Annotated in this window: 57 protein-coding genes (2 of these 57 only partly in view); 28 read left to right on the top strand and 29 right to left on the bottom strand. The window is 64.1% G+C overall.

Annotated elements, in window-relative coordinates; translation table 11 throughout:
• From A3AU_RS1000000140315 to A3AU_RS0112870, 3 genes are all read left to right on the top strand, one after another.
• Window positions 1–156 carry the final stretch of a hypothetical protein gene (locus A3AU_RS1000000140315; protein WP_245235469.1) on the top strand. The gene continues 720 nt to the left of window position 1, outside the view, so the window shows 156 of its 876 coding nt (coding positions 721–876); its start codon lies beyond the left edge, outside the window; its stop codon occupies window positions 154–156.
• Complete coding sequence (locus A3AU_RS1000000140310) at window positions 84–998, top strand: sulfatase-like hydrolase/transferase (protein WP_245235468.1); 915 nt, start codon at window positions 84–86, stop codon at window positions 996–998. Before A3AU_RS1000000140315 ends, A3AU_RS1000000140310 begins: the two co-directional genes overlap by 73 nt.
• A gap of 249 nt (window positions 999–1,247) precedes the next feature.
• Window positions 1,248–1,877: a YceH family protein gene (locus tag A3AU_RS0112870; RefSeq protein WP_027053203.1), complete on the top strand. Its 630-nt coding sequence runs from the start codon at window positions 1,248–1,250 to the stop codon at window positions 1,875–1,877.
• Window positions 1,878–2,091: 214 nt separating this feature from the next.
• Here A3AU_RS0112870 and A3AU_RS0112865 read toward each other — a convergent pair whose 3' ends face one another.
• Window positions 2,092–2,517 (bottom strand): OsmC family protein, encoded by a 426-nt coding sequence (locus tag A3AU_RS0112865; RefSeq protein WP_027053202.1) that lies wholly within the window; start codon window positions 2,515–2,517, stop codon window positions 2,092–2,094.
• A gap of 219 nt (window positions 2,518–2,736) precedes the next feature.
• On the opposite strand from A3AU_RS0112865, the gene A3AU_RS0112860 reads away from it, so the two are divergent.
• From A3AU_RS0112860 to A3AU_RS0112850, 3 genes are all read left to right on the top strand, one after another.
• Window positions 2,737–2,964, top strand: coding sequence for a hypothetical protein (locus A3AU_RS0112860; RefSeq protein WP_027053201.1), 228 nt, complete (start codon window positions 2,737–2,739; stop codon window positions 2,962–2,964).
• A complete protein-coding gene (locus A3AU_RS0112855) occupies window positions 2,961–3,317 on the top strand; it encodes a YciI family protein (RefSeq protein ID WP_027053200.1) in 357 nt (118 codons plus the stop codon). The genes A3AU_RS0112860 and A3AU_RS0112855 overlap by 4 nt, the downstream gene beginning before the upstream one ends.
• A 261-nt stretch (window positions 3,318–3,578) precedes the next feature.
• Window positions 3,579–4,109 (top strand): hypothetical protein, encoded by a 531-nt coding sequence (locus A3AU_RS0112850; protein ID WP_027053199.1) that lies wholly within the window; start codon window positions 3,579–3,581, stop codon window positions 4,107–4,109.
• Window positions 4,110–4,355: 246 nt separating this feature from the next.
• Here A3AU_RS0112850 and A3AU_RS0112845 read toward each other — a convergent pair whose 3' ends face one another.
• On the bottom strand, window positions 4,356–5,615 hold the full coding sequence (locus A3AU_RS0112845) for a ubiquinone biosynthesis hydroxylase (protein WP_027053198.1): 1,260 nt from the start codon (window positions 5,613–5,615) through the stop codon (window positions 4,356–4,358).
• A 116-nt stretch (window positions 5,616–5,731) separates the two neighbouring features.
• Here A3AU_RS0112845 and tesB point away from each other — a divergent pair, with 116 nt between their 5' ends.
• The 7 genes from tesB to A3AU_RS0112810 all read left to right on the top strand — a co-directional run bounded on the left by tesB (window position 5,732) and on the right by A3AU_RS0112810 (window position 14,084).
• Complete coding sequence (gene tesB / locus A3AU_RS0112840; RefSeq protein ID WP_027053197.1) at window positions 5,732–6,592, top strand: acyl-CoA thioesterase II; 861 nt, start codon at window positions 5,732–5,734, stop codon at window positions 6,590–6,592.
• Between the two features lie 322 nt (window positions 6,593–6,914).
• Window positions 6,915–7,253, top strand: coding sequence for a P-II family nitrogen regulator (locus A3AU_RS0112835; protein WP_013528889.1), 339 nt, complete (start codon window positions 6,915–6,917; stop codon window positions 7,251–7,253).
• A gap of 31 nt (window positions 7,254–7,284) precedes the next feature.
• Window positions 7,285–8,646: an ammonium transporter gene (locus tag A3AU_RS0112830; protein WP_027053196.1), complete on the top strand. Its 1,362-nt coding sequence runs from the start codon at window positions 7,285–7,287 to the stop codon at window positions 8,644–8,646.
• Window positions 8,647–8,974: 328 nt separating this feature from the next.
• Window positions 8,975–9,250 carry a hypothetical protein gene (locus A3AU_RS0112825; protein ID WP_027053195.1) on the top strand — a complete coding sequence of 92 codons (276 nt, stop codon included), beginning with the start codon at window positions 8,975–8,977 and terminating at the stop codon, window positions 9,248–9,250.
• A gap of 204 nt (window positions 9,251–9,454) precedes the next feature.
• Window positions 9,455–12,112: a DNA translocase FtsK gene (locus tag A3AU_RS0112820; RefSeq protein WP_027053194.1), complete on the top strand. Its 2,658-nt coding sequence runs from the start codon at window positions 9,455–9,457 to the stop codon at window positions 12,110–12,112.
• A gap of 130 nt (window positions 12,113–12,242) precedes the next feature.
• On the top strand, window positions 12,243–12,923 hold the full coding sequence (locus tag A3AU_RS0112815; RefSeq protein WP_027053193.1) for a LolA family protein: 681 nt from the start codon (window positions 12,243–12,245) through the stop codon (window positions 12,921–12,923).
• A gap of 354 nt (window positions 12,924–13,277) precedes the next feature.
• The gene (locus A3AU_RS0112810; RefSeq protein WP_027053192.1) at window positions 13,278–14,084 is read left to right on the top strand and encodes an exodeoxyribonuclease III; all 807 of its coding nucleotides are present in this window, start codon (window positions 13,278–13,280) and stop codon (window positions 14,082–14,084) included.
• Between the two features lie 227 nt (window positions 14,085–14,311).
• Here the strand turns inward: A3AU_RS0112810 and A3AU_RS0112805 are convergent, their stop codons facing one another.
• A complete protein-coding gene (locus A3AU_RS0112805; RefSeq protein WP_027053191.1) occupies window positions 14,312–14,767 on the bottom strand; it encodes a cyclic nucleotide-binding domain-containing protein in 456 nt (151 codons plus the stop codon).
• 181 nt (window positions 14,768–14,948) lie between these two features.
• Window positions 14,949–15,632: a response regulator transcription factor gene (locus A3AU_RS0112800; protein WP_027053190.1), complete on the bottom strand. Its 684-nt coding sequence runs from the start codon at window positions 15,630–15,632 to the stop codon at window positions 14,949–14,951.
• A 144-nt stretch (window positions 15,633–15,776) separates the two neighbouring features.
• Here A3AU_RS0112800 and A3AU_RS0112795 point away from each other — a divergent pair, with 144 nt between their 5' ends.
• Window positions 15,777–16,313, top strand: a complete 537-nt coding sequence (locus A3AU_RS0112795; protein WP_209444647.1) for a L,D-transpeptidase family protein — start codon at window positions 15,777–15,779, stop codon at window positions 16,311–16,313.
• A gap of 68 nt (window positions 16,314–16,381) precedes the next feature.
• Here the strand turns inward: A3AU_RS0112795 and A3AU_RS0112790 are convergent, their stop codons facing one another.
• Window positions 16,382–16,636, bottom strand: a complete 255-nt coding sequence (locus A3AU_RS0112790; RefSeq protein ID WP_027053188.1) for a hypothetical protein — start codon at window positions 16,634–16,636, stop codon at window positions 16,382–16,384.
• 130 nt (window positions 16,637–16,766) lie between these two features.
• Here A3AU_RS0112790 and gcvA point away from each other — a divergent pair, with 130 nt between their 5' ends.
• Window positions 16,767–17,696, top strand: coding sequence for a transcriptional regulator GcvA (gene gcvA / locus A3AU_RS0112785; protein WP_027053187.1), 930 nt, complete (start codon window positions 16,767–16,769; stop codon window positions 17,694–17,696).
• An 18-nt stretch (window positions 17,697–17,714) separates the two neighbouring features.
• Here the strand turns inward: gcvA and A3AU_RS0112780 are convergent, their stop codons facing one another.
• The 7 genes from A3AU_RS0112780 to tsaD all read right to left on the bottom strand — a co-directional run bounded on the left by A3AU_RS0112780 (window position 17,715) and on the right by tsaD (window position 22,508).
• Complete coding sequence (locus A3AU_RS0112780) at window positions 17,715–18,458, bottom strand: glycosyltransferase family 25 protein (RefSeq protein WP_027053186.1); 744 nt, start codon at window positions 18,456–18,458, stop codon at window positions 17,715–17,717.
• A 15-nt stretch (window positions 18,459–18,473) separates the two neighbouring features.
• Complete coding sequence (locus tag A3AU_RS0112775; RefSeq protein WP_027053185.1) at window positions 18,474–18,890, bottom strand: DUF1761 domain-containing protein; 417 nt, start codon at window positions 18,888–18,890, stop codon at window positions 18,474–18,476.
• 69 nt (window positions 18,891–18,959) lie between these two features.
• Entirely contained in the window at window positions 18,960–19,658 is a 699-nt protein-coding gene (locus A3AU_RS0112770; RefSeq protein ID WP_209444645.1) for a class I SAM-dependent methyltransferase, read from the bottom strand.
• Window positions 19,613–20,038, bottom strand: coding sequence for an EVE domain-containing protein (locus A3AU_RS0112765; RefSeq protein ID WP_027053183.1), 426 nt, complete (start codon window positions 20,036–20,038; stop codon window positions 19,613–19,615). Before A3AU_RS0112765 ends, A3AU_RS0112770 begins: the two co-directional genes overlap by 46 nt.
• 38 nt (window positions 20,039–20,076) lie before the next feature.
• Window positions 20,077–20,373: a YciI-like protein gene (locus A3AU_RS0112760; protein WP_027053182.1), complete on the bottom strand. Its 297-nt coding sequence runs from the start codon at window positions 20,371–20,373 to the stop codon at window positions 20,077–20,079.
• Window positions 20,374–20,409: 36 nt separating this feature from the next.
• On the bottom strand, window positions 20,410–21,426 hold the full coding sequence (locus A3AU_RS0112755) for an NAD(P)H-dependent glycerol-3-phosphate dehydrogenase (protein WP_027053181.1): 1,017 nt from the start codon (window positions 21,424–21,426) through the stop codon (window positions 20,410–20,412).
• Window positions 21,423–22,508, bottom strand: coding sequence for a tRNA (adenosine(37)-N6)-threonylcarbamoyltransferase complex transferase subunit TsaD (tsaD, locus tag A3AU_RS0112750; RefSeq protein ID WP_209444646.1), 1,086 nt, complete (start codon window positions 22,506–22,508; stop codon window positions 21,423–21,425). The genes A3AU_RS0112755 and tsaD overlap by 4 nt, the downstream gene beginning before the upstream one ends.
• A gap of 157 nt (window positions 22,509–22,665) precedes the next feature.
• On the opposite strand from tsaD, the gene hemC reads away from it, so the two are divergent.
• The 6 genes from hemC (at window position 22,666) to A3AU_RS0112720 (ending at window position 28,742) form a co-directional block, all read left to right on the top strand.
• Window positions 22,666–23,592, top strand: a complete 927-nt coding sequence (hemC, locus tag A3AU_RS0112745) for a hydroxymethylbilane synthase (protein WP_027053179.1) — start codon at window positions 22,666–22,668, stop codon at window positions 23,590–23,592.
• Between the two features lie 2 nt (window positions 23,593–23,594).
• On the top strand, window positions 23,595–24,311 hold the full coding sequence (locus A3AU_RS0112740; protein ID WP_027053178.1) for a uroporphyrinogen-III synthase: 717 nt from the start codon (window positions 23,595–23,597) through the stop codon (window positions 24,309–24,311).
• Between the two features lie 111 nt (window positions 24,312–24,422).
• Entirely contained in the window at window positions 24,423–25,883 is a 1,461-nt protein-coding gene (locus A3AU_RS0112735) for a COG4223 family protein (RefSeq protein WP_027053177.1), read from the top strand.
• Between the two features lie 10 nt (window positions 25,884–25,893).
• Window positions 25,894–27,495 (top strand): heme biosynthesis protein HemY, encoded by a 1,602-nt coding sequence (locus tag A3AU_RS0112730; RefSeq protein ID WP_027053176.1) that lies wholly within the window; start codon window positions 25,894–25,896, stop codon window positions 27,493–27,495.
• Window positions 27,496–27,527: 32 nt separating this feature from the next.
• Complete coding sequence (locus A3AU_RS0112725) at window positions 27,528–28,007, top strand: tellurite resistance TerB family protein (protein WP_027053175.1); 480 nt, start codon at window positions 27,528–27,530, stop codon at window positions 28,005–28,007.
• 18 nt (window positions 28,008–28,025) lie between these two features.
• The gene (locus A3AU_RS0112720) at window positions 28,026–28,742 is read left to right on the top strand and encodes a glutamine amidotransferase (RefSeq protein WP_027053174.1); all 717 of its coding nucleotides are present in this window, start codon (window positions 28,026–28,028) and stop codon (window positions 28,740–28,742) included.
• A 122-nt stretch (window positions 28,743–28,864) separates the two neighbouring features.
• On the opposite strand, the gene A3AU_RS0112715 is transcribed toward A3AU_RS0112720, so the two are convergent.
• The 8 genes from A3AU_RS0112715 to A3AU_RS0112680 form a co-directional block, all read right to left on the bottom strand.
• Entirely contained in the window at window positions 28,865–29,173 is a 309-nt protein-coding gene (locus A3AU_RS0112715) for an NIPSNAP family protein (protein WP_027053173.1), read from the bottom strand.
• 48 nt (window positions 29,174–29,221) lie between these two features.
• Window positions 29,222–30,460 carry an MFS transporter gene (locus A3AU_RS0112710; RefSeq protein ID WP_027053172.1) on the bottom strand — a complete coding sequence of 413 codons (1,239 nt, stop codon included), beginning with the start codon at window positions 30,458–30,460 and terminating at the stop codon, window positions 29,222–29,224.
• 262 nt (window positions 30,461–30,722) lie between these two features.
• Entirely contained in the window at window positions 30,723–31,823 is a 1,101-nt protein-coding gene (locus A3AU_RS0112705; RefSeq protein WP_027053171.1) for an aminotransferase class I/II-fold pyridoxal phosphate-dependent enzyme, read from the bottom strand.
• 123 nt (window positions 31,824–31,946) lie between these two features.
• Entirely contained in the window at window positions 31,947–32,405 is a 459-nt protein-coding gene (locus A3AU_RS0112700; protein WP_027053170.1) for a Ros/MucR family transcriptional regulator, read from the bottom strand.
• Between the two features lie 215 nt (window positions 32,406–32,620).
• Window positions 32,621–33,325: an ROK family protein gene (locus tag A3AU_RS0112695; protein ID WP_027053169.1), complete on the bottom strand. Its 705-nt coding sequence runs from the start codon at window positions 33,323–33,325 to the stop codon at window positions 32,621–32,623.
• Window positions 33,326–33,354: 29 nt separating this feature from the next.
• Window positions 33,355–34,731 carry a glucose-6-phosphate dehydrogenase gene (gene zwf / locus A3AU_RS0112690; protein WP_027053168.1) on the bottom strand — a complete coding sequence of 459 codons (1,377 nt, stop codon included), beginning with the start codon at window positions 34,729–34,731 and terminating at the stop codon, window positions 33,355–33,357.
• A gap of 22 nt (window positions 34,732–34,753) precedes the next feature.
• Entirely contained in the window at window positions 34,754–35,770 is a 1,017-nt protein-coding gene (gnd, locus tag A3AU_RS0112685) for a phosphogluconate dehydrogenase (NAD(+)-dependent, decarboxylating) (RefSeq protein ID WP_027053167.1), read from the bottom strand.
• 55 nt (window positions 35,771–35,825) lie between these two features.
• Complete coding sequence (locus A3AU_RS0112680; protein ID WP_027053166.1) at window positions 35,826–38,234, bottom strand: glucan 1,4-alpha-glucosidase; 2,409 nt, start codon at window positions 38,232–38,234, stop codon at window positions 35,826–35,828.
• Between the two features lie 220 nt (window positions 38,235–38,454).
• Here A3AU_RS0112680 and A3AU_RS0112675 point away from each other — a divergent pair, with 220 nt between their 5' ends.
• The 5 genes from A3AU_RS0112675 (at window position 38,455) to A3AU_RS0112655 (ending at window position 45,212) form a co-directional block, all read left to right on the top strand.
• On the top strand, window positions 38,455–39,468 hold the full coding sequence (locus tag A3AU_RS0112675) for an ABC transporter substrate-binding protein (protein ID WP_027053165.1): 1,014 nt from the start codon (window positions 38,455–38,457) through the stop codon (window positions 39,466–39,468).
• A 50-nt stretch (window positions 39,469–39,518) separates the two neighbouring features.
• Window positions 39,519–41,033: a sugar ABC transporter ATP-binding protein gene (locus tag A3AU_RS0112670; RefSeq protein ID WP_027053164.1), complete on the top strand. Its 1,515-nt coding sequence runs from the start codon at window positions 39,519–39,521 to the stop codon at window positions 41,031–41,033.
• Between the two features lies 1 nt (window position 41,034).
• Window positions 41,035–42,015 (top strand): ABC transporter permease, encoded by a 981-nt coding sequence (locus tag A3AU_RS0112665; protein ID WP_027053163.1) that lies wholly within the window; start codon window positions 41,035–41,037, stop codon window positions 42,013–42,015.
• A 3-nt stretch (window positions 42,016–42,018) separates the two neighbouring features.
• Entirely contained in the window at window positions 42,019–42,966 is a 948-nt protein-coding gene (locus A3AU_RS0112660; RefSeq protein WP_027053162.1) for an ABC transporter permease, read from the top strand.
• Window positions 42,967–43,139: 173 nt separating this feature from the next.
• The gene (locus tag A3AU_RS0112655; protein ID WP_027053161.1) at window positions 43,140–45,212 is read left to right on the top strand and encodes a 3-hydroxyacyl-CoA dehydrogenase NAD-binding domain-containing protein; all 2,073 of its coding nucleotides are present in this window, start codon (window positions 43,140–43,142) and stop codon (window positions 45,210–45,212) included.
• 135 nt (window positions 45,213–45,347) lie between these two features.
• On the opposite strand, the gene A3AU_RS0112650 is transcribed toward A3AU_RS0112655, so the two are convergent.
• From A3AU_RS0112650 to A3AU_RS0112610, 9 genes are all read right to left on the bottom strand, one after another.
• Window positions 45,348–46,856, bottom strand: coding sequence for an aldehyde dehydrogenase family protein (locus A3AU_RS0112650; RefSeq protein ID WP_027053160.1), 1,509 nt, complete (start codon window positions 46,854–46,856; stop codon window positions 45,348–45,350).
• Between the two features lie 52 nt (window positions 46,857–46,908).
• Window positions 46,909–47,253 carry a cupin domain-containing protein gene (locus tag A3AU_RS0112645; RefSeq protein ID WP_027053159.1) on the bottom strand — a complete coding sequence of 115 codons (345 nt, stop codon included), beginning with the start codon at window positions 47,251–47,253 and terminating at the stop codon, window positions 46,909–46,911.
• Between the two features lie 22 nt (window positions 47,254–47,275).
• Complete coding sequence (locus A3AU_RS0112640) at window positions 47,276–47,617, bottom strand: cupin domain-containing protein (RefSeq protein WP_027053158.1); 342 nt, start codon at window positions 47,615–47,617, stop codon at window positions 47,276–47,278.
• Window positions 47,618–47,688: 71 nt separating this feature from the next.
• Window positions 47,689–48,039, bottom strand: coding sequence for a cupin domain-containing protein (locus A3AU_RS0112635; protein ID WP_027053157.1), 351 nt, complete (start codon window positions 48,037–48,039; stop codon window positions 47,689–47,691).
• On the bottom strand, window positions 48,036–49,310 hold the full coding sequence (locus A3AU_RS0112630; protein WP_027053156.1) for a glycosyltransferase: 1,275 nt from the start codon (window positions 49,308–49,310) through the stop codon (window positions 48,036–48,038). The genes A3AU_RS0112635 and A3AU_RS0112630 overlap by 4 nt, the downstream gene beginning before the upstream one ends.
• Window positions 49,311–49,327: 17 nt before the next feature.
• Entirely contained in the window at window positions 49,328–50,401 is a 1,074-nt protein-coding gene (locus tag A3AU_RS0112625) for an ABC transporter ATP-binding protein (protein WP_027053155.1), read from the bottom strand.
• Window positions 50,398–51,192: an ABC transporter permease gene (locus A3AU_RS0112620; protein ID WP_027053154.1), complete on the bottom strand. Its 795-nt coding sequence runs from the start codon at window positions 51,190–51,192 to the stop codon at window positions 50,398–50,400. The genes A3AU_RS0112625 and A3AU_RS0112620 overlap by 4 nt, the downstream gene beginning before the upstream one ends.
• Window positions 51,185–52,027: an ABC transporter permease gene (locus A3AU_RS0112615; RefSeq protein WP_032917272.1), complete on the bottom strand. Its 843-nt coding sequence runs from the start codon at window positions 52,025–52,027 to the stop codon at window positions 51,185–51,187. Before A3AU_RS0112615 ends, A3AU_RS0112620 begins: the two co-directional genes overlap by 8 nt.
• A gap of 93 nt (window positions 52,028–52,120) precedes the next feature.
• Window positions 52,121–53,185: a polyamine ABC transporter substrate-binding protein gene (locus tag A3AU_RS0112610; RefSeq protein WP_027053152.1), complete on the bottom strand. Its 1,065-nt coding sequence runs from the start codon at window positions 53,183–53,185 to the stop codon at window positions 52,121–52,123.
• Between the two features lie 252 nt (window positions 53,186–53,437).
• On the opposite strand from A3AU_RS0112610, the gene A3AU_RS0112605 reads away from it, so the two are divergent.
• Both A3AU_RS0112605 and A3AU_RS0112600 read left to right on the top strand, forming a co-directional pair.
• The gene (locus A3AU_RS0112605; protein ID WP_027053151.1) at window positions 53,438–54,376 is read left to right on the top strand and encodes a GntR family transcriptional regulator; all 939 of its coding nucleotides are present in this window, start codon (window positions 53,438–53,440) and stop codon (window positions 54,374–54,376) included.
• 10 nt (window positions 54,377–54,386) lie between these two features.
• Window positions 54,387–55,257 carry the 5' portion of a nucleotide disphospho-sugar-binding domain-containing protein gene (locus A3AU_RS0112600; RefSeq protein ID WP_027053150.1) on the top strand. 413 nt of this gene lie beyond the right edge of the window, so the window shows 871 of its 1,284 coding nt (coding positions 1–871); its start codon is at window positions 54,387–54,389; its stop codon lies beyond the right edge, outside the window.

Raw genomic sequence — 55,257 nt, 5'->3', positions numbered from 1 at the left:
CGAACTTACATGGACAAGGCGGAGTTCGGCGACGTCATGGATCCGCTGCTCGAATCGACAAGGGCGGCCTTTCGGCGACGAACATGGTGCAACTTGCCTACACCAACAATTCCATGGCCGGGATGGTGGCGGCGAACTGCGGAACGCCGTTGCTGATGACTTATTTCACAACGCGCCAATATCTGGAGGAGAATTCGCAATTCCTGCCAGGCCTGACATGCCTGGGCGACGTTCTAAAGGCACGAGGCTATCGGCAGAACTTCATTTCGGGTTGGCCGCTCGGCTTTACCGGTCAGGGTGCATTCTATGCGTCGCATGGCTACTCGTCGATTATGGGGGCAGCCGAGGTGGTGGCCGCCGTCGGCGGGCCTGGCAGCTCATTCGGCGCCGACGACGCCCAGGTACTCGATATGAGCCTCGACGTTTTGAGGCGCGCGCAGCAAGACGGCAGACCGTTCTCGCTGACGATCGCCGTCAGCGGCGGTCATGCGATTGATGGCTACCTGACCGACAAATGCATCGGCATGACGGGACTTCCCCGACAGACCCCCAACATCCTCCATGCCGTGAAATGCACGAACATGCTCATCGCGGACTTCATCCACGAAGCCGAGGCCGAAGGTCTGATGGCAAACACAGTTCTGGCGTTGCAAAGCGACCACCTTAGCGCGCCGAGCACTGTGACGGATCGTCTGAACAAGTACGACCGACGTAATTTTTTCTCCCTGTCGGGGGACGGCATTCCCTCAAAAGCGTATACCGGGCTCTCGGGGACGATTGACATATTTCCCACTATCCTTGACGCGCTGGGCGTGCCGCTGGCGAACGATCAGGCTGCCTTCGGGGTCTCGCTACTCGGGGATCGCCCGACGCTGGCGGAAGTGTTTGGACAAGCCCGGTTCGACGAGGCGATCTATGCCGAAGATGTGCTCGTCAGATCGTTCTGGAAGCTGAAACCGTCACGGACGGACGTGGCGGCCAAAGTCGAGTTGGATTAGATGCCAGCGTGTGACCCATTGCATAGGTTGGATGCCAGATCGCGCCTTGAAATCCGTGACCTGATCGAGCAGAAAAGCCAGACACCGGAATGGGCTCTGGTCTAGTCCGGACCGCAATCGCTCGCTACCTCGAACCGCGCTATGGTCACCATGCAATGAATCTTGCCGCGGCGGTCAGGGATGAGGCCGGCCAGGCGGAAAACATGCCCTTGCAACCGCGTTTTACCGCCGGGAGGCTGAACAACTTTCATGAGCGACGACCTTCCTATCCTTAGTCCCGTCGAAGCGCGCGTGCTCGGTTGCCTGATCGAGAAGAAGGAGCTGACGCCGGATGTCTATCCGCTGACGCTCAACGCAGCACTTGCCGCCGCCAACCAGAAGACGGCGCGCGAGCCGGTGATGGCGCTGGAACAGACCGAGGTGCACCGGGGGCTGAAGCTGCTCGAGCAGAAGGGGCTGGTGCGGCAGATGTTCGGGTCGCGCGTCGAGCGCTACGAGCATCAGATGGCACAGCGCTTTTCGCTTACCACGCCGCAGACCGCCCTCATCGGCCTGCTCCTGTTGCGCGGGCCGCAGACGGCCCATGAATTGTTGGCGCGAAGCGAGCGCATGGCGCGGTTTTCGTCGATCGAGGATTTACGCGCTGAACTCGACATGCTGATCGGCCGCCGGCCGCCGCTGATCCAGGAAATTGCGCGAGGACCGGGCCAGCGCGAGGACCGCTACGTGCATCTGTTGAGCGGGCCGGTGGACGTTGCGGCGCTTTCGGTTCAACGGAGCGCGATATCGATGCCTTCCTCCGATCTCGAAGCGCGCGTGCAGGCGCTGGAAGAAGAGGTTGCCGCGCTACGGGCGAAGATCGAAGCGCTGGGCGGGTAACTCACCAGAGACGTTGGCGGGACAGCGCCCCCCTCTGCCCTGCCGGACATCTCCCCCACAAGGGGGGAGATTGGATGTCACGCCGGCTTTCGCCAATTTTCAACGTCGCAGAAGAGGCCGGACGGCGAAGCTGCCGATCTCCCCCCTCGTGGGGGAGATGCCCGGCAGGGCAGAGGGGGGCGCGACGGAACGCGGCTTGTCAATAAACCACCGATCACCCCAGCTTCGCGTCGAGTGAAACCTTGATGGCGCCGAGCGCTTTCGACACCGGGCATTCGGCCTTGGCTTTCTCGGCCAATTCCTTGAACTTCGCCGCGTCGATGCCCGGAACCTTGCCGACCAGCGTGATGGCGCTGCCGGTGATGCCGGTGCCTGGCACTAAGGTCACCACGGCCTTGGCGTCGAGTTCGGCGGCGGGCGTGCCGTTCTCGGCCAGGAAGTGCGACAGCTGCATGGCGTAGCAGCCGGCATGCGCGGCCGCGATCAGCTCTTCCGGATTGGTGCCGGATTTGCCGCTTTCATCCTCGAAGCGCGCCTTGAACGAATAGGGCGTGCCTTTCAGGGTGCCGCTCTGGCTGTCGAGCGTGCCCTTGCCTTCTTTCAGATTGCCTTTCCAGACGGCGTTTGCTGTGCGGTCCATGAAGTCCTCCTTGGCCTCGATTGCGCCGGCCCGGCGCCAGCGTTCCTCCCAGCTATAGCGCGGGCGCGAGGGAAGGCCATCGCGCCATGGCCGCGAAACGGGGACATCGGCATCAGCGGCAAAATTTTTTCCAAATAAAGCGCGCGCAAAAATGTCGGCTTCCATCGGGGCCGGCCGTCCTGAGGGCGGCCACGGGATCGTGGTCGGATGGAGGTTCGCATGGACAATCTGTTTTTCGCGCTGTGGAAGAGCTCAGGCGACCGGCCTCAGCGACAGGAAGACTTCTGGCTGGATCCGCCGGCGCCGGTCTTTGGCAGGCTGATGGCGGCGGTCGCCATCATCGGAGTCGCGGCATGCCTTCTCGACCATGCGGCGGGGGTCGAAGGCAAGGCTGACACGCTCGCCACCGCATCCTATGGTCCGTCACAACAAGGGAGCTGGAAATGAAGTACGTGTGCCTGGTCTATGGCGAGGAAAAAGACCTTTACGCGCTCACCGCCGAGAGAGGGGCCAAGCTCGATGCCGATTCGCTGGCCTATGACAGGGCGTTGGATCAGCAAGGCAAGCTGATCGCCGCCGAGGCGCTGCAGTCGGTGAAGACGGCCAAGACCGTGCGCCGGCGCCAGGGCAAGCGGCTGATCACCGATGGTCCGTTCGCCGAGACCAAGGAGCAGTTGCTCGGTTTCGTCATGGTCGAAGCCGGCAATCTCGAGGAAGCGCTGGACATCGCCGCCGGCATTCCGCTGGCCGAACTCGGCACGATCGAGGTGCGGGCTGTCTACGACATACCGGGGTCGTAGATGGCGGGTCGAGGCCGAAGCTGCCGATCCGGTGTGTCCGGCAGACAGAGGTGGCGTGAAAGAACGCGCCGGTTGTCCGTGGCCTTTCGCGGCCTCTGTCACCGAGTGCATTCCTTTGGCTGCGGAGCGGCTCCGGGGGTCTCCGCGACGTCGCTTCGCTCCTGCCTCGCCCGAGGATGACGAAGGCGTGGTGGCAACTCTTGCGTGTTGAAGCGAACCACGAGTTCTCCTATCGTCGCGCAAGACTTGGGGGATATTGGCATGCCTTTCCTGATTGCTGTCCTTGGCGTGCTCGGAGCGGCGGCGTTTTGGTGGTACCGGATGAAGGCCATGAACGACGCCGCGCGCGAGGTCGCCGATGTCGTCGGGCGCGTGCAGGGCAACATCCGTCGCAAGAAGCTGCGCAATCAGGCCGCGCTGTCGCCGCTGACGGCGATCGACGATCCGGTGGTGGCCGCCGCGACGTTGATCACCGCCATCGTTTCGGAACAAGGTCCTGTGCTGCCAAAGCGCGAAGCCGCCATCCGCGAGGTGATTTCGCAGATCGCCGACGGTCCCAAGAAGACCGACGAGGCGGTTGTCTACGCCAAATGGGCCGCCTCGCAGATCGACGACACCACCATTGTCATCGACAAGCTGGCGCCGTTCCTGCGCGAACGCCTCGATCCGCATGAAAGGGAGGATCTGCTGCGGATGCTGAACCGGGTGGCCCAGGGCGGCGAGCAGAGCATCAGGATCGCTGATCAGCGGGTTCTGAGGTTGAGGCAGAAGCTGGGTTTCGAGGTGAATTGAGATCGCCGGCCTTGGCGATTGGCGCGAAACGCCCATCACTTCGTCATCCTATGGCCGGCAAGGAGCGAAGCGACGCGGCGCAGACCATAGGATCCATGCGGGGACTCGGAAGCGCCGCCACGGTGCAGACTTCTGCTCCGCCGCACCCTACGGCCTAGGTCGCGGCATGGATCCTCTGGTCTTCACGACGCCGCTTCGCGGCTGCTCCGCCCGTGGATGACGAGGTCGTGTGTCGCTGCTAGACGGTCAGATCGCCTCGCCCTTCAACAGCCGCGGCGTGGCGGCGGAAAGTCCCGATGCCTGGCGGACAAAAAATTCCTTCAGGCGCGGCATGCGCTCGACGAGGCCGAGGCCGATGTCACGGACGGTGCGCAACGGGGTGATGTCGTTGGAAAACAGCCGGTTCAGCACATCGGTCGTGATGCCCATCTGCACCGTGTCGAAACGGCGCCATTGCTGATAGCGCTCGAGCACGTCGAGCGCGCCGATGTCCTGGCCGAGCCGGTCGGCCTCGACGATCACCTCGGCAAGGGCCGCCACATCCTTGAAGCCGAGGTTGAGGCCCTGGCCGGCAATCGGATGGATGCCGTGGGCGGCGTCGCCTGCAAGGGCGACGCGCGGCGCGACGAAGGCGCGCGCGATGGTCAGGCCAAGCGGCCAGGCGCGCGGTTTGTCGGCGACGCGGATTTCGCCAAGCTTGAGGCCAAAACGCCGCTCGAGTTCATGCTCGAAGACGAGGTCGTCGCCCTCCACCAGCACCTTGGCGTCTTCCGTGCGTTCGGCCCAGACGATCGACGAGCGGTTGGTGCCGTCCGCGTCCGGCTTGAGCGGCAAGATGGCGAAGGGGCCCGCTGGCAAAAAGTGTTCTTCGGCGCGGCCATTGTGCGGACGCTCGTGCGCCACGGTGCAGACAATGCCCGACTGGCCGTATTCCCACTTTACCGTCTTGATGCCGGCCAGGTCGCGCAGCTTCGAATTGACGCCGTCGGCGGCGACCAGCAGCCGAGCCGTCAGCGCGGCGCCGTCGGCCAGATGCACTGATATGCCGACGCCATTGGTCTCAAAGCCCTGCACCGCCACGCCTTCGATGATGTCGATGCCGAGCTTTTCGGCTCTGGCCCGCAAAGCACCGTTCAAGGACTTGTTGGCGACCATATGAGCGAAGGGCTCGCCCGGCGCGACTTCACCGCCGAAGGTCAGGAACACCGGGCGCACCGGGTCGGCGCTGCGCGAATCGGTGATGATCATCTCGGTGATCGCCTGGGCCTGCGGCGCAATCTCGGCCCAGGTGCCGAGCTGGTCGAGCATGCGGCATGCGGCGGCGGCAATGGCCGAGGCGCGGCCGTCCCGTTGCCAGGCGCCGGCGGGCGCGGCATCGACAAGCGCCACGGCCAAATGGGGCCGCGCCTGCTTCAGCGAGACGGCGGTGGCCAGCCCGACATAGCCGGCGCCGGCGACCAGGACATCGAGCCCGGATCTGGTCTTGCCGTCCGTCTTGCGTTCCATTGTCCTGGCTCCTTCTCTCGGCGACCCTGAAGCCCGCCGACCGGCGCTTGCGCCCTTGACGGCTCGTTCTTCCTGTCGGAAACCGCCATAGCAATTTTGCGGCGAGGTCACAAAACATGACGGCGGCGATCAACGAGCTCCTGCGCATTCTCGACCTCGAGAAGCTGGAACACAATCTGTATCGTGGTCGCAGCCCGCAGGTGGAGTGGCAGCGCGTGTTCGGCGGCCAGACGATCGCCCAGGCGCTGGTGGCGGCGCAACGCACGGTGGAGCCGGACCGCTTCGTGCATTCGCTGCACGGCTATTTCATGCGGCCGGGCGACATCAAGGTGCCGATCATCTACGAGGTCGACCGCATCCGCGACGGCGGCTCCTTCACCACCCGGCGCGTGCTGGCGATCCAGCATGGTCAGGCGATCTTTTCGCTGGAGGCCTCGTTCCAGGTCGACGAGAAGGGGCTCGAGCACCAGTTCGCGCTGCCCGAGGACGTGCCGCCGCCGGAAGGGTTGAAGACGCAACGGCAGCTGCTCGAAACGGCCGAGCGTGTGCCGGAAGCGGTGCGCCGCTTCTGGGCGCGCGAGCGGCCGCTGGAGCTCAGGCCGGTCAATCTCCAGCACTATGAAAGCCGTGACAAACTGCCGCCACGGCAGAATGTCTGGATCCGCCTTGCCGGACCGGTTCCCGACGACCGCGCGCTGCATTCGGTGCTGCTCGCCTATCTCTCCGACATGACGCTGCTCGACACCTCGACCTTCGCGCATGGGCGTGGCCTGTTCGATCCCGACATCCAGGCGGCGAGCCTCGACCATTCGATGTGGTTCCACCGGCCGCATTCGCTCGAAGGCTGGCTACTCTATGCGCAGGACAGCCCGTCGAGCTCCGGGTCACGCGGTTTCAGCCGCGGCACGCTTTATGCCCGCGACGGCACGCTGATCGCCTCGATGGCCCAGGAAGGCTTGATCCGGCTCAAGCGTTGAGCATTGCGAGTCTTGTTTGAGCAGGATCACTGGACAAACGAAAACCGTTTGTCCGGGAAAACCCGGCTGGCCCTTTCGGGACTACACCCAAGGCCGGCAAATTAGGCATTTTTAAAAAACTGCATAATTTTTGAGCAGATGGCGTGCGGCATGCATTGGCGCCTGCTGGCTACAGTCGCATCATTCCCTTTGTTTACAACAGGTTAACGTGCTGCTTCGGCACTTGGCACGGAGCTTGAATCCTTGGGGGCACTCTCCGGCTCATTGGGATCGGTGAAGGTGTGCAAACGCGGGGGACCGCAACAGCAAAGGGTGAAACCTTATGAAAATCGTGATGGCAATCATCAAGCCGTTCAAGCTCGACGAGGTACGCGAAGCGCTTACCGCCGTCGGCATCCAGGGCCTGACCGTCACCGAAGTCAAAGGCTACGGGCGTCAGAAGGGACATACGGAAATCTATCGCGGCGCGGAATACGCGGTCAGCTTCCTGCCGAAGATCAAGATCGAGGTCGCGGTCAGTGCCGACATGGTCGACAAGGCCGTCGAGGCCATCACCGCCGCGGCCAAGACCGGCCAGATCGGCGACGGCAAGATCTTTGTTTTCGGCATCGATCAGGCGGTGCGCATCCGCACCGGCGAAACAGACACCGACGCGCTCTAAGCCGCGACCAGCCATTCCAACGGAGAGTTCAATGAATATTCCTTCCACCTTGAAGACGACGGGACGGGCGGCCCTTCTGGGCTCGCTTGCTCTCGCAGCATTGGGCAGCGTCGCCGCCTTCGCGCAGGAAGCAGCTCCGGCTGCCGCCGCGGCTGCACCAGCTGCCGCGCCAACCCCCGTGCTCGACACGGGCAATACGGCCTGGATGCTGACCTCGACGGCGCTGGTGCTGATGATGACCATCCCGGGCCTGGCGCTGTTCTACGGCGGCATGGTGCGCAAGAAGAACGTACTTGCCACGATCATGCAGAGCTTTGCCATCACCTGCCTGGTGACGGTGCTGTGGTTCATGTTCGGCTACTCGCTGGCCTTCTCTACCAACGAATCCGCCAGCATGAACAACTATATCGGCGGCGCTTCGAGGTTCTTCCACCACGGCATCACCGTTTCGACGCTGTGGCTGCCAGGTGTGGCGAACATTCCTGAATTCGTCTTCTCGATGTTCCAGATGACCTTCGCCATCATCACGCCTGCCCTCATCGCCGGCGCCTTCGCCGAGCGCATGAAGTTCTCGGCGCTGCTGATCTTCATGGCGCTGTGGCTGCTGGTCGTCTATGCGCCGATCGCGCATTGGGTCTGGGGCGGCGGCTTCCTTGGCGCGGCCGGCGTGCTCGACTTCGCCGGCGGCACGGTCGTTCACATCAACGCCGGTGTCGCGGGCTTGGTCTGCGCCCTGGTTCTGGGCAAGCGCGAAGGCTATGGCACCACCAACATGGCGCCGCATAACCTGGTCTACTCGGTGATCGGCGCTTCGCTGCTGTGGGTTGGCTGGTTCGGCTTCAACGCCGGTTCGGAACTCGCGGCCGACGGCCTTGCCGGTGCCGCCATGCTCAACACCCAGGTCGCCACCGCCGCGGCGGCTCTGGCCTGGATGTTCGCCGAATGGATTGTCGCCAAGAAGCCTTCCGTGCTCGGCATCATCTCGGGCGCTGTCGCCGGCCTCGTAGCGGTGACGCCGGCTTCCGGCTTCGTCAACCCGACCGGCGCCTTCATCGTCGGCATCGTCGCCGGCGTGGTCTGCTACATCTCGGCGGTCAAAGTGAAGCACATGTTCGGCTATGACGACTCGCTCGACGCTTTTGGCGTCCACGGCGTCGGCGGTGTGGTCGGTGCGTTGCTGACCGGTGTGCTCGCCGATCCGGCGATCAATGCGCTCGGCAAAGACGCTTCGATTGTCAAGCAGCTCTACGGCATCGTCTTCACCATCGCGTGGACCGCGATCGCCACCTTCGTGATCCTCTACATCGTCAAGGCGCTGGTCGGCCTGCGTCCGACGACACAGGAAGAGGTCGAGGGCCTCGACATTTCCCAGCATGGCGAAGTGGTGCCGTAAGGCCAACTTAGCCTACGGGGCCGGCGGAACCCTCCTCCCGCCGGCCCCATGTCTGCTCCCGCAGTTCCGGGAAAACCGCTACTCGGCTTTCCCGGAATTGCTCCAGAGATCCCGTCGTGACGTTCTCGAAAGAGGCTCACGCCTTGAGGCCCGGAGCGATCCGGGCCTCTTTTTTTTGGGTAATTCGTTCTGACCAGGATCAGCTTTGCGCAATCACGTTCGCGTGAGCAAGCTTTTCGAGGAAACATCGAGCACCATGGCTCCGAACTGTGAATGCGATCGTCGTTCTGACGTTCGTGTTTTACAACACAGGGAAGGAATTTTTCTGATGAAGCTCAAGAACATTTGCCTCGGGGCACTCGCGCTTTCCATGGTCAGCGGCTTTGCATTGGCTGGCGCGCTCGACGAACCTGACAACATGGCACCGTTCTTCACCGATGCCGGCATGAAGACCATGAAGTCGGAAGCGGACTTCAAGGCAGCCTGGGCCTCGACGGCCAAGGACAAGCAGGACACGATGATGAAGGAATGCCAGGACGCGGCGATGAGCAAGCCTCATGCCGAATTCTGCGCCAACCTGATGATGTATGCCGGTCACAAGTGATCGCGCGAGATCGGTCCGGAAGGGCCTGATCGTTTCGTCGTTTCAAGACAAGGATGGCGGGCTTCGGCCCGCCATCTTTGTTTGGATGAGGCGTTGGTAAAAAGCCATGGTTAATGCGCCCTTAACCTTCCCACGCATAGTCTGGCATCCGAATCTGCCGGAGTGCGTCATGCGCTCGGGCCAGGCAATCTGACGGGGAAGAGCATGCGTTCAGGGGCTTCAGCACCGCTCGCGCTGACCGATACGGGGCACGGCATCCAGGCTTTCGCGCGGCGGCAGGTCGGCCGGCTGGTCGGTGCCGGTCTGTTCCTGGCGGTCGCGTTTGGCGTTGCCAGCCTTGCCACCTGGAACGTTGCCGATCCAAGCTTCTCGCACGCCACCAACAACACCGTCACCAACGCCATGGGCTACGCCGGCGCCGTGTTCTCCGACCTTGCGATGCAGTTCTTCGGCCTTGCCGCGGTTGCCGCGCTGGTTCCTGCCGTCATCTGGGGGTATCTGCTGTTTTCGGCGCGCGGCGTCGACAGGCTGCCCAAGCGCGGGCTGTTCTGGTTCGGTTTCGCGCTGCTCGCCGCCGCCATCGCCGGCTGCATCGTTCCGCCCAAGACCTGGCCGCTGCCAACCGGCCTCGGCGGCGTCTTCGGCGACATGGTGCTCAAGATTCCCGGCGTCCTCATCGGCGGCTATCCGACCGGCCTGATCGCCAGCGTGCTCGCCGTGCTGCTGGCCGCGCCGACATTGTGGCTGTTTGCCTATGGCTCGGCGCTGATCGGCCGCAAGAACGGCTTTGCCGTGATGGAAGAGCCAGCAGCCGCGGACCCGCGCGAGGACGATCTCCTGTTCGACAATGACGAGGATGAGGGTGACGAGGGCATATTGGCGCTTGGCGCCATCACCCATTGGTGGCTGTCGTTGCGCGCGTGGATGCATCGACGTGCCCTGCGCCGCAGGCAGGAGCGGGACGAATACGAGCCGGAGATGGAGCCGCGCGCCAGCGCCTGGCGCCGCGCAGCCGAGCGGGTCGAATCGGCCGAGTTCGCCGAGAGCCGGATGAGCCATGATGGCCGCGCCCGCGTCGAACCGGAATTCTTCGCCGCCATGGTCAATGACCGCAGCGTGTCCGTCGATCCCGACGATGACGACGTCTTCGACCGCGACGACGAGGACATGGATTTCGACGAGGTGCCCGTCACCCAACGCCGTGTGGCGCCCACGGCCAAGGTGCAGCAGTTCCGTTCCGACGCCGCCACCCGCGTCGAGGCGCCGGCACCGCGCCCGGCTCCGGGCGCGCGCGTCCAGCGTGAGGCGCAGGCCTCGCTGATCGGCTCGGACACGTTCGAAATGCCGTCGCTGCACTTCCTGTCCGAACCGAAGAACGTGGCCAAGGATCCGAGTCTGTCGAAGGACGCGCTGGAACAGAATGCACGTCTGCTCGAGGGCGTGCTGGAGGATTTCGGCGTCAAGGGCGAGATCATCGCCGTACGCCCGGGCCCGGTGGTCACCCTCTATGAGCTCGAACCGGCACCCGGCATCAAATCGTCGCGCGTCATCGGCCTTTCCGACGACATCGCCCGCTCGATGAGCGCGATCGCCTGCCGCGTCGCGGTGGTGCCCGGTCGCAACGCCATCGGCATCGAGCTGCCGAACGCCAAGCGCGAGACGGTGTACCTGCGCGAGATCATGGCCAGCCGAGACTTCGAGACGACCAAGGCCAAGCTGGCGCTGGCGCTGGGCAAGACCATCAATGGCGAGGCAGTCATCGTCGACATCGCCAAGATGCCGCACGTGCTGGTCGCCGGCACCACCGGTTCGGGCAAGTCGGTTGCCATCAACACCATGATCCTGTCGCTGCTCTACCGGCTGACACCGCAGGAATGCCGGCTGATCATGATCGATCCCAAGATGCTGGAGCTCTCCGTCTATGACGGCATCCCGCATCTGCTCACGCCCGTCGTCACCGATCCGAAGAAGGCGGTGGTGGCGCTGAAATGGACCGTGCGCGAGATGGAGGACCGTTATCGCAAGATGTCCAAGGTCGGCGTGCGCAACATCGACGGTTTCAACGCGCGGGTTCAACTGGCGGAGAAAAAAGGCGAGAAGATTTCGCGCACCGTGCAGACCGGCTTTGATCGCCAGACCGGCGAGGCGATTTACGAGACCGAGAATCTCGATCTCGAGCCGATGCCCTATATCGTCGTCATCATCGACGAGATGGCCGACCTGATGATGGTCGCCGGCAAGGATATCGAAGGCGCGGTGCAGCGCCTGGCGCAGATGGCGCGTGCCGCCGGTATCCACGTCATCATGGCGACCCAGCGCCCGTCGGTCGACGTCATCACCGGCACCATCAAGGCCAATTTCCCGACCCGTATCTCCTTCCAGGTGACGTCGAAGATCGACAGCCGCACCATTCTGGGCGAGCAGGGCGCCGAGCAACTGCTCGGCATGGGCGACATGCTCTACATGGCCGGCGGCGGCCGCATCCAGCGCGTGCACGGCCCCTTCGTCTCCGATGACGAGGTCGAGAAGATCGTCGGGCACCTGAAGCTGCAGGGCGTGCCTGAATATCTCGACGCCATCACCGAGGATGACGACGAGGACGACGACGAACCATCCGGCAAGGGCGGCGGGTCCGGGGGTGGCGGCAATTTCGAGGAATCCGACGATCCCTACGACCAAGCGGTGGCCGTGGTGCTGCGCGATGGCAAGGCGTCGACCAGCTACATCCAGCGCCGCCTCGGCATCGGCTACAACAGGGCCGCCTCGATCATCGAGAAGATGGAAAAGGAAGGCATTGTCGGCCCGGCCAACCATGCCGGAAAACGCGAGATCCTGGTGCCGACCGAAGACGACAAATTCTGATGGAAGGCCGGCCGCAACCTTGAACCTTGCGGCGCGTTGAACCTGAACCTTGCAGCGCGTCGCCAAACTTCAGCCCAACTGGGGGCTCAGGAAAACGACAGATACAGGAATCACCACGAGAGTGACCGCCATGAAAAACGATCTTTCCGCACTCGGCAATTTCGCCCCGAATCGCCGCCAGCTGCTTGGCCTCGGCCTTGTCGCCGTGGGTGCCGCCGCCCTCAATGTGGTGCCCGGCTTCGAATTGCTGGCCTCGGCGCAGGCCGCCGTGCCTGCCACCGCGCAGAAGATCGCCGACCATTTTTCGTCGGTCAAATCGATGAGCGGCGAATTTGTCCAGTTCGGCCCCAAGGGCGAGCAGACCGGCGGCAAGTTCTTCCTGGAACGGCCTGGCAAGATCCGCTTCAACTATGACGGGTCATCGAATTTCAAGGTGATTTCCGATGGCAAGTCGGTGGTCATCCTCAACAAGAAAATGAACACGTCCGATCTCTATCCGTTGTCGAAGACGCCGCTGAAGCTGCTGCTCGACGAGCGCATCGACCTCTCCGGCGACCGCGTCAAGAGCGTCAAGGAAGAGGACGACCTCACCACCATCAAGCTCTCCGACAAGTCGGTGTTCGGCAATGCGATGATCACCATGATGTTCGATCCGAAGACCTATGATCTGCGCCAGTGGACCATCACCGACGCGCAGGGCAAGGACACCACGGTGATGATCTTCAACACCAAGGAAGGCGTCAGCTTCGCGCCCGACACCTTTGCCATCGATTATACGGCCAACCGCGAGCTGAACACCAAGACGCGCTAAGGTACGCAGATATTCAGGTGAGGCCGGCCTGCGAATGGTGGCTTCCTGCGCTTCCGGTGCTCACGTACGAAAAGCACGCTCCGCCCCGGCCTTCGCCGGCCGAAGCCCTCACAAGGGTATCCGCTCTATGAAGGCTACGGTCGGCATAGGCTGGTTCTCGGCAATCCACCTTTCTCGACTCGGCCTGACCTGAATCTCAGCGTACCTTAGGCCGCGTCTGAGCGGGTTGTAGGCGCTGCCCGGCTTGTCTTTGCGGCCCCCGGCTGGCAGTTTCCGGACTGACTCCCTCAAAAGGCGTCTTCAACGTCAGGGTCCATCGGCCCTGACTGGCTGCACGCTGTCCGGATTTGCCTCATGCCCTTTTCCATCGCCACTTGGAATATCAACTCCGTTCGGCTGCGCATGCCGATCGTCGAGCGCCTGCTCGATGAGTACGCGCCCGATGTGCTGTGCCTGCAGGAGACGAAAGTTCCCGATGAACTGTTTCCCGAAAAGGCGTTCCGCAGGCTCGGCTACCAGCACATCGCCTTCCATGGCCAGAAGGGCTATCACGGCGTCGCCACCGTGGCGCGGCGCCCGATCGAGATCGTCGAAAGGCGCCGCTTCTGCGACATCGAGGACAGCCGGCATCTGTCGGTGACGGTGCGGGCCGGCGGCAAGACGATCCTGCTGCATAATTTCTACGTTCCGGCGGGCGGCGACGAGCCCGATCCCGAAATCAACAGGAAGTTCAGGCACAAGCTCGATTTCGTCGCCGAGATGAATTCCATCCGCGCCGAGCACAGCGAAGTGTCCGCCTCGGTGCTGGTCGGCGACCTCAACATCGCGCCGCTCGAACACGATGTCTGGTCGCACAAGCAATTGCTCAACGTGGTCAGCCACACGCCGGTCGAGACTGAAAACTTCGAGGCGATGCGGCTCGCCGGCAACTGGGTCGACCTGATGCGGCTCAACGTGCCTTCGGACCAAAAACTCTACACTTGGTGGAGCTATCGCGCGCAGGATTGGGAAGCCTCCAATCGCGGCCGGCGGCTCGACCATGTCTGGTCGTCGCCCAACCTGGTGCCTGATTTCGCCGGCTATGAAATATTGAGGGCGGCGCGTGGCTGGGATCGGCCATCGGACCATGTGCCGGTCATTGCGCGGTTTGATTTTGATTAGTTAGCAGGCCGGATGGCCATTGGCTTCGATCCATGCCGTGACGTTAACACGTCGAAACGGTGAGGAATTCTGTTCAGCTGCATCTATGATCAAGGTCACGGAATGGATCCCAGGGTCTCCGCGACGGAGCTTCGCTCCTGCTTCGCCCTAGGATGACGAAGGGTGAAGGGCGGCTCCCAGCCCATGTCGAAGGATAGTTCACGACTGCGGCCGACGACTGCCCGCACTCACCCCGAAAAGCGTGGCGCCAGCTCCTCGATGCGGCGGATCATGGCCTGGAATTCCTCGGAGATGCGCTCGTGCAGCTTCACCGCCACCTCGGGATATTCCTCCAGGATGCGGCGGAACATCTTGCGGCTCAGCCTTATCACTTCGGCATCGGTGGCGGCGGAAGCGCTTGTCAGCCGCCTGGTGTCGGCAATCAGCGCCAGTTCGCTCAGCATGGTCCCGGGTCCGGCGGTGCCGATCGGGATGCGCGCGCCGTCCTGTTCCCGGTAGAGCGCGATCTTGCCGCTGACCACGACATAGGCGGAGTCGGCCTCGTCGTCCTCGCGGTAGAGCTTGCGGTCGGCATTGAGCAGCGTGGTCTCGGCGCCGAAGGCGAGCAGGCGCAGCTGTTCCTGCGTGAAACCCTCGAAGAGCCTCACGGCGGACAGGATGCGGATGTCGTCATCCAACGCCATCTCTAGCTGCGTCCCCGAACGGTCAGTCCAATCCCTCCTTCACGAGTGAATCCTTAATCCCCTAACAGGATCGCACCCGAAAGCGGTCCCGCCCAGACCGCATTATCCCTTTGGCTTTCGCAATTCCGGTCGGAAAACCGCCCACACTTTTCCTGGAATTGCTCATTGGATAATGAAATGTTTAAGGAACCAGCTTGTAGCCGCCGCTTTCTGTCACAAGAATTTCCGCATTGGAAGGATCGCGCTCGATCTTCTGGCGCAGCCGGTAGACATGGGTTTCCAGCGTGTGCGTGGTGACGCCGGAATTGTAGCCCCAGACCTCTTCGAGCAGCACGTCGCGCGTCACCACCTTCTGGTCGGCGCGATAGAGATATTTGATGATCGAGGCTTCCTTCTCCGTCAGCCGCACCTTGGCGCCGCGCGGGTCGATGAGCAGCTTCTGGCTGGGCTTGAAAGTGTAGGGGCCGACCGAGAAGGTGGCGTCCTCGCTCTGCTCATGTTGGCGCAGCTGGGCGCGGATGCGCGCCAAAAGCACCGCGAAGCGGAACGGCTTGGTCACATAGTCGTTGGCGCCGGCCTCGAGACCCAGAATCGTGTCCGAATCGGTGTCGTGGCCGGTCAGCATGATGATGGGTGCCTTGTAGCCGCCCTTGCGCAGGATTTTCACGGCCTCGCGGCCATCCATGTCGGGCAGGCCGACATCCATGATGAGCAGGTCGATGAGGCCGCCGCGCGCGGCGGTGACGCCTTTTGCCGCAGTCGCTTCCTGCAGCACGTCGAATTCCTCATAGAGGGCGAGTTGCTCGACCAGAGTGCCGCGCAGGTCGTCATCGTCGTCGACGATCAGGATGGTGCGTGAAGTCATGGATCAATCCGTTGTTTTGAAAATGAAATTCAGTTGACCGCTGCGTATTTATGCGGAAGCTGGCCGACACAATAGCCGATCACAGTGATTTGTTCCGTGGCACGATCATACAAGAAAAAACGCGATCGCAATGCAGCCGGCGCAATTTTGGCAAAACGCCTGCGCGTGCTGACCGTGCGGGCAAGGCCAGGCCACCCCACCCAAGGCCTGCTGCAGGCCGGCAAAACGGTGTTTGCCTGCGCTCTGGGGCGCGGCGGCATCTCGGCCGACAAGCGCGAGGGCGACGGCGCCACGCCGCTTGGCTCGATGCGCATCTTGTCGGGATATTTCCGTGGAGATCAGTTTGCAAGTGGCCGCCGGACGCGGCTGGCGATGACGCCGATCGGGCCCGATCTCGGCTGGTGCGAGGTATCGGACGACCGCAACTACAACAAGCCGGTCAAGATTCCCTATGGCGCCAGCCATGAACGCATGCGGCGCGACGACGATCTCTACGACGCCTGCTTGGTGCTCGACTGGAATATTTCTCCGCGCCGCCGCGGACGCGGCAGCGCCATCTTTTTCCACCTGTCGCGCCCAGGTTTCACGCCGACGCAAGGTTGCGTCGCGGTCACCGCGCGGACGATGATGCGGCTTCTGCCGCTGCTGTCGGACCGGACGGTGGTGAGGGTGGTGAGATAGGCAGTAGGCAGGTAGGCAGTAGGCAGTCTCTTCCTGATGCCTACTCCCCATTCCCCACTGCCTATTCCCTACTTCCTCGGCTTCTGCCAACCCGTCCCCAGCAAGCCGATTTCGCGGAGTTCCCGGTCGATCACCCGCGCGACGTCGTGGCGTTCGGCGCCGATGTCGCGCAGCTGGCTGTCGGAAAGGCCCTCGACTGATTCGTGCGGGAGGGTCACGGCGACCCGCGCCTGACGCAGCCAATCGGTCGCGGCGCGCAGCCAGGATGCGATGCCCGCGTGGGAGTTGAGGGGGGTGTCAGACTTCAGAACGATCTCGGACATGACTTCATCTCGGTTCTCCGGACATCAAATCCGGTTTGACGGTGTTTCGATGGTGCCATCATGCCGGATTGAAAAATAAACGGGAAACGAGTAGTTCTTTTCAGATCATCAAGTTTTATTTGGAGATCGGATGGCTCGTCTCCTGCCTGGAACGCGCGCACTGAGAACCTTCGAGGCCGCCGCCCGACACCTCAATTTCACGCGCGCCGCCGACGAGCTTGGGCTGACCCCGGCGGCGGTCAGCCACCAGGTCAAGGAAATCGAGGACCAGCTCGACCTGGTGCTGTTCACGCGCACCAGCCGTACCATCAGGCTGACCGAAGCAGGCCATGTACTGCTTGAAGCTGCGGTCGATGCGCTTGATCTGCTCAATCGCGCCGTCAGCCGCGCGCGCAAGATGACGCGGGGCACGGCGCTGCTGAAAGTCACGCTCGATGCACAGTTCGCGACAAAATGGCTGATGCGGCGCATCGACGATTTTCGCCGTCAGAAGCCGGGCATCGAGTTGCGCTTCGACATCACCTACGACGTCAGGGACTTCGAGCGCGACGACGTCGATATCGGCATCCGCTTCGGCACCGGCAAATATGCCGGGATTTGCGCGCACCGGCTGTTCGACAACATCATCATCCCGGTGTGCAGCCCGGCGCTGCTCGCTTCAGGCCCGCCGCTCAATGAACCGCGCGACCTTTTCCAGCACACACTCGCGCATATCGAATGGTCGCGGCAAGGCGTCACCTGGCCGAACTGGAGCATGTGGATGCAGGCGGCCGGCGTCGACGATTTCGACGACAGTCGCACCCTCGTCTTCGGTTCCTCCACCGATGCCACGCAGGCGGCGCTCGACGGCAACGCCGTGGCGCTGGCCGACTTCGCCATGGTCGCGAACGACCTGTCGCAAGGGCGTCTCGTCCGCCCATTCGAACTCGGCATCAAGGTCGCGCCGGAGTTCGCTTATTTCCTGGTTTATCCGCAAACCGTGAAGGATGACCCGCGCATCGTCGCGTTTCGCGAATGGCTGCTCGAGGAAGCGGCAAGGACGAACGGCACGGAGGCATGAGGCGGGCCGGTCTTTCGGTTACGACCGGGCGTTATGGCCGAAGATCATGCGGGTGTATTTCTTCCATTTCCATTTCAGCTTCTTGTACAGCAGGGAATGCGGTTTGCCGGCAACCGAAGTGTGGAATGCGCCGTTCTCGCTACCCTGCTCGACAATAGGCCGTTCGAACCACAGCATTTCGATTCCCAACTCTTCATCCATCTGTTCCGCCAGATGGTCGATCGCCGTCGATATCTTGTTGCGGGCGATCCAGGCGCAACGGGCTTCGGCGGCGGGGCGGGTGATGAGATAAGAATCGGCGCACCTGGCATGAAGCGCCGGGTAGAGCTTCTGGCCTTTCCGCAGTTTCCAGCTCGGCGTGTAGTAGTTGCTGCCATTGCCGAGATAGATGACGGCCTTGCGTGTCGGGCCGCCGAGTTCGGAAAGCCCCTGCCGGAATTTGGCGACGAAGTCGCGGGCAAGAAAGACGTCGTCCTCGAAGACCAGGCAATAGGGCAGGTCGGTCTCGAGGAAATCGCGCCAGATGCCGAGATGCTTCAGCGCCAGCGAGACGGCCGGCGGGTGGGTAAAACTGGGTGTGACCAGCTCGTTGAGGATCTCCGGGGTGATATCCGGCCGGTCAAAGTCCGTATAAAAATAAACCGGCACGCCGCGCCGTTCGAACTCCCTGACAATGTGGCGGCGCCGGTCGTCATAGCCTTCCTTGACGTGGCAGATCCGGGTGAACACCTGGTCGCGTGGGAATCCGGACTCGTCCGCCATCGTCAACTCGCCGTCTCAGCTTGCCGCGGCGCCGAACCAGCCGATCACCGCGCCGATGATCAGCAGGACACCCAGCCAGTGGCCGCCGTCGATGAGGGTCAGGTCCCAGCCGAAATTCTCGTAGCGATGGTTGACCGAAAGCGTCGTGGCGACAAAGCCCAGCCAAAGCACGAAGCCGAAGACCAGCCCGGCAAGCCATGTCGGCTCACCGCCGGTCATCGCGCCGACGACCAGCGCCATGATATAGGCCATGACCAGTTCGGCGATGAAAGAGATGACGAAAGGCAGCGGCGATTTCTTCATGGTCGCCGGATCGAGTTTGGCGGCCTTCAGCCACGGCTTGCTCAACGCCATGTACCAGGCGGCGCCGAACAGCCAAGCCAAGACGGCGGCGGCGATCACCGCCAGCCAGTTCACCGCGGAAAAATCCATGAGCGTCCCCCTCCAGACACAGGCCATATGACGTGCATGCACGTTGTATCAAGCGCTTCGGCGATGGCGTCAAGCAAAGCGCCAGACGGTCGTGCGCTTGACCAGGGAATCCTCCAGCGCGCGTGTGACTTCCACCTCGAAGACCGCGAGCGGCTCCAGCCCCGATTTCGGCAGATACGACCGGCCGGGATCGCCGACGAAGATCTCGGCGCCGCGCGCCTTGAGCGTCGCGAACCATGGCATCAAGCGGGCGGCAAAGGGTTTGTCGTAGAAAACGTCACCGGCCAGAACCACGTCCCAGCCCGCATCGGTGCCGATGCAGTCCGTGCCGAGGAAGTCGATCGCGACGCCATTGGCCTCGCTGTTGAGGCGGATCGCGGTGACGCAGAACGGGTCGATGTCGGCGGCGATGACCCCGGCAGCGCCCGCCTTGGCGGCGGCGATGGCGACAAGGCCGGAACCCGAGGCGAAGTCGAGCACGCGTTTGCCCCGCACCGTGCCGGGGTTGTCCATGACATAGCGGGCGAGGCCCTGGCCGCCGGCCCAGGCAAAGGCCCAAAAGGGCGGCGGCAGTCCGATCTCGACCAGTTCGTCCTCGGTCCGCTGCCAAAGATCGTGCGCTTCATCGGCGAGATGCAGCAGAACCTCGGGCACATGCGGCGGCGCCATCAGCGCCGTGTTGTCGAGGATGAATTGCCTGGCGCTATGCGGAGTGAGCGCCGTCACGGAGCCGGCGTCAGGCCGCCCATGCGGCAGACTTCCTTCCATTCCGCCGGGGTGACCGGCTGCACGGAAAGCCGCCCGAGCCGCACCAATGCCATTTCGGCGAGCTTCGGATTGGCCTTGATGTCCGCCAGCGTCGGCGGGTTGGGGACTTCGCGGGAGGCACGGATGTCGACGCACTCCCAGCGCGGGTCATCCGACGTGGTGTCGGGATGGGCGAGCGCGCAGACCTCGGCGATGCCGACGATGTTGAGCCCCTCATTGGAATGGTAGAAGAAGCCGAGATCGCCGATCTGCATCGCCTTCATGTTGTTGCGGGCGGCGTAGTTGCGGACGCCGTCCCACTGCGTGCCGGCCTTGCCCTTGGCCTTCAGCATCTCGAAGGAGAACTTGAAAGGCTCCGATTTGAACAGCCAGTAGTTCATTCATATTCTCCCTGAGGCCCAGTTGCGGGTGACCGGAATTAACTAGCCGCCGGCTTGTTGAACGTCCAGTTCCACGGGCGGATTTCGACGCTTTCGAACAGGCCGGCCTTGGCATAGGGATCGGCGGCCGAAAGCGCCTGCGCCGCGGCCAGGTCGGGTGCTTCGACGACCACGAGGCTGCCATTGGGCTTGCCATCGGCGTCGAGGAACGGCCCGGCAAAGGCCAGCTTCTTCTCCGCGTTCAACCCTTCGAGAAAGGCGACATGCTCTGGCCGCGTGTCGAGGCGCACCTGCAGGCTTCCTGGCTTGTCCTTGCAAACAAACGCAAACAACATGGTCGTTCTCCTGTTTCCTCTATCGAATTCTGGGGATCAGTCGTTGGTCTCGGTCTTCAGCGGCCGGGTCATCAAGGCGGTCACGGCCTGCTGGATGGTGATGGTGCCGTCCAGTATGGCCGCTACGGCGGTGATGATCGGCGCATCGATGTTGCGCTCGCTGGCGATGCGGGCAGCGATCGCCGCAGTCGGCACGCCCTCGGCCAGCGGCAGGCCGGCCAGCGGCTTGCCTTGCCCGAGCGCCAACCCATAGGCGAAATTGCGCGATTGGGCGGAGGAGCAGGTGAGCAGCAGGTCGCCGAGGCCGGAAAGCCCCATCAGTGTTTCGGGCCTGGCGCCGAAGGCGGCACCGATGCGGCGAAGTTCGACGAAGCCGCGCGTCACCATGGCGGCCTGGGCGCTGGCGCCGAGCCCGGCGCCGGTGACGGCGCCGGCGGCAATGGCGAAGACATTCTTCAAGGCGCCGCCGATCTCGACGCCGATCAGGTCGTCGCTCGAATAGCAGCGCAGGTTTTCTGCGGAAAACCGGGCGGCAAGGTCAGCCGCCAGGGCTTCGTCGCGGGCGGCCACCACGACTGCTGTCGGCAATCCCTTGGCAACATCGCTGGCGAAGCTTGGGCCAGACAGCGCGGCGACGGGATTTTGCGGCAGGATCTCCTCGACGATCGCCGACAGCAGGGCACCGGTGTCGCGCTCGATGCCCTTGGCGCAGAGAACGAGCGGAATACCGCTCGGCATATGGTTTTTCGCGAGCGCCAGCGTTGCCCGCAAGGATTGCGCCGGCGTCACCGCCAGCACGCAATCGGCACCGGCGAGCGCTGCCTTGATGTCCGATGTCGCCTCGATGCCGGGCGCAATCGCAATGCCCGGCAGGTAGCGCGGGTTTTCGCCACGGCCGATCGAGGCGACGGTTTCCGGGTCGCGCGCGAACAGCCGCACCGCGTGGCCGGCGCGCAGCATGGCCAGCGCCAGCGCCGTGCCCCAGGCGCCACCGCCAAGCACAGTGACGCGCCAGCCGCTCTTGCCGGGACTGTTCTTGGCTTCACCGGTCATGCCTTGGCTCCGCGCCGGCCGGAACCGACCATCGGCGCCGAGATGCTGTCCAGCGGCCAGCGCGAGCGCGGCACGAAATCAAAACCGTTCTCCTGCGCCATGCCCTGCCGCAACCTTTCGATGCCGGCCCAGGCGATCATCGCCGCATTGTCGGTGCACAATTTGAGCGGCGGCGCGACGAAGGTGAAACCGGCCTCGGCACAGAGCCGCTCCAGCGTTGCCTTGATGGTGCGGTTGGCGGCGACGCCGCCGGCAACCACCAGCGCCGGGTTCTTGGTGCCGGGAAATGTCTGGCTGAATCGGGCCAAGGCACGGGAAACGCGGTCGGCCAGCGCATCGGCGACCGTCGCCTGGAACGAGGCGCAGATGTCGGCGACGTCCTGGTCGCTCAGCGGCTCGATCGCCGTGGCCGCCTGGCGCACCGCGGTCTTCAGACCGGAGAAGGAGAAGTCGGGCTGCGCCGAGCCTTTCATCGGCCGGGGAAAAGCAAAGCGCGCGGCATCGCCAGCCTGCGCCGCCTTCTCGACATTCGGCCCGCCAGGATAGGGCAGGCCGAGCATCTTGGCCGTCTTGTCGAAGGCCTCGCCGAGGGCGTCGTCGATGGTGGTAGCCCAGCGCTGGTAGTCGCCGACGCCGCGCACGGCAAGGATCTGCGTATGGCCGCCGGAGACCAGAAGCAGCAGATAAGGGAATTCCAGCCCGTCGGTCAGCCGCGCGGTCAGGGCATGGCCTTCGAGGTGGTTGATGGCGATCAGCGGCTTGCCCGCGGCGGCGGCGATCGCCTTGGCCGTCATCAACCCGACGATCAGGCCGCCGACCAGGCCGGGCCCCGCGGTGGCGGCGATCGCATCGATATCGGCGAGGGCCGTGCCCGAATCGGCAAGGGCTGCCTCGACGATGCCGTCCAGCGCCTCGACATGGGCGCGGGCGGCGATCTCGGGCACTACACCGCCGAAGGCAGCATGCTCCTCGATCTGGGACAGCACGACGTTAGACAGGATTTTCGGTGCGGCGCCGCCCTCCAGCGCCACGACGCTGGCGGCGGTCTCGTCGCAACTCGTTTCGATGCCCAGAACGCGGATCAATTCGTCGCTATCCCAAGAGATTGTTTGTCAGGCCTTTCCCCTTTAGGAGAAAGCTCGGAAAGGCCTCGGTTGTCCTAGCCGCATTTCCGCGACGCCAAGTGGCTCCACCTGGCTGCAAAATGCTCTGCCCGGGGGTTATCACGGACCACGCGCCATGCAAACCATCTTGAGAATAGGAACACGCGGCAGCCCGCTGGCATTGGCACAGGCGCATGAGACGCAGGCGCGGCTGATGGCCGCGCATGGCCTGCCGGCGGCGGCTTTCGAGGTCGTCGTCATTTCGACCAGCGGCGACCGTATCCAGGACCGACCCTTGTCGGAAGCCGGCGGCAAGGGCCTGTTCACCAAGGAAATCGAGGAAGCGCTGCTCGCCGGCGCGATCGACATGGCCGTGCATTCGTCGAAGGACATGCCGACGCAACTGCCCGACGGGCTGGAACTCTCAGCCTTCCTGCCGCGCGAGGATGCACGTGACGCCTTTGTCGGCAAGGCGGCAAAGACGATCGCCGAACTGCCGCGCGGGGCAAAGGTCGGTTCGTCGTCGCTCAGGCGGCAGGCGCTGATCCGCCGGATGCGGCCGGATCTCGACGTGGTGATGTTCCGCGGCAATGTGCAGACGCGTCTGCGCAAGCTGGACGAAGGGGTCGCCGCCGGCACCATCCTCGCCTATGCCGGGTTGAAGCGGCTGGGCCTGGAGCACGTCGCTACCGATCTGATGCCTCTCGACATTTTTCCATCGGCACCGGGCCAAGGCGCGATCGGCATCGAGACCCGCATCGGCGATGGCGCTGTCGAGAAGATGCTGGTGGCGATCCATGATGTGGCGACCGGACAGGCGCTGGCCTGCGAGCGCGCCTTCCTGGCGGCGCTCGACGGCTCCTGCCGCACGCCGATCGCCGGCTATGCGGCGGTCGAGGCCGGAACGCTGTCGTTCGCCGGGCTGATCATCTCGCCCGACGGCACACAGTCGCACGCGGTCGAACTGCAAGGGGCAGCACAAGACGCCGCCCGCATCGGCGATGAAGCCGCGCGAACGGTGCGGGCCAAGGCCGGCGAAAAATTCTTCGACGGTTGGCTCTGACCATGCTTCGCGTCCTGGTGACCAGACCGGAACCGGGCGCATCGCGCACGGCCCGGCGGCTGGAAGGGATGGGCTTCCAGCCTCTTGTCCTGCCGTTGACAGAGACGATGGCGTTGCCGGTCGATGCTGGAGCCGTTCCGGACACCGTGGCAGCCGTTGCCATCACCAGCGCCAATGCCGTGCGCCATGCTTCAAGAGAGCTGATGGCCGTGCTTTCCGACCTGCCTTGTCATGCTGTCGGCAATAGGACTGCCGAGGCGGCGCGCAAGGCCGGGTTTTTGTCTGTCAGGGAAGGCCCCGGCGATGCCGAAGCGCTGGCCGACAGCATGGCCGAGACATTTTCCGGCAAAACGATCGCCTATCTCTGTGGGCGCGTGCGGTTCGCGGCCTTCGAACAGCGGCTGGAAACGGCCGGGGTCGGGGTTCATGCCGCCGAGACTTATGACACGCTGGCGGTGCGCTATTCGGATGAAGCGCTGCTTCAGCGTCTGTCGGATCGATCCGTCGATGTGGTGCTGCTCTATTCGGCCAAGGCCGCTGCCGCGATGCGGGATGTGGCCAACCGATCCATCCTGAACGGGTACTTTGAAAAGACACTGTTTTTCGCTCTCTCAAGCCGCGTCGCCGCCGCTCTCGACGATAGCGCCGGCAAACCAATCCGCATCGCGGCGCAGCCCGACGAGGAGGCGCTGCTGGCGCTTTTACGAGGGCTGCCCTGAGCCGCGTCATCACACCGCCCCTTTTCACCGCTTGGTGATGTGCTAGACCCTTTTTAGAACCATCATGCGCCGTCAGGCGTTGAGACGAAGCGAATTTTGCGGAGCCCCGGCATGGTCAAGACGCCGAAGATGCGACACTCGAAAAGCCGCCGCGAGCCGGTGACCATCGATCTCGAGCCGGGTGCCGTCTCCCGCATCGTCGACGAGGATGCGGCCCAGATAGACGAGGCGAAGGCCGAGGAAACCATGGCGGAGGAAGCAAAGGACGCTTCGCAGCCGGAGACGCCCGAAGAACCGGTGCATGCCGACCAGGCCGATCTCGAACCCTGGGAGCATGCCGATGCCGCGGCAGGTCAGGCCGGGGCCAAAGCCGCCGAGCCGGAGTTGCCCTATCCCGGTTCGGATGCGCCAGCCAATCGCGACCAGGCCTCCGACTACAACTTCGAGGATGCATCGGCCAAGCGCAGCGACGACAGCAAGGCAAGAACCGGGGCACGGGACAAGAAGATGGCGCCAACACCTCCTCCGGCAAAGCGCGGCGGCCTCAACGGCATCGCCGCCGGCATTATCGGCGGTGTCATTGCGCTGGCCGGCGCCGGCGGTCTGCAATTCGCCGGTCTGCTTGGCGCGCCGGGTTCCGGCGCCGGCGTCTCGCTCGATGGCGTCAACGGCGAAATCGCATCGCTGAAAAGCGACATCGCCGGCCTGAAGGAAACCGGCGGCAAAAACGATGCGGAGGCCAAGGTGGTCGGGCTCTCCTCGGGGCTGGAACAGGTAAAGGCCGATGTCGCGGCGCTGAAATCGGCTGTTGGACAGGGCGGCGCCGGCGACAATGCCGGGCTTGCGGCCCTCGGCGACAAGGTCAAGCAGATCGAAACCGCGGTCGCCGCCCTCGGCAAGGCCGGCAGCGCGGCACCGGTCGATCTCGGCCCGCTCAACGAGAAACTGGCCGGCCTCGACGCGCTGGTGAAATCGGCGGGCGATGCGGCGAAGGCGCAGGAAGGTCGGCTCACCGCGCTGGAACAATCGGTGGCGCAGCTGTCCGGCAAGGTCGAGGCGCAGGCATCGCAGCCCAAGATCGCGCTCGCCATTGCCGCTTCGGCGCTGAAGGCGGCGCTCGACCGTGGCGCGCCGTTCTCGGCCGAGCTCGATACGCTGGCCGCGATCTCTCCCAACGCGCCGGAACTCGCGACCTTGCGCCCTTATGCCGAAAAGGGCGTGCCGACCCGTACCGAGATCGCCTCGCGAATGGATGCCGCCGCCAGTGCCATGGTCGCCGCGGCAACGCCGGTCGACCAGAATGCCGGCTTCCTGCAGAACCTGATGTCGAGTGCCGAATCGCTGGTCAAGGTCCGGCCGATCGGCGCCGTCGAAGGTCCCGGTGCGCCGGAAACCGTCGCGCGCATGGAAGTGGCGGTCACCCAGGGTGACTATGCCAAGGCGCTCAGCGAATACAATTCACTGCCGGACGCCGTGAAGGCGGCGGGTGCCGACTTTGCCGGCAAACTGAAGGCGCGCATCGAGGTCGAAAGCCAGGTCGACGCGCTGATCTCCGGCGCGATGAAGGCATGAGGGCAACACGATGATCCGCCTGCTCGCCTTCCTCATCGTCGTCTTCGCGCTCGGGCTGGGCTTTGCCTGGCTGGCCGACCGGCCGGGCGACATGGTCGTCACCTTCAGCGGCTACCAGTACCAGGTCAGCCTGATGGTGGCCGCGGTGGCCGTCGTCACCGTCGTCGCCGCGGTGATGATCCTGTGGTGGCTGGTCAAGTCGCTGTGGAACAGTCCCTACACCATCTCGCGCTATTTCCGCGTGCGCCGCCGCGACCGTGGCTATCAGGCGCTGTCGACCGGCATGATCGCCGCCGGCGCCGGCGATGGCGCGCTGGCCCGCAAGAAGACCAAGGAAGCGGCCAAGCTGATCCGCTCAGACCAGGAGCCGCTGATCCATCTCTTGGAGGCGCAGGCATCGATGCTCGAAGGCGACCATGAAGGCGCGCGCCAGAAGTTCGAAAGCATGCTCGACGATCCCGAAATGCGGCTGCTCGGCCTGCGCGGGCTTTACCTGGAAGCCGAGCGCCTGGGTGACCGCAACGCTGCCCGCCACTATGCCGGCCGCGCCGCGGTGATGGCGCCGCAACTGGCCTGGGCGGCCGAATCGACGCTGGAGGAATTGACCGCGCGCGGCGACTGGGATGGTGCGCTGAAGCTGGTCGACGCGCAGAAGTCGACGCGACAGATCGAGCGCGACGCCGCCAATCGCCGCCGCGCCGTGCTGTTGACCGCCAAGGCGCAATCGCTCGCCGACAGCGATCCGAATGCCGCCAGGACAGCGGCTATCGAGGCCAACAAGCTGCGGCCGGATTTCGCGCCGGCCGCAATTGCCGCCGCCGCGGCGCTGTTCAAGCAGAACGACGTGCGCAAGGGCTCGAAAATCCTGGAGACGGCATGGAGGGCCGAGCCGCACCCGGAGATCGCCGAACTCTATACGCATGCAAGGCCAGGTGACGCCGTGCTCGATCGGCTCAACCGGGCGAAGAAGCTGCAGGAAATGAAGAAGAACCACGCCGAATCGTCGATGACGGTGGCACGCGCCGCGCTCGACGCGCAGGACTTTCCGACCGCCCGCCGCGAGGCCGAGGCGGCGATCCGGATGGACCGCCGCGAAGGCGCCTATCTACTCCTGGCCGATATCGAGGAAGCCGAGACCGGCGACCAGGGCAAGGTGCGGCAGCTGCTGTCCAAGGCGGTGCGGGCGCCGCGCGATCCGGCCTGGGTCGCCGATGGCGTCGTTTCGGAACGCTGGGCGCCGGTATCGCCTGTCAGCGGACGGCTCGACGCCTTCGAGTGGCGCGCGCCGATGGAGCGGCTTGGCCAGCTGATCGACAGCCGCGACGATGCGCCCGAGACCCCGGTGCCGGTCATAGAGGCGCTGGCGAAGCCGGCCAGCGAAAAACCGATCGATACGATCGAGCACGCCACGGCGGGCAACGAGGCGGCGGGCAAGGGAATCGATAGAAGCGAAGACCACGTCACGCCGGTCACGGCGGCTGCGTTCGCGGCAGTGCCGGCCGACGCGGAGGCCGTCGAGCCGGCCGAAGAGCTGGCGCGGCTGCCGGATGATCCCGGCGTCGATCCGGACGAGGACGCGGAAAAGTCGCCGCGCCGGTTCCGGCTGTTTTGATTTTGGCCATTGGGCCGTTTGGGAATGGATTGATGTTCGAACGCGTTCTGTCGTTTCTCAGGGATTTGCCGAACGGTTCCGGCGCGACCGCCAGCACCGATGATCCTCGTGTTGCCGCTTCGGCGCTGCTCTACCATGTGATGAATGCCGACGGCGTGCGCCAGGATGTCGAGTGGGAGCGGTTCAAGGCAGTGCTGGCGCAGAGCTACTCGATCAGCGGCGCCGAATTGGAAGCGCTGGCCGCCGCGGGCGAGCGCGCCGACAATGAGGCGATCGATCTCTATGCCTTCACCAGCGTGCTCAGGCGCCATCTCGACGCCGAAGGGCGCAAGGCGTTCATCGGCCTGATGTGGGAGATCGTCTATGCCGATGGCGAGCTGCACGAGCTCGAGGACAATACGGTGTGGCGCGTCGCCGAACTGATCGGCGTCGAGCGCCACGACCGGGTCGAAGCGCGCCGCAAGGCGGCGGCGCAGGCGCCGGACGCGCGTGGAATTTCGAGCGACGAATAGACGGGATTTCGCCTGACGATGCCGCGCGCAACGAGTTCGAAGCCAAAGATCCTGATCGTGCTGCATCAGGAGAATTCGAGCCCCGGACGCGTCGGCCACATGCTCATCGAAGAGGGTTTCGAGCTCGACATCCGCCGCCCGCCGCTGGGCGACGCCCTGCCGGAAACGCTGGATGGCCACGCCGGCACGGTGGTGTTCGGCGGGCCGATGAGCGCCAATGACGACGACGAATTCGTCCGCCGCGAGACCAACTGGCTGGAAATTCCGCTCCGGGAAAACCGGCCATGCCTGGGCATCTGCCTCGGCGCGCAAATGCTGGTCAATCATCTGGGCGGCAAGGTCGAGGGTCACGGCGACGGGCTGGTCGAGATCGGCTGGTATCCGCTCAAGGCGACCGAGGCCGGCCGGAAACTGATGCACTGGCCAGACATGGTCTACCAGTTCCACCGCGAGGGCTTTTCGCTGCCCAGCGACGCGACGCTGCTGGCGACGGCGGACACCTATCCCAACCAGGCCTTCCGCTACGGCGACAATGCCTGGGGCATCCAGTTCCATGGCGAACTGACAAGGGTGATGATGCAGCGCTGGGTGGTGCGCGGCGCGCACCGTTTCGAATTGCCAGGCGCGCAGCCCGGCCGCGATCACCTTGGCGGCCGGCTGATCTGGGACATGCACCTGAAGCGCTGGCTGGACGAGTTTTTGCGGATGGTGTTTGGGGGAGTGGCTGTGGGATAGCTCGACTCACGGCGGAGAACGGTTTCGCGGTTACCTGCTTCTCTAACTCTTTGACGCAATTCCCAAGGGGAAGCGCTGTGCGCATCTCCCGGGAAAACCGCTCACACTTTCCCGGAATTACTCTAGGGTTCGAGCACCGGCCGCATGAAGCTGCGCTCATAACTGAGAATGCTGCGATTGCGCTTCTCCGTTTCAAACACTTCCTGGCATTCGGGGTCGGCAGCCATCCGCTTGCGATAATCCTCGTAGTCGGCAAGGCTCGGGAAGCTGAACATGGCATAGGCGATATTGTTCGCCCCTTCGCTCGGAAGGAAATAGCCATGATGGTTTCCACCGAGGCGATTGACGAGACTGATCCAGCGCCGGCCGTATTCTTCAAACTCGGCAAGCTTGTAAGGGTCGATGACATATTTCAGGTAACAGGTGATCATGGGAGTTCCTGTGACAGGGTGATGTATCCTGCTCACCGCCAGTGAGCGTCAGTTGCGCCCGTTGAGGTGGCGCACCTTGCGCAGCGCCGGAAACAGATAAGCCCATAGCCCAGCAACCGCGATCGCGCCGACGCCGCCGATGACCACCGCCGGCACGGTGCCGATCAGCGCCGCCATGGTGCCGGCGCGGAATTCGCCGACTTCGTTGGACGCGCCGACGAAGACCTGGTTGACGGCGTTGACGCGGCCGCGCACTTCGTCGGGCGTCCATAGCTGGATCAGCGTTTCCCTGATGTAGACGCTGAACATGTCGGTGGCGCCGAGGAGAGCCAATGCGACGATCGACAGCCAGGTGACGGTCGAGAGGCCAAACAATACGGTGCAGGCGCCGAAGGCCGCGACGAAGCCGAGCATGATCTTGCCGGCATTGTCGCGAAGCGGGTGCCCGGCGAGCCACACCGCAACGCAGATGGCGCCGATGCCGGGCGCCGAGCGCAACAGGCCGAGGCCCCAGGGGCCGAGTTCAAGAATGTCGCGCGCATAGACCGGCAGCAGCGCCGAGGCGCCGGACAGGAGCACGGCGAAGAGGTCGAGCGAGATGGCGCCGAGCACGATCTTCTCGCTCCAGATATAGCGGAAGCCGGCAAACAGCGTCTCCATCGTAGGCTTGTCGGTGGCGCTTTGCTGGGTGGGTTTGGGAATGGTGAAGATCAGCAGGCCGGCCACCAGCATCAGCACGGAGGCGACAGCGTATGCGGCCTCCGGCGAAACGCCATAGAGCAGGCCGCCGGCGACCGGACCGATGATCGTCGCCGTCTGCCAGGCGGACGAATTCCAGGCAATCGCGTTGCCGAAATCTTCCGGCGGCACCAGATTGGCGAAAAGCGACGACGAGGCCGGCCCGTAAAAGGCGCGCGCCATGCCGAACAGCGCCAGAACGACGAAGATCGGCAACGGACTGACGAGGCCACGCAGCGTGAAGTACAGGAGAACAAGCGTACAGCCTGCTTCGACCACGGTTGCCAGCGCCATGATCAGGCGGCGGCCGAAGCGGTCGGCGACGACGCCGGTGACCAGCACCAGCAGCAGCGATGGCAGGAACTGGACGATGCCGACAATGCCAAGGTCGAATGGATCGCGCGTCAGATCATAGATCTGCCAGCCGACAGCGACGGAGACGATCATGGTGGCGAAAGTGGTGAGAAAGCGTGCCGTCCAGTAGCTGAGGAAGGCTTTGTGCCGGAAGGCGGCGTAGCGCTGCTCCGGCGATGTTTTTACGGATGTCATGCAATGAGGCCCCGTTGCGATTGCGTTGGAACGCCGTGCGTCCAACTCGGCCGCACAAAGTACGCTCCAACACTTTTTAGTCTTCGCATCGTGCTTTCCGAAAATCGGAACCGATTTACGGGCCGATACGATGCCGGCGGGGCACGTCCCGAACGGGCGCTGTTCCGGCCAATGAAACTTGATAAAGTTCGGCGCGCATATGCGTTAAAATCGGTTCAGGATCAAGGGACCTTGCCCCTTTTCCTTCAACTGCACGTGGAAGTTACTGCCGCAGTGCTGCCGAAATCGCCTCAAGCCCGCCCCTCAACTCGGCTTCCGTCGGCCAGCCGAAGCCGACGCGGAAGAAGCGCTTGTCCATTTCGAACCAGTGGCCCGGCCCGACATAGGTGCCGTGCTTTTCCAGCAGGTTGACATAGAAGCGGTCGAGGTCGAAGCCGGGTTCTACATCGAGGCGCGGGAAGCCGACGACGCCGCCTTCGGGCCTGATCCAGCCGACCAGCGGCTCGCAGTCGATCCAGGCCTGGACGATATCGCGGCGCTTGGCCATTTCGGGCAGCAGCACGCCCAAGAAGGCATCCCGCCGTTCCAGCATGCCGCGGGCAATGCCTTCGTCGATGACGCTGCCGCAGATGCCGATCTGTTCCTTGGCGGCCAGGAATGTTTCCTGAAGCGCTGCATCCCTGGTGATCAGCCAGCCGATGCGGATGCCTGGAATGCCAAAGGCTTTCGACAGCGACGAAACGCTGATGGCCTTCGTGCTCAGCGAGGCCGCCGAGGGCAGGCGCCTGCCATAGGAAAGGTCGCGATAGGTTTCGTCGACCAGCAGATGGCAGTTGCTGGCCTCTGCAAGCGCCACCAGCGCGTCGAGATCGGTGCGCGACATCATCGTGCCGGTCGGGTTGTGCGGGCAGGTGACACTGATCAGTTTCGTGTTCGGCCGGAGCGCCGCCTTGATGGCCCCGACGTCGATGGCGAAGCCGTCCTCGAAGGCGAGGTCGACAAAGCTGATGGCGCAGCCGATAGCCCTTGGGGTTTCGATGTTGGTGGCGTAGTTGGGCCTGATGACGACGAGATGATCGCTGGCCGACAAAAGCGAAGTCGAGATGATGAACAGCGCGCCGGCGGCACCGGCGGTGACCAGCACGTCATCGGGCGAAATGCCGGCATCCTGCGCCGCGACGAGCGCGCGTAGCTCCTTGTCGCCTCGATGCTCGCCGTAGAACAGCGTCAGGTCCGGCAGCGACAGGCCGATGTCGGAGAGCTTCTGGTCGGCGATCGAGCTTTCGGAGAGATTGTAGCGGATACGGTCGTAGCCGTACTCCTCCGGCGCTTCCTTCTCGATCACCATCCTGGTGTAGTTCATGGCTTCCCCCAGATTATCCCAATGCGGACTATCCAAGCCACAAAAACATGAAGCCTGCCAAGGCGGTTTCGCCGGCAGGCTCCTGTTCCAGTCGTCCTAAATATTGGCTCAGGACCGAATTGATCAGGCCGAAACCTTGGCCTTCCGGCCCTTGGCCTTGACGGGCGCCACTTCGACGGCCTTGCGGCCGAGGCCGATCGATTTCGCCAGCTGGGAGCGCGAAGCGGCATAGTTGGGGGCGACCATCGGATAGTCCGCCGGCAAGCCCCATTTGGCGCGATAGGCGTCCGGCGTCAGGCCGAAATGCACGCCGAGATGGCGCTTCAGCGATTTGAACTTCTTGCCGTCCTCGAGGCAGATGATGAAATCCGGCGTCACCGACTTCTTCGGATTGACCGCGGGGACCAGGGGTGCCGCCACCGGAACGGCCGGCTTGCCCAATCCGTCGATCGAGGAGGCGACGCTGGCGATGAGATCGGCCAGACCGGAGGCGGGCAGGCGGTTCTTCTCGACATAAGCGGACACGATGTGGGCGGTCAGTTCGAGAAGGTCGATGCGAGCGTCGTTGCTATCGTCGGTCACTGTTCTCTCCGTCTATGGCGCACGGCCTCGAAAATCGGACTCTTTTCGAAAGGACGAGGCACAAAAAATGAAAAATGTTGAAGCGTCTTCAAGCGTATCCAATGAAAGGACGCGGGGGCAGCGCGCGAAATTCCTAGTCGGCAAATCTGCGCAACGCAATGATTAAGCGCGGCGTCACACGTTATTTTGAACAACTATACTAAACTGTAATAATATCAGACGATCAGTGCCTTGTCTCGCCACAGACGAAATCCGCCTTCGAAGGCACGTGTGTTGTCACCGCGCCTGGAGTCGGCCGGTAACTCGTCGAGCTTGTCGACATTGCCGCCGCCAATGACGACATAGTCTGGCTGGAGGGCGGCGCGCAGCCGGTCGACGACGTCGAAGACATGTATGCGCCACTTCTTCTTGCCGCGCTTTTCAAGGCCGCGCTCGCCGACATAGTCCTCGAAACTTTGGCCTTTCCTGTAGGGAAGATGGGCGAGCTCCATCGGCTGGCCGACATTGTCGAAGACCATCGCCGCGCCGAGGCCGGTCCCCAGACCCAGGAACAGCATGCGCCCGCCTTCATAACTGCCGATGGCCTGCATCAGCGCGTCATTGACCATCTTGACCGGCTTGCCGAACTGCGCGTCGAAGTCGAAGCCGGCCCAGCCCTTGCCGAGATTCTTGGGGTCGAGCACAGGCTTGCTGTGACGCACCGGGCCGGGGTAACCCATCGAGATGACGTCGTAGGGCAGGCCCTCGGCGAGCTTCTTGACCTTATCGATCATCTGCTGTGGCGTCAGGTCCGGGCCGGAATCGTCCCGGCGTTCCTGCCCGCCGGCGCTGGTCAGGATCTTGACGTGCGAGCCGCCAATGTCGATCGTCAGCACGATCTGCTCGGCATCAGGTGCTGTCTGCTTCACCGCCTTGGCCATCACGTCTCCTCCACTCATATCAGCGGAACTTATGCCACCGGGTCGATCCAGCCATTGGGCGGCCCGAAGCCGGCCATGGCGTCGGCCGGTCCCCATGTCTTCGGCTCATAAAGATGCGGCGGCGTGGTGTCGCCGAGCACCGGGCCGACGATGCGCCAGGCGAGCTCGGCCGCGTCCTGGCGGGTGAAGAGCTGGCCGTTGCCGTTCATGGCATCGCCGATCAGGCGCTCGTAAGGCGGCATGTCGCCCTTTGAGTTGTCGAGCGCGGAAAGTTCCACCTGCTCGCCGACCATGTCGTCGCCGGGCGCCTTGCGCTGGGCGCCGATGGCGATCGCTACCTGCGGGTCGATGCGGAAGCGCACGTAGTTCTGGTCGGCGGGCTTGATCGGGTCGAATACGTCGAGCGGCGGCCGCTTCAGCCGCACCACCACCTCGGTGACATGCACCGGCATGTTCTTGCCGGCACGGATGAAGAACGGCACATCCTGCCAGCGCCAGGTGTCGACGAAGAAGCGCACCGCGGCGAAGGTCTCGACCGGCGAGTTCGGCTTGACGCCGGGCTCGGCGAGATAGCCGGTGAATTGGCCGCGCACGACATCGGCCTTCGTCAACGTACGAATTGCCCGGAGCACCTGGACCTTCTCGTCGATGAGGTCGTCGGCGGAGCGGCCGACCGGCGGCTCCATTGCGAGCAGCAACAGGATGTTGAGCAGATGGTTCTCGATGACGTCGCGGATGCAGCCGACATCGTCATAGAACTTGCCGCGGCCTTCGACGCCGAAATCCTCCGCCATGGTGATCTGCACGCTCTCGACGAAATTGCGGTTCCAGATCGGCTCGAGGAAGGAGTTGGCGAAGCGGAAATAGAGCAGGTTCTGGATCGCTTCCTTGCCGAGATAATGGTCGATGCGGAAGATCGACTGTTCGTCGAACACCAGATGCAGCACCCGGTTCAGCCAGCGAGCCGATTGCAGATCGTGGCCGAAGGGCTTTTCCACCATCAGCCGCGCGCCATGCGCGGTGCCCGACTGCTCCAGCCCCTGCACGACCGTCTCGAACATGGTCGGCGGCACCGCCATGTAGTGCAGCGGCCGCTGCGCGCTGCCGAGTGCGGTCTTCAACTTCTCGAAGGTGGCCGCATCGCGGTAGTCGCCGCTGACATAGCGCAGCAGCGAGGCGAACTTGGCGAACACCTTGTCGTCGATCTTGCCCAGCGCATTGACGATGCCGTCGCGGGCGCGGTCCTGCAACTGCTTGATATCCCAGGCGTCGAAGGCGACGCCGATCACTGGTTCGGTGAGCGTGCCCTTGGCGACCATCTGGTAGAGGGCTGGAAATATCTTCTTGTGGGCGAGGTCGCCAGTGGCCCCGAAGAGCACCAGCGTGTCGGACCGTTCCTGGCTCATGCGTGCGTCTCCTGCTGTGGCGTCACTTGCCGGCCTTCGGCTTCTCGATATGGCCGCCGAAGGCATAGCGCATGGCGGACAGCAGCTTGTCGGCGAATTCGGATTCGCCTTGCGAGGAAAAGCGGTCGAACAGCGCCGAGGACAGCACCGGCGCCGGTACGCCGGTGTCGATCGCCGCCTTCAGCGTCCAGCGGCCTTCGCCGGAATCCGATACCCGGCCCCCGAACTGCGCCAGGCCCGGATCGCTCTTCAGCGCCCCGGCGGTCAGATCGAGCAGCCAGGAGCCGATGACGCTGCCATGGCGCCAGACCTCGGCCACCTGGGGAAGGTCGATGTCGAACTGGTAGTATTGCGGGCTTTCCAGCGGGCTGGTCTCGGCGTCCGCCGTGCGCGGCCGTTTGCCGGCATTTGCCGACTTCAGGATGTTCATGCCTTCGGCGTAGGCGGCCATGACGCCATATTCGATGCCGTTATGTACCATCTTGACGAAGTGGCCGGCGCCGCTCGGTCCGCAATGCAGATAGCCGAAAGGCGCCGTCCCGGCAGCCTTGTCTGGGGTCGGGGCGCCGGCATCGGCGCCCGGCGCCAGCGTGGCGAAGACCGAATCGAGATGCTGCACCGCGACGTCGGGGCCGCCGATCATCAGGCAGTAGCCGCGCTCGAGGCCCCAGACACCGCCGCTGGTGCCGACATCGACGAGGTGGATGCCCTTGGTTGCCAGTTTCGCGGCTTGGTCGACGGCGTCGTGATAGTAGGAATTGCCGCCGTCGATGACGACGTCGCCGGGCTCCATCAGGGCGGCAACCTGATCGATGATCTTGCCGGTGATCGCGGCCGGCAGCATCAGCCAGACACAGCGCGGCTTGGCGAGCTTGCCGACGAATTCCGTCAGGGATGCCGCGCCGAGCGCGCCGTCCGCTACCAGGGCGGCAACGCTTGCCGCGTTGATGTCGTAGACGACACATTCATGACCGTCGCGCATCAGGCGGCGGACCATGTTGGCGCCCATCCGGCCCAGTCCCATCATTCCGATCTGCATGGTTTCGTCCCGATTGCTTGAGGAAAGAACAAATCTATCGACCCCGCTGCTTCAGTCATGATGCGTCGATGCCGACGCTGACGTCGACATTCTCCCAACGCATCGCATCGGGCCAGAAAAAAGTGAAGACGAGGGTGTCTCCCGGCTCCAGCTCGGCGACCGGCAGGTCGACCAGATGAACGCCGAAAGCGTTTTCGCTGGTCTTGTGGTCCTGGATCGTCAGCCATTTGTCGCTGCTCCAATGGACAACGCCCGGCGCCGAAAGCTCGACGCGCAAAAGCTTGCCGGCCGGAATGGAGCGGATCTTGTTGTTGAAGCGCCATATCCTCAGCGGCGAGCTTGTCTTGCCCTGGATGTAACGCTCGACGCCTTGCGGCGGCATGTCGAAGACCGCGCCGTCGCGCAGCGATCGCAACAGCTTGATGTGCTCGGCATGCGCCCAGACCAGCGGCATGGCGCTGCCGGACGGTTTACCCAGCCATAGCTCGCGGTCCGGCATGTCAGGGCTGTCCCAGACCTGTTCCGGCAGCAGGCCGCCTATGCCGGCCGAGCGCTCGAAGGTCTCGAGAAGCCGCGTGGCCTTCTCCTTGCGGCCAGCCGCCAGCTCGTAATGCGCCCGCTCGCCAGTGAGCAGGGGCCAGGCGCGTCCCCGGCCGGTGCCGTCGAATGGAGCACCATCCTCGTGTTCGCCATAGCCGTCGCTGGTGTAGCGGTACCAGACCGGGCCTTGCGGAAGATCGCAACGCAAAAGGGCATCGACAGCCTTGACGGTATCGACGATGCGCGGATCGTCGGCCGCCCTGAGGCCAAAGCGAACCAGGGCAAGAGCGTCGGGGCTGACGATGGCCTCCGCCGGTCTGTCGGTGTCGCCCGGCGGCCGGTTCTTGATCGGAACGAAGCCGTCCTTCGGCGCGGCGGCGCCCGCATCGTCCGGCGGCGCGATGCGGACATAGTAGCCGCTGACGCCTGTCTCGACGCAGAGCCGAGTGCCGGTGACGTAGGTCCAGCGTTCGACTTGATCGTTCCAGCAATCCGCGGTTTCACGCAGGTAGTTTGCCGGCTCACTCTTTCCGGCGACATCCAGCATGTCGGCGGCTGCCAGCAGCGCCGCGATCTCGACGGCCAACGTGAACGGGCTGTATCCGGCGTCTTCCTCCCAGCGGTCCTCGCCGGTGACGGGGCCGTTGCGCACGATGTAGGAGGCGGCGCTTTCGATCATGGCCAGGAAATCGGCGAGCCTGGGGCGCGGCAGGTGGCCTGTACGGCGCAAGGCATCGGCCAGGAGCAGCGGGAAGGCACATTCGTCCATCTGGATGCCGGGCCAGTAGGCGGTGCCGTCCGACCACACATTCTGCGGCCAGTGACCGTCCGGCTGCTGGATCGTGCGCAGATAGGTCAGGATCTCCAGCGCCTGCTTGCCGTCGCCGGCGGCAAGAAAGCCGCCAGCGGTCTCGACCAGGTCGCGCGGCCAGACCAGATGGTAGCCGCCGAGATCGTCGTCGCCCTTGTTGAAGCCCCACGGGATCGACAGGCTGGCAACGGCGGCGCCGGGTCTCGCGACCGAGAGATGCGAGGCCAGAACCGCTGTGCTCACACGATAGGTGTTCAGCCCGGAGGCGGTGTGGCGATCGAGTTTTTCCAGCCCGGCCTGAAATTTACGCCAGTTCTCGACATAGGCCTTCCGCGCGGGCTCGAAGCCCTGCTTGAGGCTCGCCAGGGCAAGATCGGCGGCGTCCTCCGGCGAGGCGCCGAAGCCAAGCGCCAGCAAGGCCGTTGTCGCGTCGGCGGAAAAGCCGATCTCTCCGGTCAGGGCGACATTGCCGTCTTGCGCCCGTTGGCAGGAGGGATCGAGAGCACCGCCGTTCCGCAATTGCTGCCATCCGTCGGAGAAACCGACATAGCCGGCCGAACAGCCGTGCCAGGGCAGTGAGGACACCAGCGCCAGGGATACGCCGCGCCCGGTGGCGAAGAGCATGCGCTGGCCCTTGTATTCGCCGGCCCAGGCTGTGTTGCCCATGCCGGCGTTGACGAGGTGCGGCGCAAGCAGCGCGTAGACGTGGTAGTCGGCCGCCGAAGCCTTCAGCGGTACGAATGCGATCTCTTGCAGCAGGACAGGCCGTTTCGGGTCCGTAATGATATGCTTTTCGATGCGGTAGGCGCCGTCCGTCGCGATGTTGGTCAGCCTGTAGCCCGGTATGCCGTCCTCGAACGGCTCGATGCCGTGCGCGGCGTCGCGCTTCTCTTCCGAGAAATAGCCGTCGGGGCCGGTGACGATCAGCTCCATGTCGCGCGTGCAGGCGCTGTCGAGACGCGGATAGTAGATCTCGTTCAAGATGCCGTGGCTGATGGTGAACCAGAGCGGGCTCTTGGCTGAAAACGCGGTGCCGACGCCACTCTTGGCGCTCGAGGTCCAGCGCGCCGGAATTCCCGGGGCGCCCGGGGGAACGATCGGCGTCACTGCCATTCAAAAGGCCTCCTGTGCGCATGCCTAGCCCATCAACCGGAGGCATTTCAATCATCGCACCGCAAGTTGATCGCCAGCCTGTCGCGGATTGCAGTTGACAGCCTGCCGCCCTTCTGCACTTTTGTCTGACAATAGATAAAAAACAGGTACGTAGGACAGGCACGCAGGCACGACTTCATCCACAATCGGTATGACCAGCAACTCTCGGGAGGAGTATGACATGAAGAAACTGTTCGTTTTGGGCGCCCTCGCGGCGATGCTCGCCTCTGGCACGGCGCTTGCCGACACCAGCGGCAAGAAGATCGCATTCTCCAACAATTACGCCGGCAATTCGTGGCGGCAGGCGATGCTCGACAGCTACGGCATCGTCACCAAGAAGGCGGTCGGCGACAAGATCGTCGGCGCGGCCGACATCTTCACCACCGCCGACAAGGAAGTGCCGACGCAGGCGGCGCAGGTGCAGAACCTTATCCTGCAGGGCTATGACGCCATCGTCATCAACGCCGCCTCGCCGGATGCGCTGAACGGCGCCATCAAGCAGGCCTGCGACGCCGGTATCGTGGTCGTTTCCTTCGATGGCACCGTCACCGAACCTTGCGCCTACCGCGTCGTCGTCGACTTCAAGGACATGGGCAAGCAGGAAGTCGAGCAGATGGCGAAGTTCCAGCCGAAGGGCGGGAACCTGCTGGAAATCCGCGGCCTGGCCGGCACCTCGATCGACGATGCCATCCATGCCGGCATCCTCGAAGGCGTTGCCGCCCATCCCGAATTCAAGATCGTCGGCTCGGTGACCGGCGATTGGGACCAGACGACCGCGCAAAAGGCGGTCGCGACCATCCTGCCGTCGCTGCCTGACGTCGTAGGCATCGTCGACCAGGGTGGTGACGGCTATGGCGCAGCACAGGCCTTCGCCGCCGCCGGCAAGCCGCGCCCGACCATCATCATGGGCAACCGCCAGGACGAGTTGAAGTGGTGGAAGGAACAGAAGGACAAGGACGGCTATAAGACCTGGTCGGCGTCGATCGCACCTGGCGTGTCGTCGCTCGCCTTCTGGGTGGCGCAACAGGTGCTCGACGGCCGCAAGGACATTCCTCACGACCTGCTGGTGCCGTATCTGGCCTTCACCCAGGACGATTTCGAGGCAGCCCTGCCGAAGATCAAGGAAGGCGGCGTCGCCACGCACGAATACACGCAGGAAGACGCTCTGGCGGCGATCAAAGCCAACATCAAGTGAGTGTCACGACAGCGTTGCCCTTCGTACCATCGCACGGATAATCTCTAGGCATGCCTGAAGGGAACGCTGACATCATCGGACTGAGCGGCGCCGAAAAACATTTCGGCGCCGCCAATGTTGACATCATAAGACTTGACGGTGCCGAAAAGCATTTCGGCGCCGTCAGGGCGCTGGGCGGGGTGGATTTCCATGTCGGCCCCGGCGAATGCGTCGGCCTTGTCGGCCATAATGGTGCGGGCAAATCGACGCTGATGCACATGGTGGCGGGTACGCTCGCACCCGACAGCGGCAAGATCGGCGTGCATGGCGGCATCGAGGACAATTACTCGGTGTCGCGGGCGCAGAAACTCGGCATTCGGTGTGTCTTCCAGGAGCTGTCGCTGTGTCCCAACCTCAGCGTCGCCGAAAACACGCGCATCAATCACGCGGCGCTCTCGGGCCTCGGCTGGCGGCGCCGGGCGGCGACACTCATCACCGCCAAGCTGGACGAGATTTTTCCGGACCATGGCATCTCGGCCTGGGATATCGTCGGCGACCTGTCGATCGGCCGGCGCCAGATGGTCGAGGTGGCGCGCGCCTTCACGGTGACGCAGGACCGGCTCGACCTCGTCATCCTCGATGAGCCGACATCGTCGCTCGACGCGCATACGGCCGGTCAGCTGCTGGCTTTCGTGCGCCGCTTCGTCGCCGCCGGCAAAAGCTGCATCCTGATCTCGCATGTGCTGGGCGAGGTGCTCAGGAACGCCGACCGTATCGTGGTGATGCGCGACGGCAAGGTGGTCGTCGCTGACGCTGCAAACGCCTTCGACCGCGACCGGCTGGTGACGGCGATGGGCGGTGCGGAGGCCCATCGCGGAACAATGACCGAAACGACCAAGGCCGAGGCGGGTCCGTTGCGCGTCCGTGCACGCCCCGCCCGGCAGGCGGACGGCAAGGAACTGGTGGCGCGTGCGGGCGAGATCATCGGCCTGGCCGGCCTTGCCGGCCACGGCCAGACGGATCTCCTGCTGGCGATCTTTGCCGCAGCCCAGCGCATCAGGCCCGGCATCGAAGTGACCGCGCCGGTGGCCCTGGTCGCCGGCGACCGCCAGTCGGACGGCATCTTCCCGCAATGGTCGATCGCCGAGAATATCGGCATCCGCTCGCTGGCGCGGTTGCGCAACGGGCTGCTGATCTCGCCGCAGCGCGAGGCGGAACTCGCCGCGTTCTGGCAGCAGAAGATCGGCATCCGCACGCCCGACATGAACAACAACATCTTCTCGCTGTCGGGCGGCAACCAGCAGAAGGCTTTGTTTGCCCGCGCGCTCGGCTCCGATGCGGAAATCGTGCTGATGGACGATCCAATGCGTGGTGTCGATATCGGCACCAAGCTCGAAGTGTACGACCTCGTGCGCGAAGAGGCGCGAAATGGCCGCACCTTCCTCTGGTACACGACGGAAACAGAAGAGCTCGACAATTGCGACCACATCTATGTCTTCAAGAACGGCCGCATCGTCGCCAACCTCACCCGCGACGAGCTGACCGAAGAGAAGATCATCCAGTCCTCCTTCGGCGACGCGGCCTGAGATGACGGCGGCGAGTCTCGACACCACCGCCAAGACGTCGGCCGAGCGTGGCGCGCTGGCCCGCGCCCGCCTGCTGCGCGGGCTGCTGCCGGCGCTGTCGCTGGCGCTGGTACTGCTCGCGATTGCCTGGCTCAATCCACGCGCCATCAGCTATTTCGGCTTCAGCCTGATGCTGAACCTGGCGATCCCGATCGCGCTGGCGACGATCGCGCAGATGTTCGTCATCGCCGGCAATGAACTCGACCTGTCGATCGGCACCTTCGTCGGGTTCGTCGGCTGCGTCACCGCGACCTGGCTGAAGGACGCGCCGCTGATCGGTGTCGTCATCCTGCTCGGATCGATCGGCATCTATGCGCTGCTCGGCGCGCTGATCCATCTGCGCAATTTGCCGTCGATCGTGGTGACGCTCGGTATGAGCTTCGTCTGGCAGGGGCTGGCGATCCTCGTCCTGCCCAAACCCGGCGGCAAGGCGCCGGACTGGCTGCTGGCGATCATGTCGTTCAAGCCGCCCTTCATTCCCTTCCCGATCATCGCGGCGCTGCTGATCGGGCTCGTCGTCCATTTCGGCTTGATGCGCACCTCCTATGGCGTGATCCTGCGTGGCTCCGGCGGCAATCCGGCGGCGCTCAAGCGCGCCGGCTGGTCGCTGCTCAGAACCAAGATCGTGCTGTTTGCGCTGGCCGGGTTGTTCGGCGTGCTGTCCGGCATGGCGTTGATCGGCATCACCACCTCGGCCGATGCCAATATCGGCAATGGCTATACGCTGCTGGCGATCGCCGGCGTCATTCTCGGCGGCGGCGAGTTCGTCGGCGGCCGGGTTTCGCCGATCGGCGCGGTGATCGGCGCGCTGACGCTGGCGCTGGCCGCTTCGCCGCTGCTCACCTTCATGCACATCCCGCCGGACTGGCAGGTGGCGGCCAACGGCGCCATCCTGATCATCGTGCTGGCGGCGCGGGTGCTGATCAGCCGCAAGGAGAGGTGAGCGATGATCCTGGTGAAATCGCTGGCCGGCAAACCCTGGGTGTGGTCGTTCCTCGGTGCGCTGCTGGTGTGGCTGGCAACGATCGCCTTCACTGGCGGCTATGGCGCCGGCGGCATGGTCACGGCCGCCCTGTCACTCGCCGTGTTCACCGTCATCGTCGGCGTCGGCCAGATGTTCGTCATCACGCTCGGACCTGGCAATGTCGACCTGTCGCTGCCCGCCAATATCGGGCTTGCCAGCGCGGTTGCCATGAAGGTGATGGCTGGCAGCGATTCCATGATCGTCGTCGGTCTGCTGGCGGCGCTCGCCTGCGGCGCGGCGATCGGCGCGGTCAACTATCTCTTGATCTGGGCGCTGCGCATTCCACCGATCATCGCCACACTGTCGGCGAGCTTCATCATCCAGTCGATCGACATCAGCTATGGGCGCGGGCTGCAGATCAAGCCGCCGCCGGGCTTTGCCGATTTCACCAATTGGCAAATCCTGGGCGTGCCGGTGCTGGCGTTGCTGACCGTGCTGTTCACCATCGGGGCCGCCATCGCCATGCAACGCATGATCTATGGCCGCTCGGTGCTGGCGATCGGCCAGAACATCCGCGCCGCCTGGCTCGCCGGCGTCAATGTCGGCCGCATCCGCTTCCTCACCTATACGCTGTCGGGCGCGCTCGGCGGCATCGACGGCGCCCTGCTCGCCGGCTATTTCCGTGGCGCCAATGTCGATATCGGCAATGAATATCTGCTCGCCTCGATCGCTGTCGTCGTCATAGGCGGCACGTCGGTGGCCGGCGGCAAGGCCAACGTGCCGGGCGTGTGGGGCGCGGCGCTGTTCCTGGTGCTGCTGTTGACCATGCTCAACACATTCGGTGTCAGCGCCGGCGTGCGTCTGCTGTTGACCGGGCTGATCATTGTCGGGGTGATTACGGCGGCGGGTGGGGAAAAGGCGGTGCGTTGAGCCCGCGCCTTGTCATTCCGGGGCTTGCTGCGCCAATCCATGGCGTGATCCGTCGCCGGTCGCGGATCCGCTTACCCAGGCCAACTGTTGGGCCAGCCTGACAGCCGGTTTCCATTTGCGGCTCGGCCTAGTAAACCCTTGCGCGATCACAGTTGGCCTCGGGAGGGCTCCGCTTGTCCAATTCCGTCAGCGTCGCGAACGACAGTGGTGTCGCCATCGTCACCATCGACAATCCGCCGGTCAACGCGCTGAGCTTTCATGTCCGCGAGCCGTTGATGCAGGCGCTGGTTGCCTTGCGCGACGACGCTTCGGTGGCAGCCATCGTGATTGCCTGCGCCGGCCGGACCTTCGTCGCCGGCGCCGACATCACCGAATTCGGTAAGCCGGTGCTGCAGCCCGATCTGCGCGCCATCGTGGCGATGCTGGAGACCATCGCCAAACCGACAGTCGCCGCCATCCACGGCACCGCGCTCGGCGGCGGGCTGGAACTGGCGCTCGGCTGCCATTTCCGTGTTGCCGACGCCGGCGCCAAGCTCGGCCTGCCCGAGGTGAAGCTCGGCCTCCTGCCGGGTGGAGGTGGCACGGTGCGGCTGCCGCGCCTTGTCGGGGCGGTGAAGGCGTTGAGGATGATCGTTTCCGGCGCGCCAATCGGTGCTGCCGAGGCGCATGGGGCAGGCCTCGTCGACGCTGTCTTCGAAGGCGATCTGGTCACGCATTCGGTGAACTTTGCCCGGGAAATCGCCCGTAAGGGCGGCCCCTTCACGCCGGTACGCGATCGCAATGACGAGCTTGGGCAAACCGACCTCGCGGCCTTCGATACCGAGGCGGCGGACCTTACTAAGAAGGCGCGCGGGCTCGAAGCGCCGATCGCCTGTGCGCAAGCGGTGCGCAATGCCGTCACGCTGCCCTTCGACGAGGCGCTTGCCGCGGAGCGCGCGCTATTCGTGAAGCTGGTCGCCGGCGACCAGTCGCGGGCGCAGCGTCATCTGTTCTTCGCCGAACGTGAGGCGGCAAAGCTTCCAGGCAAGGACACGCCCAAGCGCAGGATCGGCCGTATCGGCGTCATCGGCGCTGGCACGATGGGCGGCGGCATCGCCATGGCCTTCGCCAATGGTGGTTTTCCGGTTACCTTGCTGGAAACCAGTGAGGAGGCGCTGCAACGCGGGCTGGGTACGATCGACAGGAACTATGCCGTCTCCGTTTCGCGCGGTTCCATGACGGAAGAGGCCAAGCGGCAGCGGCTTTCCCAGTTCAAGGGCTCCGCCGACTATGCTGATCTCGCCGAATGCGATCTCATCGTCGAGGCTGTGTTCGAGGACATGGCGGTGAAGAAGGAAGTGTTCGCCAAGCTGGATGCCGTCGCCAGGCCTGGCGCTATCCTCGCCACCAACACCTCCTATCTCGACATCAATGAAATCGCCGCCTCGATCTCGCGGCCGCAGGACGTGCTCGGCCTGCATTTCTTCTCGCCGGCCAATGTCATGAAGCTGCTGGAGATCGTGCGCGCCGACAAGACCGCGCCGGATGCGCTGGCGACCGCCGTCGACCTCGCGCGGCGGATCGGCAAGGTGGCCGTCGTCGTAGGTGTCTGCCACGGCTTCGTCGGCAACCGCATGCTGGCCGCGCGCGGTTCCGAATCCGAGGCGCTGCTTCTGGAGGGCGCGACACCCAGCGAGATCGACAAGGCCTTCACCGATTTCGGCTGGCCGATGGGGCCGTTCCAGATGGGCGATCTTGCCGGCCTCGACATTGGCTGGCGCAACCGCAAGGCGCGCGGGCTGACCGCGGTAATCGCCGATACGCTGTGCGAAGAGGGGCGCTTCGGCCAGAAGGCCGGCCGCGGCTTTTATCTCTACGAGGCCGGCGCACGGGCGGGCGTTGCCGATCCCGAGGTGGAGGCGTTGATCCGCGAAAGGGCGGCCGAGCGGGGCATCGCGCCGCGCGCGATTGATGCGAAGGAGATCATAGAGCGCACGCTCTATCCCCTGGTCAACGAGGGGGCGAAGATCCTCGAAGAAAAGATCGCGGCCCGTGCGTCCGATATCGACGTCGTCTGGGTCAATGGCTACGGCTTTCCCATCGGCAAGGGCGGGCCGATGTTCTGGGCCGGCCTCGAAGGCGCGGCCAGGATCGTCGAGCGGCTCGAGTACTGGCACCAGCAGACCGGCAAGGATGTGTTCAAGCCGGCACCGCTGCTGAAGCAGATGGCCGAGACCGGGTCCTGGGAGGCGGAGGCAACAGCCTGAACAATCGACCGCCGAGGTCGGTGACGATTATCGGATCCGCGCGTCGATGATCTCGACAAAGCGGGCGAACAGGCCGGCCCGCGGCCTGATCTCGAGCTTGCGGTAGATGTTGCGGCGGATGTGCCGCTCTCATTTTCACACGTGCTTGCGGCCGCCGGTCTCGCGGAACCAGCTGTCGGGATAGGGGTACCACCAGTTCTGGATCGCCGGTCTGTGGTCGATGATGACCATCTTGGAACGGCGGAAGGCGTCGAGCCCCTGGCGGCCGAGTTCACGGCCAAGGCCCGAGGCCTTCCAGCCGCCGAAGGGCAAGGCGTCATTGTCGATCAGCGGGTTGTTGACCCAGACCATGCCGGCCTCGAGCCGTTCGGCCGCCTCATGCGCTTCGGCGAGATCGGTGGTGAACACGGAGGCGCCGAGGCCGAACGGGCTGTCATTGGCCAATTTGATCGCTTCGTCGAAATCCTTCACGCGGCAGATGGCGGCGACCGGCCCGAAGCATTCCTCGCGCACGATCGCCATGTCCGGGGTGATGCCGGTCAGGATCGTTGGTTCATAGAACCAGCCGGTGTTGTGCGCCGGCGGGATGCGGCCGCCGGTGACGGCTTTGGCGCCGTTGCGAACGGCGTCGTCGACCAGCCGCATCACTTTCGCCCTTGCCGCTTCGCTGACCAGCGGGCCGATCTCGGTCTTGTCCATGCCATTGCCGATGCGCAGCGCCCGCGTCTTCTCGGCGAACAGTTCGACAAAGCGATCGTGAACCGAATCGACGACGAAGAATCGCTCGGCCGAGGTGCAGACCTGGCCTGTGAGGTGGAAGGCGGCCGTGACGCTGCCGGCCGCCGCCACGTCGAGCGGCGCGTGCTGGCTGATGATCAGCGGATCGCTGCCGCCGGCCTCGATGACGCAAGGCTTCATGCGTTCCGCGCAAGCCACGGCTACCACCTTGCCGGCGGCGACCGAGCCGGTGAAAGCGACCGCATGAGTGCGATCGGACGTGATCAAGGCTTGTGCCGTGGCGGCCCCACCGGGCAAGCAAGAGACGAGGCCCTCGGGCAGCGAGCGGAACACGGTCATGTAGTCGAGCGTCGACAGCGTCGTCGCCTCGGCCGGCTTGATGACGCAGGCATTGCCGGCGGCGAGCGACGCGGCGACGGTCCAACACATCAACAGGATCGGGAAGTTATAGGGCATGATGTGGACGGAGACGCCATAAGGCTCGTAGCGCGCATACTGGAATGAGCCCGCCTGCGTCGTGCCCGCGACCTTGCCGGCATCGTCGCGCGCCATCTCGGCATAGTAGCGGAAGATCGGCGCGCAGTTGGCGATCTCGCCGATCGCTTCGGGATAGGGCTTGCCCATCTCGCGCACCATCAGTTCGGCGCAGCGGGTGAAGTCGGCCGCCTCGATGGCGTTGGCCACGGCATGCAGGTGTTTTGCCCGGCTCTTGGCATCGAGTTTCTTCCACGCCGCCTGCGCCCTGGTCGCGGCGGTGAGCACGGCGTCGATCTCGCCGTCGCTGGCCGCCGCGATCGCGCCGACGGTTTCCAGCGTCGCCGGATCGATCACCGGTTTTGCGGCGCCGGCCATCGGCCGGTAATCCGGATTGACGAAGAAGGTCGGCCGGTCAGGGGAGAAATGCATTTTTGTCCTTCTCCACACGCGGAGCCTTTTTGAGGATTCGCCCGGCCGAGGCTCAGCGGATCATGTAGACCTTCTTGATGGTCTCATGGACGGTGCAGACGCCTTTCCAGTCCTGCGGAAAGAAGGCCGCCGTGTCCGGCTCGATTTCGATGACCTCGCCGGATTCATGGACATAGGTGCAGCGGCCTTCGAGGAAGTGGCAGAACTCGTCGCGGGTGACGTGGCAGTGCCATTTGCCTGGGGTGCAGACCCACAGCCCGCATTCCGAGCGCCCTTCCGGTCCCTTGTAGAGCAGCTTGCCCGAGGTATGGGACTGCCCCTCGATCATGGTGGGGATGATGCCCCAGTCGACGAGGTCGGCAATGGCGAGCGGCGATTGCATGATCGGCGTGGTCATATTGATTTTCCTTGAAATGAGCTCAGCGGCACATGAAGGCCTTGGTCAGCGTTTGCGTGATGATGGAGATGCCGGTCCAGCCGGCAGGAAAGAACACCAGCGTACCGGCGTCGATCGGAATCTGCTCGCCATTGTCGTGGACATAGCTGCCGTGACCCGACAGGAAGTGGCAGAATTCGTCGGCGGCGAAAGTGACCTTGCGGGTGCCAGGCGTGCAGGACCACAGGCCGCATTCGCTCGATCCGTCCGGATTTTGCGACAGGATCTTGCCGGAGGCGCGCGGCGCACCGGCCAGCGTATTGGAGCCGGCGCCCCAATCCTCCAGTTCCAAGCTCGCGGCGTCGGGCCAATGCGGTGTCGACATGTCTTGCTCCTATTCTTGCTTAAGCTTGATCTTGTCCGAAAACCGGCTTCCACTTTTCGGGATCATGCTACTCAGGCCAGCATGTAGACGTTGCGCATGGTCTCATGCACCGTGCACTCGCCCGTCCAGCCGGCCGGAAACATCACCACGGTCCCGGCCGAGACTTCTATCACCTCGCCGACATCCGACCGGTAGGTGGCGCGGCCGGCGACGAAATGGCACAATTCATCGCGCGGGATCGAGAGCCGCCAGCGGCCTGGCGTGCACACCCAGATGCCGGATTCCGGCTGGTTGTTCGGGCCTTTGTGGACCAGCCTGCCGGTGGAATGCGAGGCGCCTTCCAGCGCATCGGCCTGGACTCCCCAGTCGACGAGGTCGGTGCGGGTCGAGGCCTGGTAAAGGTGCGGGGCGGAAGAGGTCACAGCAGCGCCTCCAGCAGACCCGCCGCCTTTTCCGGGCCATTCTGCGCGTGCATCTGTGCCGATGTCTGGGCGAGCTTCGCCTTCATCCTGGGATCCGTCAGGCAGCCTTCGATCTTCGCCGTCAGCTCGGCATCGCTCCAGTCGTAGCGCGGCATGCCGAAGCCGTGGCCGGTTTCCTCGACGCGGGTGGCGTTGTCGTGGCCGTCCCAGACATAGGGCATGATGATGGCCGGCTTGCCGAAATAGAGGCACTCGGTGAACGAGTTGTTGCCGCCATGGTGGATGACGGCGTCGACCTGCGGGATGACCGAAGGCTGCGGGAACCAGCTGTCGACGATGACGTTGCCGGGCATGTCGGTGTACTGGTCCTTGTAGCCGCCGACATTGACCAGCGCGCGGTAACGCGTCTTGCCGAGCGTGGCGATGATGCGCTTCAAAAGGTCGACATCGCCCGCGCCCAGGCTGCCGAAGGAGACGTAGAGCAGCGGCCCGTCATTGTTTTTGGCGAAGGTCGGTACGGTGTAGGGTTTCTCCTGTCGCACGCAGCCTTCGAGATACTGGAATTGTCGGGGATCCAGCGGATGGCGGCGCTTGAATTTCGCCGCCTCGGGATAAAGCAGCAAATTGAGATAGGGCGAGGCCTCGAAGAACTGGCCGACCGGATAGGGCGCCTCGTCATTGGCCTTCAGGAAGGCGTTGAAGTCGTCATGGATCGGCTTGATCCCCGCGTTGAAATGGTCGCGGTAGCGTTGATGCCCGGCATGGTCGTTCTCGCTGCAACCCGACAGATGCGGCGGGATATCCTCGTCCTCGATCTCGTTTTCCGAGCAGGAGATGACGCGCACCCATGGCTTGCCGAACTGCTTGATCGCCGGGAACAGGATGACGTTGTCGACGCAGATGATATCCGGCTTGATGGCGGCCAGAACACGCGGCAGATCCTTCTGCGCCCATTTTGCGCTGTCGACGATCGCGGTCCAACAATCCTTGACGTAATTATCGACCTGGTCGTAGGGCGACTTACGAAAATTCGGGATGTGGCCGTTGATGAAATCCTCCCAGAATTTGGCCATCTGCTCGGGCGGCATCGGCTCGGAGAGGTTTACCGGATGCGCCTCGAAGCCGTAGCCCCTGTAGACCTCGACAAAGCCGGGATCGGACAGGAACACGGCCTTGTGGCCACGCGCCTCGACGGCTTGCGCGATGCCGACGGAATTGAGTGCCGGGCCGTAGGCTGCTTCGGGAAAGAACGCGATTGTCTTCTGCGCCATCAGGCTTCTCCTTCCAATCAATCTGCGAAAATTCTGACATCGGCGGCATCCCAGCCGAGTTCGACCTGGTCGCCTGATGCGACTGGCCGCCGGTCGGCGGCGTCCGCGGTCACGCGCACCAGGAATGGCTTTGGCGACAGCGGCGTGCGGATATGCAGCTGCAGGTCGAGCCCTTGATAGGCCAGCGCCTCGACCATGCCGGTCGTGCGGTTGGCGGTCTCATCAGATGGGAACAGCCGGATGCGCTCGGGCCGCACCGACGCCACGGCCGGTGCGCCCGATGTGAGCGCGGCGGGAACCTTGCCGGCGATGCGCGCGCCGTTCGCAGCCATCACGCCATCGGCTGATGCCTTGCCGGGGATAAAATTCATCACGCCGATGAAGTCGGCCACGAAGCGGTCGGCGGGATGTTCGTAGACCGCATGCGGGGTGTCGCATTGCAACAGCCTGCCGTCCTTCAGCACCGCCATGCGGTCGGCCATCACAAGCGATTCTTCCTGGTCGTGGGTGACGATGACGAAGGTGATGCCGACCTCGTGCTGCAGGCGCTTCAGCTCCAGTTGCATGGCGCCGCGCAGCTTCTTGTCGAGCGCGCCGAGCGGCTCGTCGAGGAGCAGCAGCCGCGGCCGCTTGACCAGGGCGCGGGCGAGCGCGACGCGCTGCTTCTGGCCGCCCGACAATTGCTCCGGTTTGCGGTCGGCGAAGGCGACGAGTTCGGTGGTCGCCAGGATGGCGTCGACACGCGAGCGGATTTCTTTCGCCGGCAAACGTTCCATTTCGAGGCCGTAGGACACGTTGGCTCGCACGCTCATATGCGGGAACAGCGCGTAGGACTGGAACATCAGGTTGACCGGCCGCTTGTTGGGCGGCGTCCTGGCGATATCCTTGCCGTCGAGCAAGATACGGCCGTCGGTTGGGGTCTCGAAACCGGCCAGCATGCGCAGCAGCGTGGTCTTGCCGCAGCCTGAGGGCCCAAGCAGAGCGAAGAATTCATTTTCGCGGATATCGAGCGAGATGGCGTCGACGGCGGTGACCCGGCCGAAATTCTTCGACACCTGATCGATGGCCAGCAGCGTGCGCGGTTCGCTCATTGGCCGATCATTCCCCGGTTGAGCCGCTGCGACAGGGTCAGCGCGGTGATGGACACCGCCATGACGATGGTCGCCAGCGCGTTGATTTCCGGCGTGATGCCGAAGCGGATCATGGCGTAGATCTGCATCGGCAGCGTGGTCGAGGCGCGGCCAGCGCCAGCGGTGAAGAAGGCGATGATGAACTCGTCGACCGACAGCGTGAAGGCAAGCAGGGCGCCGGCGATGACCGCCGGGGCGATGACCGGCAAGGTCACACGCCGGAAGGTGGTGAGCGCGGAGGCGCCGAGATCGGCGGAGGCCTCGACAATCGACCAGTCGAAACTCTTCAGCCTTGCGCGCACCACCGAGCAGACGAAGGCGAGGTTGAAGACGACATGGGCGAGGATGATGGTGTGCAGGCCCATGGTCAGGTTGATCATCGAGAAGAACGACAGCAACGCGATCGCCAGCACGATGTCCGGAATGATCATCGGCGCGAAAATCAGCGCTTCCAGGCCCTTGCCATATTGCCGGCGCATCTCGACGCCGATGGCCAACAGCGTGCCGAGCAGCGTGGCGATCGCCGTCGAGACCAATGCGACGATCAGCGTGTTGAGCGCGGACGACAGGATCGCGGAGTTGTGCGCCAGCGAGACATACCATTTCAGCGAAAAGCCCGACCACGCCGTCGGCAAGCCGCCTTCGTTGAAGGACAGCGCCACCAGCACGGCGATCGGTATGTAGAGAAAGGCGAAGACGAGGGTGAGCACAAGCCAGAGCGTGCGCCGCGTCGCTGGAGAGCGCTCAGCCATCGGCGCCTCCGTTCGCCTCGGTGACACGCCCCGAGGCCCGATTGGCAGCCATCGCCTGGGCCATCAGCACAAGCAGCGTGATGGCGATCAGCGCCATGGCGAGTGCGGCGCCGAACGGCCAGTCATTGGCGGTCAGGAACTGGTCGTAGACGAGATTGCCGATCATCTGGAAGCGGCCGCCGCCGAGCAGGGCGGGCGTGACGAAATTGCCGATCGACAGCACGAAGACGAAGACGGCGCCGGCGGCGATGCCGGGAACCGTCAGCGGCAGGATGACACGGCGGAATGTCGTGGCGGCGGAGGCGCCGAGGTCACGCGAGGCTTCGGCGAGTTCCGGGTTGAGCCGGGACAAAGGCGCGTAGCAGGCGAGAATGACGAAGGGCAGATAGTTGTAGACGAGGCCGGCGATGACCGCGCCTTCGGTATAGAGCATCGACGGCGGCTCGCCGGTGTAGCCGAACCAGCGCAGCAATTGCGTGATCAGGCCCTCGCGGTTGAGCAGCACGATCCAGGCATAGGTGCGGATCAAATAGTTGGACCAGAACGGCAGCACGGCGAAGAACAGGAAAATTGGCTGCCACCGGCGCGGGGCGGCCGCGATGGCGTAGGCGGCGGCATAACCGATCACCACCGCGAACAGCGTCGCGGTGCCGGCGATGCGCGCCGATTTGAGGAAGATGCCGGCATAGAGCGGGTCGAAGACCAGCCCGAAATTCTCCAGCGTGAAAGTATAGTCGATGCCGCCATAGATACCGCGCCGGAAGAAGGCGAGCGCCAGCACCAGCGCGCACGGCACCACCATCAGCGCGGTCAGCCAGACCAGCGCGGGCGCCATCAGCAGGGAGGAACGGAGTCGGGTTTGGGACAATTTCAGGGTACCGCTCAGGGCCGGCGGCAGAAGCGTCGCCGGCCGTGATGTCCGGGCTGCTTACTGCGCGGCCTTGATCTCGCTGACGATCTTGGAATAGTCGCGCTGGGCTTCGCCGACATCGCGCAGCTGCTCTAACTTGACGAGATCGGCCACCGGCATCGCCATGTTGGGGAACTTGGCCAGGAAATCGGCCGGCAGGCTTTCCATCGCCGGCTTGTTCGGCACCTTGTAGTCGATGTTCTGCGCCGCCCAGGCGTGGTTCTTGGCGTCGAGCATGAAGTTGATGAACTTGAAGGCGTCCTCCTTGTGCTCGGAGGCCTTCATCACCACCATCGTATCGACCCAGAGGTCCGACCCTTCCTTCGGGATGACGTATTTGATCTCGGGTTTTTCTGCGATGCCGTAATTGCACCAGCCGTCCCAGGCCTGCACCATCAGCGCCTCGCCCGACACCAGCTTGGAATAGAAGGTGGTGTCGTCATAGGCGAGCAGGGTCTTCTTGGCCGAGATCAGCAGGTCCTTGACCTCCGCCATCTTGGCCGGGTCGGTTTCGTTGACCGAAAAACCCTTGTCGAGCTGACCGGCGGCAAGCAGCCAGCGATCCGTCGCCAGCATGGTGGTCTTGCCCTTCAACGCGTCGGAAGGCGCGAGCAGATCGCTCCAGCTCGTCGGCGCCGTCTTGACCAGGTCCGAACGGTAGCACAGGCCCGTGGTGCCCCAAGTGTAAGGCACCGAGAAAGCGTTGCCGACATCGTGCGGCAGCTTGGTCGCTTCGGGGTAGAGGTTGGCGAGGTTGGGGATCTTGGCGTGGTCCATCGGCTCGGTCAGGCCGAGCTTGTTCAGCACTTCGGCGAAGGGCGAGGAGACGAAGACCACATCATAACCCTTGCCGCCGGCGGCAATCAGCTTGCCCATGATCTCTTCATTGGTGGCGTGCACAACCACCTCGCCGGAAACGCCGGTGGCGGTCTTGAACGCTGTCATGGCGTCGGGCGCCATATAGCCGTCCCAGTTGGAGATGACGAGGTCTGCGGCTATGGCCGGCGCCGACAGCGCCAAGGCAAGGCCGAGTGCGATTGAAGAGACCTTGAGCGCACGGCGCCGCAGGCTGGTAGCGGTCATGGCAGACTCCCATTCCGGTTGATCGTCGAATTCTGTGTTGGACCGGGCGCGACCCATGCCGCTGCCTTCGATCCGGTTCCCTCGGTCTTTTTATCGCCGATTTGTACGGACAGTACTATTGCAGAAAAAAGTACGTCAATCCATAATTTGCCAAGCGACTAGAAAACTGGGCGACCGAGGAATCCGGCCGATTGCGTCCGCGTTGGCGATCGGTCAAACCAATGCGGTCACTTCCGCCCGCCGAGATGAGTCATGCAAGCCGCAGCACGCCGACCGCGCACCAACCATCTCGATCTGGCGCAGCGCATCCTGGATGTGGCGCGCCAGCGTGGTTTCGAACCCGGCACGCGCCTGCCCGAGCAGCAGATCGCCTCGCTCTGCAATGTGTCGCGCACGCCGGTGCGGGCTGCGCTCAGCCTGCTCGCGGAACGAGGGGTCGTGCGCTGGGAGGCCGATGCCGGCTATGTCATGGCCATCGACCTTGCCGCGCAGCCGGCCATTGCGGCCGAGCTTCCCAGTGCGGAGGAAGACGAGCTGGCCGAAGCAATCCTGCGCGACCGCTCGGCCCGGCGTCTGGACCAGACAGTGACCGCCGCCGGTTTGATGCGACGGTACAGCGCCGACAGAAAGACGGTACTAAAAGCACTTAATAAACTGACGGAAGAGAATCTTCTGGATCGCGCGCCCGGACAGTCATGGCTTTTCCGCCGCGCGCCCGACGATCCTGAGGCGCAAGGCGAGAGCTATGAGTTCCGTTTGCTCCTGGAGCCCGCGGCGATCCTGACGCCGGGTTTCCAGCTGGACGGCGCCAGGGCGGCGGCGTTGCGCCAAGGCATGGAGGGGCTGTCGGCGCTTCCGGATGCCGCGTTCGACACGCGCGAGTTCCAGCGGCTGGACATGGATTTTCACGGCATGGTCGCCGAGGGCTGCGCCAACCGCTTCGTCGCCGACGCGCTGGCCGATCATCTCAGGCTGCGCCGGCTGCCCGGCATCTATGCCGGCGTCAACGTCTTCCGGCTGCGGCAATCCTTGCTGGAACACCTGAACATACTCGACCATCTCGAAAGCCGGCAGTATGAGGTGGCTGCCGACCTGCTTCGCATTCACCTGCGGCTCTCCCGCAACCAGCGACCGCAAGCGGCCAGCCGCGGGGCTCCCGCGCTGTTCGGCATGATCCGCCGGCCGGAATGACGAGGATTAATTGACGCGTAAAGCCAGCCCGACCATCGCGCTGTTTCCCGAAGCCAGCTTCGGCGCCGCATTGAATTGCGTCGGCATCGCGCAGGCGCTGCGTGCCAAGGGCGCCCGGCCGGTCTTCATCTGCCATGCCGGCTTCTCCGGCGTCTTTGCCGACTATGGTTTCCAGGAATACCAGCTGCCGACCGACGAGCCGCTGAGCGACAGCGAGCGCCAGAGCTACTGGCAGGCCTTCGTGCGCCGGCACCTGCCACATTTCCGGCTGAGCCCGATCGACCAGCTCGAGACCTATGTCGCGCCGACCTGGCAGGCGATCGTCGATACTGCGGTCAATGCCGAGGCGCCGCTGCGCCAGTTGCTGGCGCGGCTAAAGCCGGACGCGGTGGTGCTCGACAATGTCATCATGTTCCCGGCGATATCGGCCGCCGGCTGCCCGTGGGTGCGCGTCGTCTCCTGCGCCGAGACGGAGTTGCCGGACGCGCGAGTGCCGCCCTATCTGTCGGGGCTGGGCGCCGACGACCCGCAGCGCGCCGCGTTCGAGGCGCGCTATCTCTCGGCGTCGGCGCCGGCGCATGACCGCTTCAACCGTTTTCGCGCGGATTGTGGCCTGGCGCCGTTGCCCAAGGGCGTGTTCCTGGAAAGCTCGCCCGACCTCAATCTGCTACTGACGCCGGCCATCGTGCGGCGCGAGCGGGCCAAGCCGCTCGATCCTGAGCGCTTCGTCTATCTCGAAGGTTGCGTGCGCTCGGAAGGACCGTTCGAGGTGCCGGTGTTTCCGCGCAATGTCGGGCCGCTGGTCTATGTCAGTTTCGGCAGTCTCGGCGCCATGGATGTCGGCCTGATCGAGCGCATGCTCGCCGTCTTCGACAGGCTGC

The sequence above is a fragment of the Mesorhizobium erdmanii USDA 3471 genome (assembly GCF_000472705.1).
Taxonomy (GTDB): domain Bacteria; phylum Pseudomonadota; class Alphaproteobacteria; order Rhizobiales; family Rhizobiaceae; genus Mesorhizobium; species Mesorhizobium erdmanii.
This window is presented reverse-complemented; position numbering and strand designations above follow the sequence as displayed.

Coding starts and splice junctions, on each gene's coding strand:
- A3AU_RS1000000140310 (WP_245235468.1), top strand. CDS start 84: ATGGTGCAACTTGCCTACACCAACAATTCCATGGCCGGGATGGTGGCG.
- A3AU_RS0112870 (WP_027053203.1), top strand. CDS start 1,248: ATGAGCGACGACCTTCCTATCCTTAGTCCCGTCGAAGCGCGCGTGCTC.
- A3AU_RS0112865 (WP_027053202.1), bottom strand. CDS start 2,517: ATGGACCGCACAGCAAACGCCGTCTGGAAAGGCAATCTGAAAGAAGGC.
- A3AU_RS0112860 (WP_027053201.1), top strand. CDS start 2,737: ATGGACAATCTGTTTTTCGCGCTGTGGAAGAGCTCAGGCGACCGGCCT.
- A3AU_RS0112855 (WP_027053200.1), top strand. CDS start 2,961: ATGAAGTACGTGTGCCTGGTCTATGGCGAGGAAAAAGACCTTTACGCG.
- A3AU_RS0112850 (WP_027053199.1), top strand. CDS start 3,579: ATGCCTTTCCTGATTGCTGTCCTTGGCGTGCTCGGAGCGGCGGCGTTT.
- A3AU_RS0112845 (WP_027053198.1), bottom strand. CDS start 5,615: ATGGAACGCAAGACGGACGGCAAGACCAGATCCGGGCTCGATGTCCTG.
- tesB (WP_027053197.1), top strand. CDS start 5,732: ATGACGGCGGCGATCAACGAGCTCCTGCGCATTCTCGACCTCGAGAAG.
- A3AU_RS0112835 (WP_013528889.1), top strand. CDS start 6,915: ATGAAAATCGTGATGGCAATCATCAAGCCGTTCAAGCTCGACGAGGTA.
- A3AU_RS0112830 (WP_027053196.1), top strand. CDS start 7,285: ATGAATATTCCTTCCACCTTGAAGACGACGGGACGGGCGGCCCTTCTG.
- A3AU_RS0112825 (WP_027053195.1), top strand. CDS start 8,975: ATGAAGCTCAAGAACATTTGCCTCGGGGCACTCGCGCTTTCCATGGTC.
- A3AU_RS0112820 (WP_027053194.1), top strand. CDS start 9,455: ATGCGTTCAGGGGCTTCAGCACCGCTCGCGCTGACCGATACGGGGCAC.
- A3AU_RS0112815 (WP_027053193.1), top strand. CDS start 12,243: ATGAAAAACGATCTTTCCGCACTCGGCAATTTCGCCCCGAATCGCCGC.
- A3AU_RS0112810 (WP_027053192.1), top strand. CDS start 13,278: ATGCCCTTTTCCATCGCCACTTGGAATATCAACTCCGTTCGGCTGCGC.
- A3AU_RS0112805 (WP_027053191.1), bottom strand. CDS start 14,767: ATGGCGTTGGATGACGACATCCGCATCCTGTCCGCCGTGAGGCTCTTC.
- A3AU_RS0112800 (WP_027053190.1), bottom strand. CDS start 15,632: ATGACTTCACGCACCATCCTGATCGTCGACGACGATGACGACCTGCGC.
- A3AU_RS0112790 (WP_027053188.1), bottom strand. CDS start 16,636: ATGTCCGAGATCGTTCTGAAGTCTGACACCCCCCTCAACTCCCACGCG.
- gcvA (WP_027053187.1), top strand. CDS start 16,767: ATGGCTCGTCTCCTGCCTGGAACGCGCGCACTGAGAACCTTCGAGGCC.
- A3AU_RS0112780 (WP_027053186.1), bottom strand. CDS start 18,458: ATGGCGGACGAGTCCGGATTCCCACGCGACCAGGTGTTCACCCGGATC.
- A3AU_RS0112775 (WP_027053185.1), bottom strand. CDS start 18,890: ATGGATTTTTCCGCGGTGAACTGGCTGGCGGTGATCGCCGCCGCCGTC.
- A3AU_RS0112770 (WP_209444645.1), bottom strand. CDS start 19,658: ATGGAAGGAAGTCTGCCGCATGGGCGGCCTGACGCCGGCTCCGTGACG.
- A3AU_RS0112765 (WP_027053183.1), bottom strand. CDS start 20,038: ATGAACTACTGGCTGTTCAAATCGGAGCCTTTCAAGTTCTCCTTCGAG.
- A3AU_RS0112760 (WP_027053182.1), bottom strand. CDS start 20,373: ATGTTGTTTGCGTTTGTTTGCAAGGACAAGCCAGGAAGCCTGCAGGTG.
- A3AU_RS0112755 (WP_027053181.1), bottom strand. CDS start 21,426: ATGACCGGTGAAGCCAAGAACAGTCCCGGCAAGAGCGGCTGGCGCGTC.
- hemC (WP_027053179.1), top strand. CDS start 22,666: ATGCAAACCATCTTGAGAATAGGAACACGCGGCAGCCCGCTGGCATTG.
- A3AU_RS0112740 (WP_027053178.1), top strand. CDS start 23,595: ATGCTTCGCGTCCTGGTGACCAGACCGGAACCGGGCGCATCGCGCACG.
- A3AU_RS0112735 (WP_027053177.1), top strand. CDS start 24,423: ATGGTCAAGACGCCGAAGATGCGACACTCGAAAAGCCGCCGCGAGCCG.
- A3AU_RS0112730 (WP_027053176.1), top strand. CDS start 25,894: ATGATCCGCCTGCTCGCCTTCCTCATCGTCGTCTTCGCGCTCGGGCTG.
- A3AU_RS0112725 (WP_027053175.1), top strand. CDS start 27,528: ATGTTCGAACGCGTTCTGTCGTTTCTCAGGGATTTGCCGAACGGTTCC.
- A3AU_RS0112720 (WP_027053174.1), top strand. CDS start 28,026: ATGCCGCGCGCAACGAGTTCGAAGCCAAAGATCCTGATCGTGCTGCAT.
- A3AU_RS0112715 (WP_027053173.1), bottom strand. CDS start 29,173: ATGATCACCTGTTACCTGAAATATGTCATCGACCCTTACAAGCTTGCC.
- A3AU_RS0112710 (WP_027053172.1), bottom strand. CDS start 30,460: ATGACATCCGTAAAAACATCGCCGGAGCAGCGCTACGCCGCCTTCCGG.
- A3AU_RS0112705 (WP_027053171.1), bottom strand. CDS start 31,823: ATGAACTACACCAGGATGGTGATCGAGAAGGAAGCGCCGGAGGAGTAC.
- A3AU_RS0112695 (WP_027053169.1), bottom strand. CDS start 33,325: ATGGCCAAGGCGGTGAAGCAGACAGCACCTGATGCCGAGCAGATCGTG.
- zwf (WP_027053168.1), bottom strand. CDS start 34,731: ATGAGCCAGGAACGGTCCGACACGCTGGTGCTCTTCGGGGCCACTGGC.
- gnd (WP_027053167.1), bottom strand. CDS start 35,770: ATGCAGATCGGAATGATGGGACTGGGCCGGATGGGCGCCAACATGGTC.
- A3AU_RS0112680 (WP_027053166.1), bottom strand. CDS start 38,234: ATGGCAGTGACGCCGATCGTTCCCCCGGGCGCCCCGGGAATTCCGGCG.
- A3AU_RS0112675 (WP_027053165.1), top strand. CDS start 38,455: ATGAAGAAACTGTTCGTTTTGGGCGCCCTCGCGGCGATGCTCGCCTCT.
- A3AU_RS0112670 (WP_027053164.1), top strand. CDS start 39,519: ATGCCTGAAGGGAACGCTGACATCATCGGACTGAGCGGCGCCGAAAAA.
- A3AU_RS0112665 (WP_027053163.1), top strand. CDS start 41,035: ATGACGGCGGCGAGTCTCGACACCACCGCCAAGACGTCGGCCGAGCGT.
- A3AU_RS0112660 (WP_027053162.1), top strand. CDS start 42,019: ATGATCCTGGTGAAATCGCTGGCCGGCAAACCCTGGGTGTGGTCGTTC.
- A3AU_RS0112650 (WP_027053160.1), bottom strand. CDS start 46,856: ATGCATTTCTCCCCTGACCGGCCGACCTTCTTCGTCAATCCGGATTAC.
- A3AU_RS0112645 (WP_027053159.1), bottom strand. CDS start 47,253: ATGACCACGCCGATCATGCAATCGCCGCTCGCCATTGCCGACCTCGTC.
- A3AU_RS0112640 (WP_027053158.1), bottom strand. CDS start 47,617: ATGTCGACACCGCATTGGCCCGACGCCGCGAGCTTGGAACTGGAGGAT.
- A3AU_RS0112630 (WP_027053156.1), bottom strand. CDS start 49,310: ATGGCGCAGAAGACAATCGCGTTCTTTCCCGAAGCAGCCTACGGCCCG.
- A3AU_RS0112625 (WP_027053155.1), bottom strand. CDS start 50,401: ATGAGCGAACCGCGCACGCTGCTGGCCATCGATCAGGTGTCGAAGAAT.
- A3AU_RS0112620 (WP_027053154.1), bottom strand. CDS start 51,192: ATGGCTGAGCGCTCTCCAGCGACGCGGCGCACGCTCTGGCTTGTGCTC.
- A3AU_RS0112615 (WP_032917272.1), bottom strand. CDS start 52,027: ATGGCGCCCGCGCTGGTCTGGCTGACCGCGCTGATGGTGGTGCCGTGC.
- A3AU_RS0112610 (WP_027053152.1), bottom strand. CDS start 53,185: ATGACCGCTACCAGCCTGCGGCGCCGTGCGCTCAAGGTCTCTTCAATC.
- A3AU_RS0112605 (WP_027053151.1), top strand. CDS start 53,438: ATGCAAGCCGCAGCACGCCGACCGCGCACCAACCATCTCGATCTGGCG.